45 protein-coding genes (2 of these 45 cut by a window edge) are annotated in these 57,671 nt (G+C 42.0%); 34 read left to right on the top strand and 11 right to left on the bottom strand.

Annotated features, from left to right (window positions below; translation table 11 throughout):
• On the bottom strand, nucleotides 1-221 hold the start of the coding sequence (locus tag MKY62_RS19085; protein WP_003185835.1) for a LacI family DNA-binding transcriptional regulator. Its footprint begins 760 nt before the window's first position; the window shows 221 of its 981 coding nt (coding positions 1-221); its start codon is at nucleotides 219-221; its stop codon lies off the left edge, out of view.
• 794 nt (nucleotides 222-1,015) lie between these two features.
• On the opposite strand from MKY62_RS19085, the gene pgsB reads away from it, so the two are divergent.
• The 5 genes from pgsB (at nucleotide 1,016) to MKY62_RS19060 (ending at nucleotide 5,717) form a co-directional block, all read left to right on the top strand.
• Nucleotides 1,016-2,197, top strand: coding sequence for a poly-gamma-glutamate synthase PgsB (gene pgsB / locus MKY62_RS19080; RefSeq protein WP_003185833.1), 1,182 nt, complete (start codon nucleotides 1,016-1,018; stop codon nucleotides 2,195-2,197).
• Nucleotides 2,198-2,212: 15 nt separating this feature from the next.
• Nucleotides 2,213-2,662, top strand: coding sequence for a poly-gamma-glutamate biosynthesis protein PgsC (gene pgsC, locus MKY62_RS19075; protein WP_003185831.1), 450 nt, complete (start codon nucleotides 2,213-2,215; stop codon nucleotides 2,660-2,662).
• Between the two features lie 19 nt (nucleotides 2,663-2,681).
• Complete coding sequence (locus MKY62_RS19070) at nucleotides 2,682-3,827, top strand: CapA family protein (RefSeq protein WP_025806127.1); 1,146 nt, start codon at nucleotides 2,682-2,684, stop codon at nucleotides 3,825-3,827.
• Between the two features lie 21 nt (nucleotides 3,828-3,848).
• The gene (locus MKY62_RS19065) at nucleotides 3,849-4,016 is read left to right on the top strand and encodes a hypothetical protein (RefSeq protein ID WP_003185826.1); all 168 of its coding nucleotides are present in this window, start codon (nucleotides 3,849-3,851) and stop codon (nucleotides 4,014-4,016) included.
• A gap of 456 nt (nucleotides 4,017-4,472) precedes the next feature.
• Nucleotides 4,473-5,717: a C40 family peptidase gene (locus MKY62_RS19060; RefSeq protein WP_016886514.1), complete on the top strand. Its 1,245-nt coding sequence runs from the start codon at nucleotides 4,473-4,475 to the stop codon at nucleotides 5,715-5,717.
• 50 nt (nucleotides 5,718-5,767) lie between these two features.
• On the opposite strand, the gene MKY62_RS19055 is transcribed toward MKY62_RS19060, so the two are convergent.
• On the bottom strand, nucleotides 5,768-6,628 hold the full coding sequence (locus MKY62_RS19055; RefSeq protein WP_009329700.1) for a Cof-type HAD-IIB family hydrolase: 861 nt from the start codon (nucleotides 6,626-6,628) through the stop codon (nucleotides 5,768-5,770).
• 189 nt (nucleotides 6,629-6,817) lie between these two features.
• Nucleotides 6,818-7,774: an LCP family protein gene (locus MKY62_RS19050; RefSeq protein ID WP_003185816.1), complete on the bottom strand. Its 957-nt coding sequence runs from the start codon at nucleotides 7,772-7,774 to the stop codon at nucleotides 6,818-6,820.
• Between the two features lie 298 nt (nucleotides 7,775-8,072).
• On the opposite strand from MKY62_RS19050, the gene MKY62_RS19045 reads away from it, so the two are divergent.
• A complete protein-coding gene (locus MKY62_RS19045; RefSeq protein WP_003185812.1) occupies nucleotides 8,073-9,446 on the top strand; it encodes a sugar porter family MFS transporter in 1,374 nt (457 codons plus the stop codon).
• Nucleotides 9,447-9,777: 331 nt separating this feature from the next.
• The gene (locus MKY62_RS19040; protein WP_003185809.1) at nucleotides 9,778-10,911 is read left to right on the top strand and encodes a zinc-dependent alcohol dehydrogenase; all 1,134 of its coding nucleotides are present in this window, start codon (nucleotides 9,778-9,780) and stop codon (nucleotides 10,909-10,911) included.
• A 40-nt stretch (nucleotides 10,912-10,951) separates the two neighbouring features.
• On the opposite strand, the gene kduD is transcribed toward MKY62_RS19040, so the two are convergent.
• Both kduD and kduI read right to left on the bottom strand, forming a co-directional pair.
• Complete coding sequence (kduD, locus tag MKY62_RS19035; RefSeq protein ID WP_003185807.1) at nucleotides 10,952-11,716, bottom strand: 2-dehydro-3-deoxy-D-gluconate 5-dehydrogenase KduD; 765 nt, start codon at nucleotides 11,714-11,716, stop codon at nucleotides 10,952-10,954.
• Between the two features lie 15 nt (nucleotides 11,717-11,731).
• Nucleotides 11,732-12,559, bottom strand: a complete 828-nt coding sequence (gene kduI, locus MKY62_RS19030) for a 5-dehydro-4-deoxy-D-glucuronate isomerase (protein ID WP_003185805.1) — start codon at nucleotides 12,557-12,559, stop codon at nucleotides 11,732-11,734.
• Nucleotides 12,560-12,813: 254 nt separating this feature from the next.
• Here kduI and MKY62_RS19025 point away from each other — a divergent pair, with 254 nt between their 5' ends.
• The 8 genes from MKY62_RS19025 to MKY62_RS18990 all read left to right on the top strand — a co-directional run bounded on the left by MKY62_RS19025 (nucleotide 12,814) and on the right by MKY62_RS18990 (nucleotide 22,951).
• Nucleotides 12,814-13,830 (top strand): LacI family DNA-binding transcriptional regulator, encoded by a 1,017-nt coding sequence (locus MKY62_RS19025; RefSeq protein WP_003185803.1) that lies wholly within the window; start codon nucleotides 12,814-12,816, stop codon nucleotides 13,828-13,830.
• A gap of 102 nt (nucleotides 13,831-13,932) precedes the next feature.
• Nucleotides 13,933-14,898: a sugar kinase gene (locus MKY62_RS19020; protein WP_003185801.1), complete on the top strand. Its 966-nt coding sequence runs from the start codon at nucleotides 13,933-13,935 to the stop codon at nucleotides 14,896-14,898.
• Nucleotides 14,899-14,903: 5 nt separating this feature from the next.
• Complete coding sequence (locus MKY62_RS19015) at nucleotides 14,904-15,518, top strand: bifunctional 4-hydroxy-2-oxoglutarate aldolase/2-dehydro-3-deoxy-phosphogluconate aldolase (protein ID WP_003185799.1); 615 nt, start codon at nucleotides 14,904-14,906, stop codon at nucleotides 15,516-15,518.
• 87 nt (nucleotides 15,519-15,605) lie between these two features.
• Nucleotides 15,606-16,589 carry a 2-keto-3-deoxygluconate transporter gene (kdgT, locus tag MKY62_RS19010; protein WP_011198368.1) on the top strand — a complete coding sequence of 328 codons (984 nt, stop codon included), beginning with the start codon at nucleotides 15,606-15,608 and terminating at the stop codon, nucleotides 16,587-16,589.
• Nucleotides 16,590-16,756: 167 nt separating this feature from the next.
• Nucleotides 16,757-18,625 carry an anaerobic ribonucleoside triphosphate reductase gene (locus tag MKY62_RS19005; RefSeq protein ID WP_003185794.1) on the top strand — a complete coding sequence of 623 codons (1,869 nt, stop codon included), beginning with the start codon at nucleotides 16,757-16,759 and terminating at the stop codon, nucleotides 18,623-18,625.
• Nucleotides 18,622-19,086, top strand: a complete 465-nt coding sequence (nrdG, locus tag MKY62_RS19000) for an anaerobic ribonucleoside-triphosphate reductase activating protein (protein WP_003185792.1) — start codon at nucleotides 18,622-18,624, stop codon at nucleotides 19,084-19,086. The genes MKY62_RS19005 and nrdG overlap by 4 nt, the downstream gene beginning before the upstream one ends.
• Nucleotides 19,087-19,241: 155 nt before the next feature.
• Nucleotides 19,242-20,192: a mannose-6-phosphate isomerase, class I gene (manA, locus tag MKY62_RS18995; protein WP_003185791.1), complete on the top strand. Its 951-nt coding sequence runs from the start codon at nucleotides 19,242-19,244 to the stop codon at nucleotides 20,190-20,192.
• A 128-nt stretch (nucleotides 20,193-20,320) separates the two neighbouring features.
• Nucleotides 20,321-22,951, top strand: a complete 2,631-nt coding sequence (locus MKY62_RS18990; RefSeq protein WP_016886515.1) for an N-acetylglucosaminidase — start codon at nucleotides 20,321-20,323, stop codon at nucleotides 22,949-22,951.
• A gap of 28 nt (nucleotides 22,952-22,979) precedes the next feature.
• Here the strand turns inward: MKY62_RS18990 and MKY62_RS18985 are convergent, their stop codons facing one another.
• Entirely contained in the window at nucleotides 22,980-24,143 is a 1,164-nt protein-coding gene (locus tag MKY62_RS18985) for a CDP-glycerol--glycerophosphate glycerophosphotransferase (RefSeq protein ID WP_009329695.1), read from the bottom strand.
• Nucleotides 24,144-24,162: 19 nt separating this feature from the next.
• The gene (locus MKY62_RS18980; RefSeq protein ID WP_025806137.1) at nucleotides 24,163-24,942 is read right to left on the bottom strand and encodes a WecB/TagA/CpsF family glycosyltransferase; all 780 of its coding nucleotides are present in this window, start codon (nucleotides 24,940-24,942) and stop codon (nucleotides 24,163-24,165) included.
• Between the two features lie 365 nt (nucleotides 24,943-25,307).
• On the opposite strand from MKY62_RS18980, the gene tagD reads away from it, so the two are divergent.
• The 3 genes from tagD to MKY62_RS18965 all read left to right on the top strand — a co-directional run bounded on the left by tagD (nucleotide 25,308) and on the right by MKY62_RS18965 (nucleotide 30,866).
• Complete coding sequence (gene tagD / locus MKY62_RS18975; protein ID WP_011198365.1) at nucleotides 25,308-25,697, top strand: glycerol-3-phosphate cytidylyltransferase; 390 nt, start codon at nucleotides 25,308-25,310, stop codon at nucleotides 25,695-25,697.
• A gap of 140 nt (nucleotides 25,698-25,837) precedes the next feature.
• Complete coding sequence (locus MKY62_RS18970) at nucleotides 25,838-27,973, top strand: CDP-glycerol glycerophosphotransferase family protein (protein WP_009329694.1); 2,136 nt, start codon at nucleotides 25,838-25,840, stop codon at nucleotides 27,971-27,973.
• A gap of 316 nt (nucleotides 27,974-28,289) precedes the next feature.
• Entirely contained in the window at nucleotides 28,290-30,866 is a 2,577-nt protein-coding gene (locus MKY62_RS18965; protein WP_016885704.1) for a glycosyltransferase, read from the top strand.
• Between the two features lie 292 nt (nucleotides 30,867-31,158).
• Here the strand turns inward: MKY62_RS18965 and MKY62_RS18960 are convergent, their stop codons facing one another.
• Together MKY62_RS18960 and MKY62_RS18955 are read right to left on the bottom strand one after the other, a co-directional pair.
• A complete protein-coding gene (locus tag MKY62_RS18960; protein WP_009329692.1) occupies nucleotides 31,159-31,833 on the bottom strand; it encodes a hypothetical protein in 675 nt (224 codons plus the stop codon).
• Nucleotides 31,826-32,482 (bottom strand): glycosyltransferase family 2 protein, encoded by a 657-nt coding sequence (locus tag MKY62_RS18955; protein ID WP_009329691.1) that lies wholly within the window; start codon nucleotides 32,480-32,482, stop codon nucleotides 31,826-31,828. The genes MKY62_RS18960 and MKY62_RS18955 overlap by 8 nt, the downstream gene beginning before the upstream one ends.
• 1,155 nt (nucleotides 32,483-33,637) lie before the next feature.
• On the opposite strand from MKY62_RS18955, the gene MKY62_RS18950 reads away from it, so the two are divergent.
• The 6 genes from MKY62_RS18950 to tagH all read left to right on the top strand — a co-directional run bounded on the left by MKY62_RS18950 (nucleotide 33,638) and on the right by tagH (nucleotide 43,019).
• Nucleotides 33,638-34,813, top strand: coding sequence for a hypothetical protein (locus tag MKY62_RS18950; RefSeq protein ID WP_009329690.1), 1,176 nt, complete (start codon nucleotides 33,638-33,640; stop codon nucleotides 34,811-34,813).
• Nucleotides 34,814-34,869: 56 nt separating this feature from the next.
• On the top strand, nucleotides 34,870-37,641 hold the full coding sequence (locus MKY62_RS18945) for a CDP-glycerol glycerophosphotransferase family protein (protein ID WP_225315892.1): 2,772 nt from the start codon (nucleotides 34,870-34,872) through the stop codon (nucleotides 37,639-37,641).
• Nucleotides 37,642-37,650: 9 nt separating this feature from the next.
• The gene (locus MKY62_RS18940; RefSeq protein ID WP_339613838.1) at nucleotides 37,651-38,862 is read left to right on the top strand and encodes a glycosyltransferase family 4 protein; all 1,212 of its coding nucleotides are present in this window, start codon (nucleotides 37,651-37,653) and stop codon (nucleotides 38,860-38,862) included.
• Complete coding sequence (locus tag MKY62_RS18935; protein ID WP_016886517.1) at nucleotides 38,852-40,375, top strand: glycosyltransferase; 1,524 nt, start codon at nucleotides 38,852-38,854, stop codon at nucleotides 40,373-40,375. The genes MKY62_RS18940 and MKY62_RS18935 overlap by 11 nt, the downstream gene beginning before the upstream one ends.
• 212 nt (nucleotides 40,376-40,587) lie before the next feature.
• Nucleotides 40,588-41,403 carry an ABC transporter permease gene (locus tag MKY62_RS18930; protein ID WP_016886518.1) on the top strand — a complete coding sequence of 272 codons (816 nt, stop codon included), beginning with the start codon at nucleotides 40,588-40,590 and terminating at the stop codon, nucleotides 41,401-41,403.
• Between the two features lie 20 nt (nucleotides 41,404-41,423).
• Nucleotides 41,424-43,019: a teichoic acids export ABC transporter ATP-binding subunit TagH gene (gene tagH / locus MKY62_RS18925; protein ID WP_016886519.1), complete on the top strand. Its 1,596-nt coding sequence runs from the start codon at nucleotides 41,424-41,426 to the stop codon at nucleotides 43,017-43,019.
• 47 nt (nucleotides 43,020-43,066) lie between these two features.
• Here the strand turns inward: tagH and galU are convergent, their stop codons facing one another.
• Complete coding sequence (gene galU, locus MKY62_RS18920; protein WP_016886520.1) at nucleotides 43,067-43,945, bottom strand: UTP--glucose-1-phosphate uridylyltransferase GalU; 879 nt, start codon at nucleotides 43,943-43,945, stop codon at nucleotides 43,067-43,069.
• Between the two features lie 349 nt (nucleotides 43,946-44,294).
• On the opposite strand from galU, the gene wecB reads away from it, so the two are divergent.
• A complete protein-coding gene (wecB, locus tag MKY62_RS18915; RefSeq protein WP_009329683.1) occupies nucleotides 44,295-45,434 on the top strand; it encodes a UDP-N-acetylglucosamine 2-epimerase (non-hydrolyzing) in 1,140 nt (379 codons plus the stop codon).
• Between the two features lie 31 nt (nucleotides 45,435-45,465).
• On the opposite strand, the gene MKY62_RS18910 is transcribed toward wecB, so the two are convergent.
• A complete protein-coding gene (locus MKY62_RS18910; protein WP_009329682.1) occupies nucleotides 45,466-46,386 on the bottom strand; it encodes a LytR family transcriptional regulator in 921 nt (306 codons plus the stop codon).
• 198 nt (nucleotides 46,387-46,584) lie between these two features.
• On the opposite strand from MKY62_RS18910, the gene MKY62_RS18905 reads away from it, so the two are divergent.
• From MKY62_RS18905 to MKY62_RS18865, 9 genes are all read left to right on the top strand, one after another.
• Nucleotides 46,585-46,905, top strand: coding sequence for a hypothetical protein (locus MKY62_RS18905; RefSeq protein WP_003185762.1), 321 nt, complete (start codon nucleotides 46,585-46,587; stop codon nucleotides 46,903-46,905).
• 29 nt (nucleotides 46,906-46,934) lie between these two features.
• A complete protein-coding gene (locus MKY62_RS18900) occupies nucleotides 46,935-49,079 on the top strand; it encodes a SpoIID/LytB domain-containing protein (RefSeq protein ID WP_003185760.1) in 2,145 nt (714 codons plus the stop codon).
• Nucleotides 49,080-49,163: 84 nt separating this feature from the next.
• On the top strand, nucleotides 49,164-50,651 hold the full coding sequence (locus MKY62_RS18895; RefSeq protein ID WP_011198357.1) for an N-acetylmuramoyl-L-alanine amidase: 1,488 nt from the start codon (nucleotides 49,164-49,166) through the stop codon (nucleotides 50,649-50,651).
• Between the two features lie 231 nt (nucleotides 50,652-50,882).
• Nucleotides 50,883-51,542, top strand: a complete 660-nt coding sequence (locus MKY62_RS18890; RefSeq protein WP_003185754.1) for an exopolysaccharide biosynthesis polyprenyl glycosylphosphotransferase — start codon at nucleotides 50,883-50,885, stop codon at nucleotides 51,540-51,542.
• 23 nt (nucleotides 51,543-51,565) lie between these two features.
• The gene (locus tag MKY62_RS18885; RefSeq protein WP_003185752.1) at nucleotides 51,566-53,005 is read left to right on the top strand and encodes an MOP flippase family protein; all 1,440 of its coding nucleotides are present in this window, start codon (nucleotides 51,566-51,568) and stop codon (nucleotides 53,003-53,005) included.
• A gap of 22 nt (nucleotides 53,006-53,027) precedes the next feature.
• A complete protein-coding gene (locus MKY62_RS18880; protein WP_003185750.1) occupies nucleotides 53,028-54,206 on the top strand; it encodes a glycosyltransferase family 4 protein in 1,179 nt (392 codons plus the stop codon).
• A 197-nt stretch (nucleotides 54,207-54,403) separates the two neighbouring features.
• Nucleotides 54,404-55,735, top strand: a complete 1,332-nt coding sequence (locus MKY62_RS18875; RefSeq protein ID WP_085960457.1) for a UDP-glucose/GDP-mannose dehydrogenase family protein — start codon at nucleotides 54,404-54,406, stop codon at nucleotides 55,733-55,735.
• 17 nt (nucleotides 55,736-55,752) lie between these two features.
• A complete protein-coding gene (locus MKY62_RS18870) occupies nucleotides 55,753-56,682 on the top strand; it encodes an NAD-dependent epimerase/dehydratase family protein (RefSeq protein ID WP_009329677.1) in 930 nt (309 codons plus the stop codon).
• Nucleotides 56,683-56,745: 63 nt separating this feature from the next.
• Nucleotides 56,746-57,671, top strand: partial view of an O-antigen ligase family protein gene (locus tag MKY62_RS18865; protein WP_009329676.1) — the 5' portion only. The gene runs 529 nt beyond the window's last position; the window shows 926 of its 1,455 coding nt (coding positions 1-926); the start codon lies at nucleotides 56,746-56,748; its stop codon lies beyond the right edge, outside the window.

Here is a 57,671-nt window from a genome sequence, read left to right as displayed (position 1 = left end):
AAGAACGGGTTTGTGATATCCGGCAGCAGCAGTCCGATCAGTCTGGACTCCCTTTTATAGAGAGACCTGGCTACTTCATTCGGGTGGTAATTCAGTTCTTCCATCGCTTTCAGCACGCGCGCCCTCGTGTCTTCATGAACGTATCCCGTCTCATTTAATACCCGGGAAACCGTAGCGACAGATACTTTTGCAGCAAGTGCGACGTCTTTAATCGTAGCCAAAAAAGCCTTCTCCTCTCTATTTGTGTAACCGTTTACATAAAGATTATCACGATCCATTTAAAATCACAATAAAAAAATGGATGAACACTGAAATTTTAGACCGGGCTGGGATATCGAGACATATATAGGGGCGTTTAATGGCGAATACAGTAACAATGAGAATAGTAAGAAAAATTAAAAATGTTAAAGTTTGATGAATTATCATTGAAAAAAATTAATGGCTTTTTAAATCCTAGGATTTTAACCTAAAATCTGAAGAAATAAGGTGGATCGAACGACTCACAAAATATTTGGATTTGTCAATGAATCCCGCTTTATGCTAAAAGAGATTTTCATTTTTTGATAGATGGTCTGATTGTCATAGGACGGATTTGTTTTGAAGAGGGAACATTGGTGACTTTTTAACCTGTTCGAAAAGAGCGAAAATACTAAAAGAAAAGAGAGATCCCGGCTGACAGCCCATTTAAAGGGGATTGCGGACGGGGGAAAAAAGAGATCCTGAATCCATCCTTCAACCTTTCATCTGAAATAGGGAGAAAAGTACAAAAATCATAATGTCGAATTTTGAAAGCGCATACTTAAAACGCTGACAAAAATCTGATAGGAATTAAGAACTTTCGATTTCCAAAAATATCAATAAAAAGATAGGCATTAATGACTCGGGCGAGGTGATCTTTGTCACGGAAAATTTCGTCGTCTTCTGTTACATAATGCCGATTGTGATTTCATAGTGAACCTATATACTGATGAATGAATTTACATATCAGATTCCAAGAAGGAGATGTAGACAAACAATGTGGGTAATGCTATTAGCCTGTGTGATCGTTGTTGGGATCGGCATTTATGAAAAAAGGCGCCACCAGCAAAATATCGATGCGCTGCCTGTCCGAGTGAACATCAACGGTATACGCGGAAAGTCCACGGTGACAAGATTAACAACAGGGATATTAATCGAAGCAGGCTACAAAACAGTAGGAAAAACAACCGGGACAGACGCAAGGATGATTTATTGGGACACACCGGAAGAGAAGCCGATCAAAAGAAAGCCGCAAGGGCCGAATATCGGAGAGCAGAAGGAGGTTATGAAAGAAACGGTGGAAAGAGGGGCCAATGCGATTGTCAGTGAGTGCATGGCCGTTAATCCTGATTACCAAATCATCTTTCAGGAAGAATTGCTTCAGGCTAATATCGGCGTGATCGTGAACGTGCTGGAGGATCACATGGATGTGATGGGACCGACTTTGGATGAAATCGCAGAAGCATTCACAGCAACCATTCCTTATAATGGACATTTGGTTATTACTGATAGTGAGTATACCGATTTCTTTAAGCAAATTGCAAAAGAAAGGAACACAAAAGTCATCGTCGCAGACAATTCTAAAATAACAGATGAATACCTCAGACAGTTTGAGTACATGGTATTCCCTGATAATGCGTCTCTTGCGCTCGGTGTAGCTCAAGCGTTGGGCATTGACGAAGAAACCGCCTTTAAAGGCATGCTGAATGCGCCGCCTGATCCGGGAGCCATGAGAATTCTGCCGCTGATGAACGCCAAGAATCCCGGACATTTCGTCAACGGTTTTGCGGCCAATGACGCAGCTTCCACTTTAAACATTTGGAAGCGTGTAAAAGAAATAGGCTATCCTACGGATCAGCCGATCGTCATTATGAACTGCCGCGCCGACAGGGTAGACAGAACACAGCAGTTTGCGGAAGATGTCCTTCCTTATATTGAAGCAAGTGAACTTGTGCTGATTGGAGAAACAACAGAGCCGATCGTCAAAGCATATGAAGCAGGCAAAATTCCTGCGGACAAGCTGTTTGATTTTGAGCACAAATCAACGGAAGAAATCATGTTCATGCTGAAAAACAAGCTTGAGGGCCGCGTTATTTACGGAGTCGGAAATATCCACGGAGCAGCGGAGCCTCTCATTGAAAAAATACAAGATTACAAGATTAAGCAGCTCGTTAGCTAGGAGGAAGAAAACACAATGTTTGGATCAGATTTATATATCGCCCTCATTTTAGGAGTCTTACTCAGTTTGATTTTTGCGGAGAAAACGGGAATTGTACCAGCCGGCCTCGTCGTACCGGGTTATTTGGGACTTGTCTTCAATCAGCCGATTTTCATGCTGCTCGTTCTTTTTGTCAGTTTGCTGACGTATGTCATCGTGAAATTCGGACTTTCCAAAATTATGATTCTATACGGACGCAGAAAATTCGCAGCAATGCTGATTACGGGAATTCTTTTGAAAATCGGTTTTGATTTTATATATCCGGTGATGCCGTTTGAGATTGCCGAATTCAGGGGAATCGGAATCATCGTGCCGGGGCTGATCGCCAATACCATTCAAAGACAGGGATTAACGATTACGCTTGGAAGTACGCTTTTATTGAGCGGAGCAACATTCGTCATTATGTATGCTTACTATCTAATCTAAAGTTAGGTGTGTCAAATCGATGAAAAAACAACTGAACTTTCAGGAAAAACTGCTGAAGTTGACGAAGCAGGAGAAAAAGAAAACAAACAAGCACGTCTTTATCGTATTGCCCGTTATTTTCTGTTTAATGTTTGTCTTTACTTGGGTCGGAAGCGCCAAAACTCCTTCGCAAATGGACAAAAAAGAAGATGCCAAGCTTACAGCTACTTTTGTTGGCGATATCATGATGGGAAGAAACGTAGAAAAAGTGACAAACTTGCACGGTTCGGAAAGTGTCTTCAAAAATGTGAAGCCGTACTTTAATGTGTCAGATTTTATCACAGGAAACTTTGAAAACCCTGTAACCAATGCAAAGGACTATCAAGAGGCAGAAAAGAACATCCATCTGCAAACGAATCAAGAATCAGTCGAAACATTGAAAAAGCTGAACTTCAGCGTACTGAATTTTGCCAACAACCATGCGATGGACTACGGGGAAGACGGTTTGAAGGATACGCTCAATAAATTTTCAAATGAGAATCTGGAGCTTGTCGGAGCAGGAAATAATCTTGAAGACGCGAAACAGCACGTATCCTATCAGAATGTGAACGGCGTAAAAATTGCAACGCTCGGTTTTACAGACGTCTACACAAAGAACTTTACAGCCAAAAAGAACAGAGGCGGAGTGCTGCCGCTCAGTCCGAAAATCTTTATTCCAATGATTGCGGAAGCATCGAAAAAAGCGGATCTTGTCCTTGTCCATGTGCACTGGGGACAAGAATATGACAATGAACCGAACGACAGACAGAAGGATCTGGCCAAGGCGATTGCAGATGCCGGAGCAGATGTCATCATCGGCGCTCATCCCCATGTTCTCGAACCGATCGAAGTGTATAACGGTACTGTGATTTTCTACAGCCTCGGCAACTTTGTATTTGATCAGGGCTGGTCAAGAACACGGGACAGCGCGCTTGTACAATACCATTTAATGAATGACGGCAAAGGGCGTTTTGAGGTAACGCCTCTCAACATTCGCGAAGCAACGCCGACGCCTTTAGGCAAGAGCGACTTCTTAAAACGAAAAGCGATCTTCCGTCAATTGACAAAAGGAACAAACCTCGACTGGAAAGAAGAGAACGGAAAATTAACGTTTGAAGTCGATCATGCGGACAAGCTGAAAAAATAATAAAAACGGAGTGGTGAACAAATGAAATTTGTCAGAGCCATTTGGCCGTTCGTAGGTTTAGTTTTGATCATTGCATTCATGTCTGCTTTCAAGTATTCTGATGAATTGTCAAACGATGAAAAAGCTAAAATCTCTACGGAGATCCAAAAAGTGAATCAGCAGGATCAAACAACAGAAAACAAGCAATAACAGTGCAAAAGAGAGTGCCGCCGGCGCTCTCTTTTTTGTGTGCTGATCCCGGTTATAAAAGACCTGTGAAAAGCGACCGGTTTGAAAGGGAAACACGACAATTTTCTTAACCGGTCAGTGTATAAAGTTTTATAGAAAATCAGGAGGATATATACATGGTTTTGGGGTTCATGTTTATTGTATTCTTTTGAAGGGAATAAAAACTGACAAATTTCGACTGAAGCAAAATTTGAAAATGCATCACCTTACCAATTCGGGATGGGAACCGCACCTCATGTTCATGACCTCTTTAGAATATTTCCCTTCATCTTTTTAATCTGCGCTTAGGTGAAAAAGCTGATCATGCTGTGCTGAGCGTTTCTTCTCGCTATGACGCTGCTGTACATGCAAAAAAAGTCCTTTAAATATCCCAGTTGAATGACGATGAAAGAGGAAAGAAGAGGAGGAACAGATCAATTGATAAAAAAAGCGGCAAACAAAAAGTTGGTTTTGTTTTGTGGAATTGCGGTGCTTTGGATGTCTTTATTTTTAACGAATCATAATGATGTACGCGCCGATACGATCGGCGAGAAAATAGCGGAAACTGCCAGACAGCTTGAGGGTGCGAAATACAGCTACGGCGGAGAGAAGCCGAAAACGGGGTTTGACTCGTCAGGCTTTGTGCAATATGTGTTTCAATCGCTCGATATTACGCTTCCGAGAACGGTAAAGGAACAATCGACTCTTGGGAGCAGTGTCGGCCGTCAGCAGCTCGAAAAGGGGGACCTTGTCTTTTTCAAGAATGCCGAGCTGGAATCGGACGGACCGACCCATGTCGCCATCTATTTGGGAAATGATCAAATCATCCACAGCACAAAATCAAACGGGGTTGTCGTGACAAAGCTTGAAGGCAGCTCTTACTGGAGCTCGGGGTATTTTAAAGCGAAAAGGATCACAAAAGAGCCTGAGATTTCGATGGATCCTGTCGTTCAAAAAGCAAAAAGCTATGTCGGTGTTCCTTATGTATTTGGAGGCAACTCTCCGGATCTCGGATTTGACTGTTCGGGGTTGACCCAATACGTCTTCAGAGAGGTGCTCGGCGTTTATTTGCCAAGGTCGGCTGAACAGCAATGGGCTGTCGGTCAAAAGGTGAAGCTTGAAGATATCCGGCCGGGTGATGTTTTGTTTTTCAGCAATACGTACAAACCGGGAATATCCCATAACGGCATCTATGCCGGGGGCGGGCGGTTTATCCATGCGAGCCGTTCAAATAAAGTGACGATATCCTACTTGTCGGCTTCCTATTGGCAGAAGAAGTTCACAGAAGTCAGACGTTTTGACAACATATCCCTGCCAAAAAATCCGATTGTATCCGAAGCCATCAGGCATATCGGCGAAGTCGGTTATCAAAAAGGCGGCACATCGCCTAAAGAAGGCTTTGATACGGCTGGGTTTATCCAATATGTCTACAAAACGGCGGCAGGAGTGGAGCTTCCGAGGTATGCTGACAAACAATACAGCACGGGTAAGAAAATTACCAAACAGGAGCTTGAGCCTGGAGACATCGTCTTCTTTAAAGGAACCACTGTTATGAATCCCGCCATCTATATCGGAAACGGCCAGGTCGTTCTTGTCACCTTGTCTGCCGGTGTAACGACAGCAGATATGGAGACGAGCGCCTATTGGAAAGATAAATACGCCGGAAGCGTCAGAATTGAGTAGCAGAAACAGCAAAAAAACCGCTCGAAGATGGACTCGAGCGGTTTTCTTATTTATTGATATTCATTTTCCAGCAGTTTGTTAATGAAATAAGCGACGCCGTTTTCGTCATTGCTTTTCGTGATAAAGGTGCTGATATGCTTTAGCTCATCGATTGCATTGCCCATCGCGATCCGATGGCCGGCTTCCTCAAACATTGACAGATCGTTCGGGCTGTCGCCGATCGCGTAGATGTCTTTTTTCTCGATTCCATAGTGGCGGGCCAGCTCTTTTAAAGCGCGGCCTTTGCCGGATTCATCAGGCAGAATCTCGATGATATGTCTTCCGGAAGAAGTGAGTCCCAGTTTTGGAAAGGCAGAAAGATCATCTTTTGCTTTCTTCAGCTTTTCCATATCAAATGAGAAGCACAACAGCTTATAAATATGTTCGTCTCCGTTAAAAATCTCGCGAATGTCGGGGACGGGTTTGATGCCGAATTGTTTAAACTGAGTCAGTGCGCCTTGCCAAAGCGTATCCCTGTCTTCATCAGGGTTGGCGCTTGTGACGATATCGAGCTCTGCTTTAAGTTTCTGTTCTCCGTCAAAAGGAGAAAGCAGCGCATCGTCCGTATAAACCTCAAAATAGATTTGATGATCTGTTAAGTATTGGGCGGCCTTTTTTCCCGCTTCCTTGTCCATTAGCGTTCTGCTTAGGAGTTTATAGTTGAAATCGTGGACCGTTCCCCCGTTTGCAGCGATAATCGGAATATCCAAATCGTTCAGAAGCGCTTTTACGTCAAATGTGGCCCGTCCCGTGCAAATGGTTACGATGCAGTCTGAAATGAGCGCCTTTTTGATAGCGGCCCGGTTTTCTGCGGATATTTTGCTTTCGGTATTTAAAAGAGTCCCGTCTAAATCGATCGCAATTAATCTCATTATGTAAAGATAACCTCCTGTAAGAGCAGTTTGCCGTTTTTCGGGAGGCGAAAAACAGCTCTCTTCGGCAGTATTCCCTAAAAGGACATGTTATGTAAAAGGCTAAACCTAAATTTAGATTTTTTCAATAGTAAATATTGAGTTTCATTAAAACAGAAAAAGGATGAATATGATTCATCCTTTTTCTAATTATACATCTAACTGCTGTTTTAATTCCTGCTTAATTTCGTTGAGGTTTTCCTGATCAAGCTGGAAATAGTAGACTTTGCCCGGTTGATAATCGCTCCCTTTCAATTGAAGGGTATCGACCGTTTGAATGGACGTCATAAACGGGATCAGTCCGATTGCATCATTCAGCGACAAGTTCATCGATACGTTCTTTCCGACTGTATCAAGGATATCGTCGTAAGCCGGAATGGAAGTAAGCGATTTGGATTTGTTGATAATCGATTTGATGACTTCCATCTGGCGCTCGCCGCGCTTCAAGTCCGTATCGGCTTTTCTCGTTCTTACATAAGCGAGGGCTTCTTCTCCGCCCAGCGTCTGCTCGCCTGTTTGAAGGTTGACTTTGCCTTTCGTATCCTTTTTAATCTGCCGGACAATATAGTCTTCTTTGATCGTGATCGGTACACCGCCGAGTTCATCAACTACTTCCTTGAAAGCTGAAAAATTGGCTTCCATGACGTAATCAACCGGAATGTCGAGCAGGTTTTCGACGGTTTCTGTACTAAGGTCGCGCCCGCCTAATGAGTGGGCATGCGTTATTTTATCGTAGCCGCGTCCGGGGATGTTGACATAGGAATCCCGCGGGATGCTCAATAGTTTCACCGATTTGTCTTTTCTGTTGAACGTGGCAAGAACCATCGCATCGCTTCGTTCTTTGTCCATGCTTTGTCCGGGACGGGCATCAATCCCCATCAACAGGATGGAGAAGTTATCTTTTTTAGGGTTGAACTCTTTAATCCGCTTGACGGACTGTTCACCTCTGGAAAGGGTGACTTGCGCATCTTTGGAGGCGTTCGCCACTTTATAGTACGCATAGCCGCCTGCGGCTGCCGTCGCCGTCAGGATTAAGGCAATGAAAAACAGTGAGTATTTCACCCATTTTCTTAGTCTCTTTTTCTTCGTTCGCTGCGATCGTAGCATGTATAAGCTCCTCTTTTATTTATATTGAAACGTACAATTGTTGAATAAGTCTAAATTTTAATAAAAAATAGTTTCCCAATCTTGGATTTTACAATATATTTGCTGTTTTGCATATGGGGATTCTCTGGAAATTCCGCGGGACTGATTATTTTGCCGCCTATAATAAGACGATATAACAGATAAAATGTTTCATATTTTTAAATTCCTTTTAATGGTACTCCGAGTTTCTAGAGGTTTGAAGAAAGCAAGACAAGGTTAAAGGTTATAAAAGACGAGCCTTGGAGGAGGATATACTGTGATGAAGGGAAAAAGATCGAATGCCTGGCTTTATTTTTTTGGAGCCTTGGGCGGTGTGCTCTACGGTTATGATACAGGCGTCATTTCCGGGGCGATTTTGTTTATGAAAGATGAACTTGGGCTCAATGCCTTTACAGAAGGGCTGGTTGTCAGCGCAATATTAATCGGGGCGATTTTCGGATCGGGTTTGTCAGGCAGGCTGACAGACCGCTTCGGCCGAAGAAGGGCGATTATGTCAGCGGCTGTGCTGTATTGCATCGGGGGGCTCGGAACGGCCCTGGCGCCAAGCACGGAATATATGGTGGCTTTCAGGATCGTGCTCGGCCTTGCAGTCGGCTGTTCAACGACCATCGTTCCTTTGTACCTTTCAGAGCTTGCTCCGAAGGAATCCCGGGGCGCGCTTTCTTCATTAAATCAGCTGATGATTACGATCGGGATTCTGCTCTCTTATTTGATCAACTATGCATTTAGTGATGCAGGCGCATGGCGCTGGATGCTGGGATTGGCCCTTATTCCGTCAATCGGCCTTTTAATCGGTATCTTTTTCATGCCGGAAAGCCCGCGCTGGCTCTTAACAAAAGGAAAAGAAGAGAAAGCAAGGCGGGTTTTGTCAAAGATGAGAGGAGGAGAGCGGGTCGATCAGGAAGTCAAAGAAATTAAGGAAGCGGAAAAGCAGGACCAGGGGGGCTTGAAAGAGCTGCTGGAACCGTGGGTGCGCCCGGCGTTAATCGCAGGGGTCGGACTGGCATTTCTGCAGCAATTTATTGGAACCAACACGATTATTTACTATGCCCCAAAAACGTTTACGAATGTCGGATTTGAAGATTCGGCGGCCATTTTAGGGACAGTCGGCATCGGAACGGTCAATGTCCTGATGACGCTTGTGGCGATCCGCTTCATTGACAGGATTGGCCGGAAGCCGCTTTTATTATTTGGAAATGCCGGAATGGTCATCAGTTTGATCGTGCTTTCTTTTTCTAATCTCTTTTTCGGCAATACCTCTGGTGCGGCATGGACGACTGTCATCTGCTTAGGTGTGTTCATCGTCGTATTTGCCGTCAGCTGGGGGCCGATCGTCTGGGTGATGCTGCCTGAGCTGTTCCCCCTTCATGTCAGAGGGATAGGAACCGGAGTATCGACTTTAATGCTCCATGCAGGGAACTTAATTGTGACTTTGAGTTTTCCGGTCCTCATGGAAGCGATGGGCATCAGTTACCTGTTTCTGTGCTATGCGGCCATTGGAATCGCGGCCTTCCTGTTCGTCTTCTTTAAAGTAACAGAAACAAAAGGAAAAAGTCTGGAAGAGATCGAGCAGGATTTGCGGGACAAGCACCGCGGAATCACGGCAACTGACACACAGCCGGTTGAACGATAGGCAAAAGGATGGGCAAGGCCCCATCCTTTTTTGTGTGAAGAGGCCGGCCGATCATGGCTGATCTCTGTTCTCTCCGTCTCCTGGCTGCGAATCGTCATGGCGCGGCAGATTGCCCGTTCTGATTGCCCGAAACACGAGAAAAAAAAATAATGAAAACAACCAGTCCTCCGACCAGTATTTGCAGCAGCATCCCAACACCTCCGTTTTCTTCTATGTATGAATCATGGCCGTTCTACATGACGGCTAATGAAACGTTTGTTTAAAAAACTGAATAAGAACCCGGGTTTATCTCACACTAAAGTCAACTGAACGATAATGGGAGTGTGACGATTTGAAAGCCGTAACGTTTCAAGGGCCTCAGCATGTTGAAGTCAGCCAGGTGGAGGATGCCAAAATTGAAAAAAGCGATGATATCGTTGTCAGAATTACTTCTACCGCGATTTGCGGTTCGGATCTCCATCTTTATCAAGGGAATTTCCCTCTTCCAAAAGGCTTCCAGCTCGGCCATGAACCGATGGGAATTGTAGAAGAAACAGGACCTGATGTAACAAAAGTGAAAAAAGGAGACCGGGTTGTCATCCCGTTTACCGTTGCCTGCGGACATTGCTTTTATTGCGAAAACAAGCTGGAAAGCCAGTGCGACAATGCCAATCCCCATTATGATTCAGGCGGGTATTTTGGCTACTCGGAAAAATTCGGGAATCACCCTGGCGGACAGGCTGAATATTTAAAAGTGCCGTTTGGCAATTTCACGCCGTTTGTCATTCCTGAATCATGCGAGATGGAGGACGAGTCGCTTCTGTTTTTATCAGATGTCCTCCCAACCGCGTATTGGAGCGTGCTTCACGCAGGCGTCAAAAAAGGGGACACTGTCATTGTGCTCGGCTGCGGGCCGGTTGGATTAATGGCGCAGAAGTTTGCCTGGATGGAAGGGGCGAAGCGGGTCATTGCAGTAGACTACTTGGACTACCGCCTAAAGCAGGCTGAGGCATTAAACCGCGTTGAAGTATTTGACTTTACAAAATATCCTGATATGGGCGAGCATTTAAAGGAGATTACAAAAGGCGGGGCGGATGTCGTGATCGACTGCGTAGGGATGGACGGCAAAAAATCTCCGCTTGAGTATCTGGAGCAAAAACTGAAGCTTCAGGGCGGCACGCTCGGACCGATTCAAATTTCTACAAAGGCGGTCAGAAAGTGCGGAACCGTACAGATTACGGGGGTATATGGAAGCAATTACAATATGTTTCCGCTCGGCGCATTCTTTTCCAGAAATGTTACGCTAAAAATGGGGCAGGCTCCGGTCATCCATTTGATGCCGGAGATTTACAAGAAGATCGAAGAGAATCAATTTGATCCGAAGGAAATCATTACGCACCAGCTTCCGCTTGAAGAAGCCGGCCGCGCTTATCATTTGTTCAACGACCATGAAGATGATTGCATTAAAGTAATTTTGAAGCCATAGCGATGATAGCTGCCGAGCTACCGGCAGCCTTTTCCTCGCATTACCTTGCCAGCCATCCGCCATCGACGGCTAACACATGTCCATTCACATAATCGGATGCCGGCGACGAAAGGAATACGGCGGCGCCGGCAATGTCATCCGGCTGACCCCAGCGCTCGGCCGGAATCCGTTTTAAGATTTCGGCATTGCGGTTTTGATCGTCGCGGATCTGCTTTGTATTGTTCGTCGCGATATAGCCCGGAGCAATCGCATTGACCTGGACATTATAAGCCGCCCATTCATTGGCAAAAGACTTCGTCAATCCGGCTACTGCATGTTTGCTTGCCGTATATGCAGGGACAAGAATGCCTCCTTGAAATGAAAGAAGAGAGGCAATATTGATGATTTTCCCTTGCTTTCGCTCAATCATCTGCCGGCCGATAGCCTGCGTCAGCAAAAATAAGCTGTTCAAATTGACATTGATCACCGCTTCCCAGTTCTCCCGGGAAAAATCAGCCGCTTTTTCTCTGCGGATCGTCCCGGCGTTGTTAACGAGAATATCAATTTGATGGCGGTCAGGCACCTCTTTTGCAAAAGCCTCGACCTCGTCAAGGTTGCCCATATCAAGCTGATAAGAAGTAAACGTTCTGCCGGCTTCTTCGATCAGCCGCTTTGTTTCATCAAGTCCGCTCGTATGCGAAGTGCCGATGATATCCGCTCCCGCTTTTGCCAGCGCTTCGGCAATCCCTTTGCCGATTCCCGTTCCCGGGCCTGTGACAAGCGCCGTTTTGCCTTCAAGTGAAAAATACGATTCAAGATATCCCATCTCACGTTCACGTCCTTACCGAATGACATTCATCGGGACAGCATCCATGTCCTTAAATGTGTAGTTTTCTCCGGCCATCGCCCATATAAAGCAGTAGTTGGATGTGCCGGAGCCCGAGTGGACAGACCACGCGGGTGAAATGACAGCCTGTTCGTTCCCGACGACAAGATGCCGGGTCTCCGTCGGTTCGCCCATGAAATGAAACACCTTTGCATCCTCAGCAAGATCAAGATACAGGTAAACCTCCATCCGCCGGTCGTGGACATGCGCAGGCATTGTGTTCCATGTGTTATTAGGTTCAAGAAACGTAATGCCCATCATCAGCTGGCAGCTTTGAATGCCGTCTGCATGAATCACTTTGTATAGATTACGAACATTTGAAGAGGCTTCTTCTCCTAAATGATCGTATGGGAGCTCTGAAAGAGAAGCTTTTTGCACCGGATACTTTTGGTGTGCCGTCGCCGAGATGAAATAAAATTTGGCCCCGCCTTCATTCAAGCTTGAGAAGAAAACGTCTTTATTTCCCAGGCCGATATACAGAAAGTCTTTGTGCTCCAGTACGTATTCTTCATCACCGACTTTAACCGCACCGGGCTTGCCGACATTCACAATCCCGATTTCGCGCCGTTCTAGGAAATAGTCCGTTTTTAAAAAATCGCCGGCATCGAGCGCTATGGACTCCTTTACTGGAACGGCTCCGCCGATCACGACCCTGTCTTCATGCGAATAAAACATATTCAGTTTGTTTTCAACAAACAATGACTCTATTAAAAAATGCTCGCGAAGCTCTGCGGTTGTGAATCGTTTCGCTTGTTCTGGATGAACAGAATAACGATTTTCCATACCTTCTCCTCCTTGAATTGGACGTTTTTAGACTGACTTGAATGAAGTGCCAAAAGTTTTTGGTAACGGTTTCAAACATGAATTTTAAAGTAAATAATGGAAAGCGTCAACAGTCTTTTCACTATTTCTGAATATTGTAAAGGACAATGCTGAAATATTAAAAAAGACTCTTCCAAATTTTAAATGATGTGATATGCTGGTGGTATAAAGTTTTTGAAATCGGTTTCAAATCATAAGGTTATAGGAGTACTTGAATGAAGGATAAGCAAACAGCGAAAGTAACCATCAACGAAGTCGCCGCACATGCAGGCGTATCAAAATCAACGGTTTCCCGTTATATCAACGGGAAGATTGATGCCATTTCACCGAAAAAGGTGAAAAGCATCAAAAAAGCGATCGAGGAGCTCAATTACCGCCCAAGCCAGATGGCACAGGGGCTGAAGGTGAAAAAAAGCAAAGTTATCGGATTTTTGGTCGCCGATATTACAAACCCGTTTTCAGTAGCCACCTTGAGAGGGGTGGAAGAGGTTTGCGATCAGTACGGATACAGCATCATGGTCTGCAACACGGACAACAGTCCTGAGAAAGAAAGGGAGATGCTGCACAAGCTGAACGCGCATTACATTGAAGGGCTGATTATTAATACGACGGGAAGGAACAACGATGTGCTCTTGGATTTAATCAGCCAGGATGTATCGATTGTGCTCGTTGACCGGAAAGTGCCCGGGCTCAAGATCGATGCAGTCACAACGAACAACCGCGAAGTGACAAGTCAAATCGTCAATCTCATGTATGACAAAGGCTATGCCCAGGTCGGTCTGTTTACCGAACCGATTAAGGGAATCAGTCCAAGGGAGGAAAGGGCCTCCGCCTATACAGAAATCGCGCTGGAACGAAACGCCGGCGGTACCCCTCTCGTATATGAGGCTGACGTCAAAGACAAAGAATCTCTATTACAGTCCGTCAAAAGCTTTTTGGAAATGAAAGAAGGGAAAAAAGCCATTCTTGGAAACAACGGGCTTCTGATGCTGAAAATCATCAGCTGCCTTTATGAGCTTGGCATTTCAATTCCGGAAGATGTCGGAATTGCCGGATTTGATGATACAGAATGGTATAAATTGATCGGTCCGGGCATTACGACCATCGCCCAGCCGTCGCATGAAATGGGCAGGGTCGCCATGGAGCGGATCATCAAACGGATTGAAGGAGACGAAAGCGCCCCGCAGACGATTCAGCTTGAGGCGGAGCTTGTTCTCAGACAGTCGCTGTAGAACTTGTCAAACGGAAACACTCATGGACCCGAAAACTTAGGGGAGAGTGTTTTCCCGCAACTGCTTTTGAAACCGGTACCATTTTGAAAGGAGAGTGAAATCATGTCGCTTGATGTGATGACCTTCGGAGAATCGATGGCTATGTTTTACGCAAATGAAGCAGGCGGACTGCATGAGGCGTCTTCGTTTTCCAAAGCTCTTGCCGGAGCGGAAACAAACGTTGCCGTCGGACTGTCGCGCCTGGGTTTTCGGGTCGGCTGGATGAGCAAGGTCGGCGCCGATTCGCTTGGAACCTTTATTTTAAATGAATTGAAAAAAGAAGGCGTCGACATTTCTGAAGTCAAACGCACCGCAGACCGGCAGACGGGCATACTGCTCAAGTCAAAGGTTGAAAGCGGAGACCCTGATGTCACATATTATCGGAGCGGATCAGCCGCAAGCACGATGAGCATTGATGACTACCCGGCAGAGTATTTCAAGCAAGCCAAACATATGCATGTGACGGGCATACCTCCTGCACTTTCAAGGGAAATGAGGGGCTTCGCCCGCCACGCCGTTCACCAGATGAAAAAAGACGGGAAGACGATTTCGTTTGACCCGAATCTCCGCTTCCAGCTTTGGCCGGATCAGCAGACAATGGTTCATACAATTAATGAAATCGCCGCGCAGGCAGACTGGTTTCTGCCGGGGATCAATGAAGGAAAACTCCTGACAGGCTGCAATTCTCCCGAGGATATCGCTAAACATTATGTAATGCAGGGGGTCAAGGTGATTGTCATCAAGCTTGGAAAAGAAGGGGCTTATTACAGGACATCGGAAAAAGAAGGTTATGTGCCGGGTTATCAGGTGGAGAAGGTTGTTGATACTGTTGGCGCTGGCGACGGTTTTGCCGTCGGCATGATCAGCGGCCTTTTAGACGGACTTCCGCTGGAAGAAGCAGTTCAGAGGGCCAATGCGATCGGAGCGCTGGCCGTCATGGCTCCGGGGGATATGGACGGTCTGCCGTCAAGGGATCAATTGAAAGCTTTTATGGCTGGAGAGAAAAACAACCAAAAAATAGGAGGTTGACCGTAATGGAAATGTCTATGATCGGAAAAGTGCAAGAGCAGCTGGGCGAGGCCGGGCTGATCGCAGTCGTCCGCGCAGACGGTAAGGAGGCTGCTGAGGAGACCATTCACAGACTGATCGACAAAGGGATTACTGCGATTGAAATCACATATACGACGCCGGGAGCGTCTGAGCTGATTGAAAAATTTGCGGGAAAAGACGGTCTTCTTGTCGGAGCGGGAACGGTGGTTGAAAGCGAACAGGCGAGGGAAGCCGCGGCAGCGGGGTCAAAATTTATCGTCAGCCCGGGTTTTTCGGAATCACTGGCTGAGGAGGCCGCATCATTGCATACATTTTTTATTCCCGGCGTATTAACGCCAAGCGAAATTATGGAAGCGGTCTCAAAGGGTTTTCGGGTTCTTAAGCTGTTTCCAGGGGGAACATCCGGGATTCCTTACATGAAGAACCTCGCCGGTCCTTTTCCGAAGGTTCGGTTCATACCAACCGGAGGAATCCATCCCGGCGATGTGGAGAAGTGGCTTGATGCCGGAGCATTGGCAGTAGGTGTGGGAAGCCAGCTGAACAAAGTGTCAGAAGCGGATCTCCAGCGCATCTTTCAGCGGCGGGCTCAGCAGAAATAAAGCGTGCGCAGCGTGGTAAAGACTTCAGGTTTTGCAAGATCGACAGCTTTGCTTTTTCATTAATTTCTAGAATGGGAGAAAAAAATGATGAAAATTAAAGCAACGATTGAACGTGTGCCGGGCGGCATGATGATCATTCCGCTCTTTCTGGGCGCAACGCTGAATACATTTGCACCGGGAACCGCAGAGTTTTTCGGCGGATTTACAGGCGCCCTGATTACCGGAACGCTGCCGATTTTAGGAGTATTTATCTTTTGCGTTGGCGCGACAATAGATTTTCGTTCTTCAGGATATATTGCGAGGAAGGGGCTGACGCTTCTGATCGGCAAAGTCGGCTTTGCCGCATTATTGGGTTTGATCGCAGCGCAGTTCATTCCAGACGAAGGCATTCAAAGCGGGTTTTTTGCCGGACTGTCCGTGCTGGCGATCGTAGCCGTTATGAATGAAACGAACGGCGGTCTGTATTTGGCGTTAATGAATCACATGGGAAGAAAGGAAGACGCCGGTGCTTTTGCCTTTATCAGCACGGAATCAGGCCCGTTTATGACGATGGTCACTTTCGGTGTGACAGGGCTTGCGGCATTTCCTTGGGAGACGCTGGCTGCAACCGTCATCCCGTTTTTACTCGGCTGCATTCTCGGTAACCTTGACCCTGAATTGCGCGATTTGTTTGGAAAAGTCGTACCGGCGATCATTCCGTTCTTCGCATTTTCACTTGGAAACACGCTTGATTTTAACATGTTGATTCAATCCGGCCTTTTAGGCATTGTTGTCGGCGTATCAGTCGTCATTCTCTCGGGTGCATCTCTATACTTGCTGGACCGCTTTGTCGCAAGAGGAGACGGTGTCGCGGGAGTAGCGGCGTCATCAACGGCCGGGGCTGCGGTAGCCGTCCCGTATGCACTTGCCGATGCAAACCCCGTGTTTGCGCCGGTAGCTGATTCAGCAACCGCGATCATCGCGACAAGCGTCATTGTCACCTCGCTTCTGACGCCGCTTGCAACCGTCTGGATCGAAAAACGGACGAAACAAAGAAAATCTCCGAAACAAATGACGATTGATTACAAGTAATGTTGCCGCAGGCGCACCGGGACATTTGTCCGGGGCGTTTTTTTATGACCGTTTTTGAAACGTCACCAAATTGCTAAATTTGACGAACATAATCTGTGCTAATATCAATATATAGTGTCTGTTGGATGGACAAACACTATATATGCTACTTTTTAGGAGAGATTAGGATGACAACAGGCTTTAAAGAACAGGGATTATTGCAATTGACAGAAACATTTCATGATATCGTCGGGTATGGAAATCACGATATTATGCAGGAAAATGCCAACGTAGACGGCCGCTCCCCGATGGGGCAAATGAGCCGGTTTGCATCCGAGAGTTCCAGACATTATGCGCTCCATTACTTAATGTCGCCGGAAATCAAGAAAGCAGTCGATGACAACTTTATATACCCTCACGATTTAGACTATATGCCGAGCGGGACAACGACTTGCTGTCAGATACCATTGGTCCGGCTGTTAAAGGAGGGATTCCACACTGGCCACGGCTCCCTCAGGGAACCGAAGGACATTATGAGCGCATTGTCACTCGCATCTATCATTTTTCAATCGAATCAAAATATGCAGCATGGCGGCCAGTCATTCCCAATGTTCGATTACGACCTGGCGCCTTACGTCCGCAAAACGTACGAAAAGCATCTTGCGAAAATCAAACAATACCCGACAACTTTGACAGAAGAAGAGATAAGGGAAAGAGCGTGGGAAGAAACGGACAACACAACTTACCAAGCGTGCGAAGCATTTATACATAACGCCAACAGCATGCATTCGAGGGGCGGCGGACAGGTGCCGTTTGTTTCCATTAATTACGGCACGGATACGTCAAGGGAAGGCCGCCTTTTGATCAAAAATATTCTTAAGGCGACAAAAGCAGGCCTCGGCAAAGGTGAGACGCCGATTTTTCCGATTCAGATCTTCAAAATGAAAGAAGGCGTGAACGTTGATCAAACAGACCCTAACTATGACTTGTACCGGCTTGCATTGGAAACGAGCGCTGAAAGGCTGTTTCCGAACTTCAGCTTTATCGACTCGCCCGTGAACAAACCTTTTTATGACGGAACGCCGGAAAGCGAAATCGCTTATATGGGATGCAGAACGCGCGTCATGTCCAATATTCATGGAAAAGAAAACAGCGTCGGCAGAGGGAATTTGTCATTCACCTCGATCAACATTGTGAAAATAGCGCTGCTCAGCGAAAACGTTGAACAGTTTTTTGCCTTGTTAAACCGCTACATGGATTTAACGATTCAACAGCTGCTTGAACGGTACGCCTTTCAATGCAAGAAAAGAGCAAAGGACTTTAAATTCCTGTATTCACAAGGCATCTGGCATGAAAGCGAGAAGCTTGAACCTGAGGACACGCTCGAGGATGTGCTAAAGCACGGAACATTGAGCATCGGATTTATCGGGCTGGCTGAAGCTTTGACTGCATTGACCGGAAAACATCACGGAGAAAGCGAGGAGTCGTTTGAACTCGGCAAAAAAATCGTCCAGTCGATGAGAGATAAGGCCGATGAAGCCACAGAAAAACACAAATTGAACTTTTCCTTGATCGCTACGCCGGCAGAAGGGCTTTCAGGGAAATTTGTCAAAAAAGACAAAGTGGAGTTCGGTTCGATCCGCAATGTCACAGACCGGGTGTACTATACGAATTCGTTTCACATCCCTGTTCACTATAAGCTGACTGCGGTCGAAAAGATCAGAAAAGAAGCGCCGTTCCACTTAATGTGCAATGGAGGGCACATCAGCTACATCGAGCTGGACGGAGACCCGAAAAAAAACATTAAAGCGATGGACATGCTTGTGACCGCCATGCGCCGGTCAGGCATGGGCTACGCCTCGATCAACCATCCTGTCGACCACTGCAAGGCGTGCGGATTTACCGGAATCATAGATAATGAATGCCCGCAGTGCAAAAACCGGGATGAGGCTTTGATCGAACGAATCAGACGGATTACAGGATATTTAGTCGGAGATATGTCAAAGTGGAATTCGGCGAAAAGACAAGAAGAAAAGGACAGAGTGAAGCATCTATGAAAGTGATGAATATTATCCATGACAGCATCGTAGACGGAGAAGGACTGAGAACAGTCGTGTTTTTAGCGGGCTGCCCGCATATGTGTGAAGGCTGCCATAATAAACAAAGCTGGAATATCAATAACGGATTTGATATGAGTGTAGACGAAGTATTCGAGGAAATTATGAAAAACCCGCTTACAAACGTCACCTATTCAGGAGGGGAGCCGCTTTTGCATGCAGGCGAACTGATCGAGCTGTCAGAAAAAATTAAGCAGCATTCCGAAAAGGACATCTGGCTTTACAGCGGCTATACGTACGAACAAATCTTGAAGAATGAAAAGCACAGCGCCTTGCTGGCCTATTGCGATGTCCTGGTAGACGGCCCGTTCGAACTCAAAAAAAGGGACTTGACGCTTCTTTACAGAGGAAGCTCAAACCAGCGGATTATTGAGCTTGCATCATCACAAGCAGAAGCCTGAAGAGGGCTTCTGTTTTTCCTTTCCGGCATTGACTTCTATCGAGATAACGTCATAATGAATATGAAAAGGTTTATATTTCAACATACATGTCTATCAATAAAAGAAAGCGTTTTATTTACATAAGACTATCGTGAATTAAGGGAGGAGATGGCAACATGACTCAATCACCGATATTTCTGCAGCCTGAGTTTAAAGAGAGAATCTGGGGGGGAACGGCTTTGCGCGAGTCATTCGGCTATGACATTCCCTCCGATTTGACAGGTGAATGCTGGGCCATTTCCGCCCATCCAAACGGTCCGAACATCGTTGCTTCAGGTCCTTACAAAGGAAAAACGCTTGCCGAGCTTTGGGACGAACACCGTGAATTGTTTGGAGGTGCAGAGGGGGACCGTTTCCCGCTGTTAACGAAAATACTTGATGCCAATCAAGACCTTTCCGTTCAAGTCCACCCGGATGACTATTATGCAGGAGAGCACGAAAACGGGGAACTCGGTAAGACAGAATGCTGGTATATCATCGATTGCAAAGAAGGAGCAGAGATCGTTTACGGCCACACGGCGAGAACGCGGACTGAACTGGTCACCATGATCAACAGCGGTGATTGGGACAACCTGTTAAGGCGGATCAAAATCAAACCGGGCGATTTTTATTATGTGCCAAGCGGCACGATTCACGCTCTTTGCGAGGGGACGGTCGTTTTGGAGACACAGCAGAGCTCCGATACGACGTACAGGGTATATGATTATGACCGGACCGATCAAAACGGAGAAAAGCGCGAACTTCACCTGACACAGGCGATCAATGTCACAACAGTACCGCATGTAGACAGCTATGTTGACGAATCGACAGAAACTCAAAAAGGCATTACCATTAAGACATTTGTTGAAGCCGAATATTTCTCCGTATATAAATGGGAGATCGACGGTGCCGCTGAGCTGACCCAGGATGCCCCTTTCCTCCTGTGCAGCGTGATTGAAGGAGAAGGAAAGCTCACTCAGGGCGGCGAATTATTTCCGATCAGCAAAGGGACAAATTTTATCCTGCCGGCGGAAACCAATGACTTTACAATAGAAGGAACATGTGAACTAATCGTGTCACACATATAAAAAGCTTGACGGTCTGCAAAAAAAGGCCGTTAAGCTTTTTTATTGTAAAAAAATAATCCGGCTCGCCGATAAAAAGAGAAAGCAAGTTTTAGAAATTGGGAGGCTCATAGGCGAGGGGAGTAAAGAATGTGAAAAACATTAGAAAAACCGTTATTTTTGCTGCAATCATTTTGCTCGTACATACGGCAGTCCCGGCAATTCCTGCTTTAGCAGCATATACCGATACTTCCGTCTACAAAATTGAAACAGCAAAAGAGTTTAATAGCGAAAGCGAAGCGCTCAAAGCAGCCGAACAACTGAAAAAGGACACGGGATGGAAAGCCGAGGTCAAACCTTCAGGGAAAAACGGCACAACATACGTTTTGACATCAGAAGGTGTCGAAGGGGAGAGCAGAGCAAAAAATCTGCTTTTGCAGTTTGAAAAAGAAACCGGTTTGAAGGCGTCCTATGGTCCGATTGGAAAAAAAGAACCGTTTTCCAAAGCGGTATCAAAGGAATTTGCCGGTGAAGAAAAAGCCAAGGAATGGGCGCTCCAATTTGAAAAAGAAACCGGTCTGAAAGCAACCTATACACTTGCAGGGAACAGGGAAGCATACGTGAAGGTTGCCACCGGAGGAATCGAAGGCGAAGACAACACGAAAGCCATCCTCGATCGTTTTCAAAAAGCGACCGGCCTCAAAGCGTCGTATGCACCATACGGAGCGGGACAAGCGATCGTCAAGCTTTATTCTGCAGAAATCGCAGATGAGAGCAAAGCGAAAAGCCTGCTTGTCCAGTTTGAAAAAGAAACGGCCCTTAAAGGAACGATAGAGACCGTAAAGAAACAACAGCCTAAATATAAAATTGCGACAAGTTCGATACAAGGCGAAACAAACGCGAAAAACCTGCTGAAGCAGTTTGAAAAAGAGCTCAAAGTCAAAGGGGCATATGAAGCCGCCGGTCAGCCGGCACAGCTATACAATGTGAAATCGGGATATTTTAATGACGAAAAGAGCGCGAAAAATGCCGCCGGACAAATTAAAAAGAAAACCGGTCTCGCCTCAAGCACGGAAAAGGTAAAAGGTACACGCTTCTGGATCGTAAGCATGAAAAGCGTAGACAGTCAAAACCTCAAAAAAATCGACGCCTTTTTCAAAAAGAAAACGTGGCGTTATACTGCTGCAAAGGCGGGGAAAAAGCAGACATCTTTCAGAATCGTTTCCGTCCCGCTTTCAGATCAAAAGAAAGCAAACGATGGCATCCGGTTTTTTAAAAACAAAAATATTCAGGCTTCTGCGCAAAGCGCCGGCAGCACGACCGTCAGCCGCTTCCGGATTGCGTCTGCTGAAACCGCCGTTCAAGCGCGAATCAATAAAGGGCTTGAATTCTTTAAGAACAACGGTGCGGCGGGAACGGCCGGATCAACAGGAAAAAAAGTGTACAGCCACTATCAGCTGACAACGGAATCCGTATACGAACAGAACAAAGTGACGCAGGCGCTCAATTTCTTTAAAGAAACAGGCATTCACGCAGAGGCCGTGAAGACCGGCCAATATTACAGCCGCTACAAACTGAGTTCGGAAGCTCTGATCGGCACGGAAAAATTACAGCAGGCGCTCGGATTTTTCAGCAAGCGGAATATACCGGGCAAGATTGAACAAACGGGTGAGTACGGCTACAGGCAGTACCGGGTGACGACAGGTCGAATCACAAGCAAAGCAGATCTCGACAAGGGCTTGAATGTCTTTAAGAAGAACAATGTCAGCGCAACTTACCAAACAAAGACGGTCAGCCTGTTTCATATCTCGATCAATGAACAATTTACAGGGAAAGACCGTGCGGATGCTGCCGCCAATCGGATCAAAACGAATTACGGCTGGCCGGTGAATGTCGTCAAAGTGAAAAACGGCCCGCAAATCACAACGACTGACTACGGAATCACGCTCAGCCAGATGATCGATAAACAGATGAAAGTCAGCCCGCAAACGGATGCGCCGGCTTATGTTTCATTGAGCTACATCAATACGGCGAACCAAACCGTCACGGCTGATCTGCTGAATATCAGGTCAAGCCCCCTTGTGACAGGCGGCAACATCATCGGACAGCTGCAAAAAGGGGATAAAGTCAACATCATCTCCCAGGAAAACGGCTGGGCAAAAATCAGAATGAATTGGCGAAATGCCAGCAGGGATGAAGTCGAGAAATATGTCAATCCGGAAAATTTCACACAAGACAGCTCGGCATACTTCCAATTTTTAAAACTGTCGCAAACGGCCGGATTGAATGCTGCCGAGGTCAATGCAAAAATCCTTTATAATAAAGGGGGTTTGACAGGCAAAGGGCAAGCGTTCATCGACGCGGCGAGAGCATACAGCATCAATGAACTGTACCTCATTTCACACTCGCTCCTTGAGACGGGCAACGGAACTTCCGAGTTGGCTAAAGGAACGATGTTCAACGGCAAAAAGGTTTACAATATGTACGGCGTCGGGGCTTACGACAGCAACCCGCTTTACTACGGCGCAAAATACGCCTATGAACAAGGGTGGTTCACACCTGAGGCCGCCATTATGGGCGGAGCCAAATTCATCGGTGAAAAATACATTCACCACCCGACTTACAAACAGGACACCCTCTATAAAATGAGATGGTCTCCGAATGCCCTTCACCAATATGCGACAGATGTCGGATGGGCTTGTAAGCAGGTGGGGAGAATGTACAGTCTGTATACATTGCTCGATCAATATACGCTGTACTATGATGTGCCGGTTTATCGGTAATTATCATAAAAAGACCGGCCATGTTCCATTAGGAACCGGCCGGTCTTTTTTCATTTGCCGTCATATGCTCGCTCATAAAGTTCAACAGGCGCATGCTGGCATCACCTGTTGAATATTGATGCCACTCTTCCGCAAACTTCTTGATCTCTTCCTTTGTATCGGACATTTCTTTGATTTCTTTCAGCAGCATTTCGCTGTCCATGCAGGCTTTGCCGGGAATGACTGCTTCAAAATCATCGATCAGTCCGCGTTTTTCATTATACTCTGCCATATCATACGTGAAAAACAAAATCGGTTTATTTAACAAAGCGTACTCAAAGGCGACCGACGAGTAGTCGGAAATCAGGATGTCGCTTTCCATCAGCAAATCCTTTAACGGAACGTCTGATACGTCTTTGATCAGCCCTTCGTGCTCTTCAAAAGCAATCTGTTCCCGCACGGCCGGATGCAGTTTGACCAGCAGCAAAAATTCTCCCTGCAGTTCCCCGGAGAGCTGCTCCTTAGAGAAAGGGAGACGAACGGACGTCAAACAATAGTCCCTGTATGTCGGCGCATACAGAATAACCTTTTGGTCCGGACGCTCCGCTGTTTGTCTTCCGGCATGAAAATACTCATCAGTTAACGGAACACCCGTCCGCAAAAAACGGTCATCTCCCAAGCCGAATGACCGCTTGAAAATATCCGCCATTTTTTCCGAGCCGACAACGATATGATCAAATGAACGATACACTTTTTTAAACCGTTTGATATCGCCGGCGGATCGATAGCGGTTTCCGATATCTTCGAGTCCGAACTTCTTCAAAGCGCCGGACGCATGCCAAATTTGAATGCATGTCGTCTGAGGGCGTTTATTCAAAACACTTGTCAGCAGAAAATAATTATCCGTCAACACGAATTTACACCTGAACATTCGGTATACGGCTTTTATGAGATGAATCGGATTTTTCTCGTTGATCACTTGCGATCGAACGGAAGGATATTCATCTGCAAGGGAAACGGCGTGCCTTGTATAGAGGACTTCCATTTCAAACGGCCGGCTGCTGCTGACATACTCATCAAGCAGCGCGCGCGCATTATCCGGAAAGGAAACAAGCAATACAGCTCTGTCGCGCGCTTTTACCAATCTGAAAATAAAACCGGTCAAAGCGAGACCGGCCGAGTAAACCATAACCAATAAAGAACGTATATTCATTCGTTACCCAAACTCTTTTCTACAAATCGATTTTAGATTGCTCTTTGATCTGCTCCGGATAGTAGTGCCGCTGTTTTTGAACTCTTTCCTCTTTCAGAACGGAGAAGACATATTTCGGGATGTTCAGCATGCGCTTCCACCTTGTCGGATTGGTCAGCAGGCGGTACATCCATTCAAGATTCAGCTTGATGAACATTTTCGGCGCCCTTTTCACTTTTCCGCTGAACACGTCGAAGCTCCCGCCGATGCCGATCGCAATCGCCTGAGGAAATAGATGCTTATGTTCATAAATAAACTTTTCCTGATGAGGATATCCGAGAGCGACAAAAACCATGTCCGGCTTGGCAGCCGCGATTTGCTTCGCAACTTCGCCTTTGTCTTTGACATAGCCGTGTGAGTATCCGGCCAGCTCAATTCCGGGATATTCGGTTGAAAGCCGATCTGCAACAGCTTGAATAACCTCCTGCTTGGCCCCGTATAAAAAGACCCTTTTCTTTTTGCGGTCAGCCAAGCTGAGAAGGTTGATAAATACATCGTACCCCGCGATCCTCGATTTTAATCTGCTGTTGATCAGCCTTGACGTCAGGACGATGCCGATTCCGTCCGGCAGGATAAAGTCAGCAGATGAAACTGTTTTAAAATAATCCTTGTCTTTTGCAGCCGCATACCCGATCTCAGGGTTTACCGTTGCGATAAATGCCCCCTCATTGCGGTCGATAAAGGATTTTTCAAGATGATTCAAAAATCCGGGCAAATCCCCGTTAACATATGCAAGATGATGAACCGTTTCCGTTTGCAGCATAGTTTTTTTCCTCCTTCCGGTTTAAGAAGTGTAAGTATATACGAATGTATGAAAGTCGAAGTTTAAGAGACCAGCCCATAAATTCAGGAGGTCTAACGTATATTTTAGCATAGATCATTCATAAAAGCTTAACAATATCTTTACATTAGATTAAGATTTTTTACGTCTTATTCAGAAAAGGTTCGATTTTTTTTAGATAAAATTTGGAATTGCATTAACCTTAAAGAATACTTAACGTTTGATAGGCGATGTGCTATAATGAATGATCAGTAAAGACCTGTGGAATGAATGTAACTTATCGAGTGTTTTTGATATATCAATATAGCTTTTCGCCTTAAGATTAGAAAGGAGAGCGCATGACAATGAAGAAAGTCATCACATATGGAACGTTTGATTTATTACATTGGGGACATATCAAGTTATTGGAACGGGCAAAACAATTGGGGGATTATCTCGTCGTAGCGATTTCGACTGACGAATTCAATCTTCAAAAGCAGAAAAAAGCATATCACAGCTATGAGCACCGCAAGCTGATTCTTGAAACGATCCGCTACGTAGACGAAGTCATCCCGGAAAAAAACTGGGATCAAAAGGTACAAGATGTGATCGATCATGACATCGATGTATTTGTCATGGGGGATGACTGGGAAGGGAAATTCGACTTCCTGAAGGATTACTGCGAGGTTGTTTACCTTCCGAGAACCGAAGGGATTTCCACGACGAAGATCAAAGAGGAAATCGCAAACCTTTAATTCGGCTCAGCTTAATAAAAATTCAAAAAGTACTTCTTAAAAAAATAAGAAGTGCTTTTTGTTTCGTATACGAGTCATTTTAATATAATAAGTATGAACAGCTTTGCTTTTGAATAAAAAAAGAGGAGTAGACTGATTTTATGGATAGTGCAATTCCGATAGAATTTCAGCTGCGGGAAATAAAAATTAATGATTCTCGCCTCTATTTTGTGTTCGAAAGTTCTGTCTCTCTTGATCATCTCGATGTTTTGGCAGTTAACCGCAATACGAAAAAAGAGACGCGTGCAACTTGTAACAAAATAAGCGATTCAGAGCAGTTAAAAGCAGCGGAAATATCTTTAGATACCCTATCTAACCTGATGATAGACGAAACGGTCATCGATTTTTATGTACTTTATGAAAATAATGAAAAAAATCAATGCAAAAAGAGGATATACACAGCATCAAAACCGCTAGAGCTGTCTTGGCATAAGGATCGAGCCAATCAGTTCATTTATCTTCCGTATAAGACCCGAAAAGGCCACTTCGCTCTTGATGTTTTACGAAGAAAAGCAGTGGCTGAACCGGACAGCATTAAGTTAAGCTCCGACGGAAAACTAATGATTGAAGGCTATACTTTTCTGCTGGATGCTGAAGAACGTTCAATCGTAAAAAGCAGAAAGCTGGTTTTAAAGGAAATTAGCCAAAACGATAAAGAAAGGGTTTTCAATTTCCCTTTAAAAGGCGTTCAGCGCGTCGATTTGTCAGCTGATTCTTCTGATCATGCCGTTGGATTTGAGGCGGAAATCGATCTGAAAAAGCTGTACGAGGAGAACAGGATGCCTGCTTTCTTTAAGTTTTATATAGAATACGTAGGTGAAGATGCTGCAACAGGGGAGGAAATCGCTATAAAAAGCAGGGCATTCAAGCTTATAGATGATATAGAAAGTTTTTCAATTGTTAACACAAAAAAAGGACCGGCTCGTTTTCACATTTATCCGCAGAAGCGAAAACGGGGTATGCGTCTAAGAATGAATGACTATACGATCAAAACCCGTGCGGTTTATTTTGCCAAAGGAAAAGGAAAAAGGCTGATGTCAGTCATACGCAAAGGCAAGAATAAAGCAAAGAAAAAGATTTCGGGCATGGTGAAGAGAGCATACTATTTTACTTTTGGACTGGCCGGCAAACTCCCTGTTAAAAAGAAAACCGTCATTTTTGAAAGCTTTGCCGGCAAGCAGTACAGCTGCAATCCGAGAGCAATTTACGAATATATGAAGGAACATCATCCGGAATACAACTTAATATGGAGTGTAAATCCGAGTTATACAGAAATTTTTGAAGAAAAAAATGTCCCTTATATTCACCGATTCACGCTGAAGTGGCTGTTCGCCATGGCAAGGGCCGAATATTGGGTTGTAAACAGCCGGCTTCCTTTGTGGATCCCAAAACCAAAGCACACGACATATGTGCAGACATGGCACGGGACTCCGCTGAAAAGGCTTGCCGTCGATATGGAAGAAGTGCACATGCCGGGCACCAACACTGAGAAGTACAAGCAAAATTTCACTAAAGAAGCATCGAAGTGGGACTATTTAATCTCCCCGAATCGCTATTCAACCGAAATCTTTGCCCGCGCTTTTCAATTTAACAAAACAATGATTGAGTCCGGCTATCCGAGGAATGACTTTCTGTATACGGACAACCGCCCGGAAACGATGAAGGCCATAAAGAGAAAAATGAATATCCCCGAAGATAAAAAGGTCATTTTATATGCACCGACATGGCGGGACGATCAGTTCTATAAAAAAGGAAAATACAAATTCGACCTTGATTTGAATTTGGAAAAGCTGCGAGAGGAGATCGGCGATAATTATGTCATCGTTTTAAGAATGCACTATTTAGTCGCGGAAAACTTTGACCTATCGCCGTACAAAGGATTCGCATATGATTTCTCATCATACGAAGATATTCGCGAACTTTATATGGTATCTGATTTGTTAATTACAGATTACTCTTCAGTATTCTTTGATTTCGCAAATTTGAAACGTCCGATGATTTTCTTCGTTCCAGACATTGAAACCTATCGTGACAAGCTGCGCGGCTTTTATTTTGACTTTGAACAAGAAGCACCAGGACCGTTGGTCAAAACGACTGAGGAAGTAATTGAGAAAATCAAGGAAACAGAGACATCTGACTATCGTCTGCCTGACATTTTTGAGCCTTTTTATGAAAAGTTTTGTTACCTGGAGACGGGCAATTCTTCTGAAAAAGTGGTGAATAGAATTTTTGAATAAAAATCTCCATTAATGACCATTTCAAAGCCATTGTATTATTGCAATGGCTTTCTTATAATTGTTAATGTATTGTAGCCCTCTTAGTGGCTGCCAAAGATTCTTAACTTTTAGAGAAACTTATGCTATTATGGTTGTCATGTATAAAACTGTAGGGAAAAGATTTACTCCTTGATATTTCCTTTTTAGAAACTTTGTGAGAGGTATTAAAATTAAGATGATTAAGTCAAGTTTAATCACCTAAAAATTAATTTTCTTGTGTATGGGATTTGCTAATAAATTCACCTTTAAAATAAGTAAGAAAATAGAGGAGCTTGGAATGAATAAGAAATTAAAAATAGCTAAAAGAAGGGCGAAGTTTTTATTAGAGCCTTTTAAAACTTACACCAACAATAAAAAATTCAAACGCACTGTTAAATTCGCAAGGAATTTCAAGAAGAATAGAATTGATCAAAATATTATTTTCTACGAATCTTATCATGGAAAAGCAATGAATGACAATCCATTTGCAATATTTAAGCATTTAATAAACAATGAAGAATACAAAAATTTCACCCATATATGGGCTTTAAATGATCAGGACAATCCTTATGCCCAAAAGTATAAAGGCTTGAAAAATGTAAGATTTGTTAAAGTTCATAGTGAGGAATATATTAAATATTTGACTAAAGCAAAGTATTTAATCAATAACGTTACCTTTCCTACCTACTTTCAAAAGAAAGAGGGTCAAATCTATATCAATACGTGGCACGGAACCCCCCTTAAAACCCTTGGAAAGGATATGGAGGGGCCTATTGGCCAACATAAAAATATTCAAAGGAACTTTTTGCATAGCGACTATATCTTGTCTCCAAATCAATTCACTTCGGAGAAATTAATTGATTCCCACGACTTAGCAGGTATTTATAATGGGGAAATTATTGAGGAAGGTTATCCGAGGATGGATTTGACCTTTAATACAGATAAAGAAGAACTTAGAAAAACTTTAGAAAACTTTATAGAACTTGATCCTAATAAAAAGGTTATCTTGTATGCACCTACCTGGAGGGGAGAAGTAGGAAGTGTTTCCAACATTAATGAAGAGCTATTCAATCATATTTCGGAATTGAATGAAAAGATTCCAGACGATTATCAGCTCGTATTAAAGGTGCATACCCTTTTATTTAAATATATTGAACATGATGAACAATTAATGAATAAATGTATTCCAGATTGTATAGATACAAATGAGTTATTATCACTTGTAGATATCCTGATAACAGATTATTCAAGTATTTTCTTTGATTATATGGCAACCAACAAACCAATTCTGTATTTTATGTATGATAAAGAGCAGTATCTGAAAAAAAGAGGAATGTACTTGGACGTTAATACACTAGCTGGCCCAATATGTAAAACAACTGATGAGCTTGCAAAATGTATTAAGGATATTGAGTCTATACAAGAACAATATCAGTCTGTATATCAAGAAATGAATGAGATTTACATCAAAAGAGTGGGAGATGCTACTCAAAAGGTAGTTGATATTATATTTAAAGGCAAACAAGAACAGTCTGACTGTGTCTTTGATGTTAAAGAGCCTCACAAAAAAACCATTTTGATTTACTGTGGCGGTTTCCTGAATAATGGTATAACATCCTCGGCTATAAACTTGTTAAACAATATAGATTACGACAAGTATAATGTGGTTGTAATTGATAAAGGAAACTATGATAAAGAATCTTCTTACAATATAAGCAGGATAAATGCAAAGGCAAAGCGGGTATATCGAGTAGGAAGTATGAACTTAACCATAAAAGAATGGTATTTACATGGATTGATGAACAGAAGGGGATACACTGAGGAACTAGCGAAAAGAAACCCTGAAAAGATTTTTCGGAGAGAAATAAATCGTATGTTGGGTAATGTTAAGGTCGATATAGCAATCGATTTTAGTGGATACGTACCTTTCTGGACAATGGTTATGGCTCTAGGGGATTTTTCTAAAAAGAGTATATACCAACATAATGATATGCTAGCTGAGACTGAAAAAATCATTAATGGAAAATATAAACACAAACGTAAGTTAGGTATAGTCTTTTCTCTATATAAGTGTTTTAATAAAATCGTTTCTGTAGCAAAGCATACTAGAGATTTAAATGCTGAAAATTTAGCACATTATGTTGATGCGAATAAGATGGTTTACGTTCATAACTCTTTAAATGTGGAAAAGATTATAGATTCTGTAGAAAATCATGGTTTTTCTATCGAGAGCTATGAGGGCCAAGATCATATTATCCAAAAGGAAGAAAAGCCAGGAATATTTAGTATGAAAGGGATTAGGCTTCCTAAACATAACGAAATCAATTTTGTAAACATGGGAAGGCTATCACCTGAAAAAGATCAAGAGAAGTTAATTAAAGCATTCTCTCAACTGATCAATAAATATAAAAGTTTGAAAATGAAGCTTTATATTATAGGTGACGGTATTTTAAAGGAGACTTTGAGTGATCTAGTTGAAACACTAGGAGTAGCAGACAGTGTTATATTCACTGGACAAATGAAAAATCCATTCTTCCTAATTAATAAAGCTGATTGTTTTGTTTTATCTTCTAATCATGAAGGACAGCCAATGGTGTTGTTAGAAACGCTTGTACTAAATAAACCCATAATTGCTACAGACATTGCAGGTTCTAGAAGTATTTTAGAAGATGGGTATGGAACGCTTGCTCCAAATAATTTAGATGGGCTTTTTTCTGAGATGGAAAAGTTCGTCTTAGACAACTCGGAAGACGAGGGTAGTACATTAAATAAAGATTTAAATTATAATAGAAGATTCAAGAGATTTAACTACGAAGATTACAATCAACAAGCAATGAAAATGTTTTATAAAGAAGTTTGTTCTGAGCAAGTTTAAGTAATACCTGTTTAATTTGTGAATTTAATGCCATTACAATTAAAAACACTTCTTCACGACCTTAGTCCGTTTTTCCTTTCGGGTTAAGGTCGTTTAATTATGATTTCATGGAAGATTAAAGGACTGCAAGTTGATATATGTCTGTTTTGCGTCCTTAACTTATTGAAATCTAGAGGACAACATAACTTCATCTTTCACATTGACAATGCTTATCAAATTTCCATATAAAAAAATTCCCCTTTAAGTACACTGTTAGTGTTTTTAAAGGGGAATTTTTATTTCCTGATCAATTTCAAACAAACCAACGAATATGAAAAGGATACCAGGATAAATCATCAGCGTTCTGATTTGTGACTCTTAATAATTTCAGCCGACCATTGGGTTGTACCTGCCAGTATGCTAAACTGCCATGTGAAGAAACATTGGTGTATTGAAAGTTTCGATCCGGTGCCAGCTCTTTTGGGAATTCAATATATTCACCTGACTTCCCTTTAGAGATCCCTTTAATAGCTCCCGATAGTTCTACTTCATTTCCTATTTTTCTAATTCGGGGAAGGGTGTCTTGGGCATAAACCTTTGCATTGTTTAATAATTTGACTTCGCTATAGTTAAAGCCACTATCATAAGTGGTAGATTGGGGTTGAGCTGCATTGTTAGGTAAAGAGTTAAGCTGTGTACTCCTCAATTCGTATATTTTATTTAAAGCTGACTCGAAATCCTTGACTAGCATATATTGTAATGACTTTTCATTTTTTTGGGTAGTGTATCTTAAATGAATATCTTTTGTGTTTAAGGGTTCAAATATCAGTTCCTCTTTAAAGCTTTCTTTATCACTTGTTTTATAAAGATACGAGAATAAATCATTGGATGACAGATTTAAATTTCTATCTAACAGATATTTATAAGAATTTCTCCAATGGACACCAATGGTTTTTTCAGCATGCAACAGGGCAGGATTGTTAAACATTAGAGAGAGCCAATTCAAAAATATTTTTATTAATAAATTGATTGGTTGATCTATAAGGGAAATGAGCCAATTTTAGGTTTAACTTATCATTTATTTTTTTCTTTCCCTTGTAATAAACGTAATGGTTTCCATTTCCTATTTTGTAATTTTCATAATCTGTTTTGTCATGGCAAATTAGAGACTTTGCAGATTGATATTTTTTTCTCCTATACTGTATCTTCTCTAAAACGTTTTCGTTAAACGAAAGGTCTTCTAAATAAGCGTACTCAAGCCTATCCATTTGATATATATTACCCTGTTTGATATTTTCTTTGAGTTCGGTTATATCTCCATATATAAACTCATCGGCGTCTAAAAAAATTATTGCATCGAAACTAAATTCCTTGGAAATTTTATGGTATGCTTCAGTGGTCTTTTTATTTTGTTCAAATGACGGATCATCGTCTTCCCATAGTGTTATAGGCAACCCTTCATTTAAAAGATTTTGTAATATTGTTCTCGTTTCATCATTCGGACGATTAATTGAAATGAACATATGATCGAGAAACTTTAAATTGTATCTAATAAATACTTCTATAATATCAGCTTCGTTCTTTACCATTGTAAAGGAAACAATAGTTTTTTTATCTTGATCGCATGATTTGTACACTGTTGGCAACTCCTTAAAAGTTTATCGGCTAATTTAAAAGTCTGTTTCTGTTTGGTCTTTTGTACTAATACCTTCTTTTTATTCTAAACAAAAAAAAGAAAATAACAAGTTTCAGCTAGTCAATCGTAATATGGCAGTTAATATTTCCTTGTTTTAGCTTGAAGTTGTCCATCGTCTTTTAATTTTTTGCAGACGACTTGAGTACAGCTTGAATCTGTTGGCTCTGTGCTTTAAGAAATCATTCAAGAAATTGAGAAACATTTAGAACTTGGCTTTATTCAATTTTCAAGAGAATGACTCAGCCGCGAAAACCGTAAGACGTTCAGATAGATATTTCTCTATAATCAGAAGTCGTTTCGGTTACGAATAAAACTTGTTGAAGAAGGATATAAAGCGATCCTAAGTGGAATCGGTTAAATTACATGTGGCATTTGGACGGCAGCAAGTCATATCATTGTAAGGTGTTTACTGAGTTCGCTGGCAGCATGGAAAAAACACTTTGTAGCCTAACAGATGATTTTTGTTGAATGTCTAAGGTGCAGTTCTTTGGAAATAGATCGAAAAAATGTCTAGAGAAATAAGGGGACTAATAGTATTTAAGAATTGTCTTGGTTGAACGATTAATGACATAGTGCCTATTTTATATGCGGTCACTAAGTTATAAAAGATCAGGATTTTTTTTGTCCAAAAGGCATTATTTTTATCTTTGAAACAGCTCCCGCCTTCTTTTTTCTTTGTGTTGTCAATAGATCATTCGTGCTGTTTAAGGTGTGTTTTTCGCACTTTTGATTTAAATAGGAGTTTATAACCCCCTTGTGAATCAAAAACTCGACCGTTAGACATGTTTTTTTGAAAATCAACCTCCTAAAGATCTTAACTTTCAGCTTCTTTTATGATATCATAAGACATTATTAAACACTGTAAAAAAAAATGTTGAATTGGTATTAGTAAAGGAATATTTGATTACCACAGAATTTTTTGGATTGTTTTTTAATTTTATTTTAGATTATTTTGTTTAATTAGAATATTGAAATTCTTCATATAGAAGTGATAGCTGTTACTTCTTTTTTTGTTGTTTTTTGTGGAGAGCGTTTGGATAATTATTTAGTTTAGCGAAAAAAATAGTTTATATCGGGTATTGGGGGATAAGTAATATTGGTTATTGATGATGTAAAGCATATAAGTATGAACTTTTTTAATTTGAATTTAAAAAATCAACCTGAATTCACGGTTAGAATTGTCAATCAATTAGATCAAACGAAAAGCTTATCTCTTCAGAAATATGAGAACAAGCAGGGAGAAATACTAATAGATTTAGAATCGCTTTATTTATATGAAGAAGGCGATTATGAGATGTTTATTTTTAATTCGAATACGGGAGAACAAACGCCTGTATATTGCGGGACTGACCTGTCTCCTCAGAGTTATAAATTTAAAAATAATGAATTAAGCAGGTTAGAGGTAGGATGCAGCGAGGATAAAGTTTTAACTTTTTCGATACGAAACAATGACATTGTGGTTAATGCAGTCAACACAACTTTTTCTGAAAAGTTGTTTACGGTTGAAATTGAGGTCTGTGGAGAAATCGACTTGAAAGGCATTAACCCTATTCTCTCCATTAAAAAACGTTCAAAGTCTAATAAATACGGCCAATATGTACATGAGCATCTATACGACATAGAAATAGATGAAGTAAACAACAACCTACTCTTTCAAACCAATTTGAAAGAGATTTTAAAAAAAGCTATGTCCCCTAGTGAGGTATATGATCTTTTTTTAAGGTTAGAGGATAACGGACAAGTTAAAGACTATCCAATAAAGCTGATGCGAAAAGATTTCAATGAAGATTATCAATATGACAACAAAACTTTATATAAATTCAAACCATTTTCCACAATATATAATACTCTGGCATTTATATTCCAACCCTTTGAAACGGAAGTTTATCTTTCTGAAATAAACAAATCTGAAGATTCATTAAATTTGGAGGGAGCAATTATAAGCAGCGAAAGTGAGTTGGATTATTTTGTAAATAAAACATTTTTTATATTAAAGTCTCTTAATAAACCAAATGTATATCATTCTCTGATTGGGAAAGTAATAGATGGTATATTCCAATTTAAATTAGATGATGAGTTTTTAAGATGTATGGAACGAAATTCGAGATGGCGTTTGTTTATTCGAACATATAATGCATTTGATAATCATATAGACTTTCCGGTTAAACTTTTTGGTTATCAAAATCAGTCTTCATGTCAATTTGATTATCAAACTTATTCTGTTTCGCTACAGCAAACTCGTGATCAAATAATTATTTCAATTAATAGCTAAGGTCTGAGGTGAAAATTTTGCTCCTTAAAAAGTTGTGGAAACCCAAAGGTAGTCGGATGAGTTCACTGCTTTCAATTACATTTTTTGATGAAGTAATTAAATTGAATGTGAAAATGAATGATACTGTGGATGTTTCTGATTACTATAATTTACTTTTTTTATTGAAAAATAGGTCTACGCAAGAAGAAATCTTAATAAACCCTGATGAGGCAGTAGCATCCAATACAGAAATTTCAATTCAATACACCATTGATAAAAGCGTTTTTGGGCAAGTAGGGCTTTGGGATGCCTATATTTTAAATAATGAATCGGATAATAAATATCGAGTATATGATGGTTTAACAGCAAAAATGGAGATGAGATCATCGTCAATAAAAGAACTCGGACGAAATATTATTCTTTATTCGACGGTTAAAGGAAACCTATCTATTCGTGTGACATCACTAGAACCATTTTATATGCTGAAAAAAATTCATATCAATGAAAATGGAGCACTTTTAATAAGAGGTGTAGCCGGGGGAATTGATATTAAGGATTTAGAAGAGGTCGAGGGAGTTTCCTTTATATTGGAATCTAAAGACCATCAAGTTTTAGAAAAAAGTTTGGATTTAATAAGAGCAAATGGTCAAATCTTTTTTGAAAAAGAGATTAATCTTCGGGATGTCTTGTCTCTATTTAAATCCTCTAAATTATCTGTATATATAAAAACAAGATATAAAGGAGAAGAATATACAAGCTCTCTCTACATTAAAAACAAAAGTGTGCTTCCGAAGGATAGCATTTTTATTAACCATCATTCCATCTCTTTTCACTCGGTAAATCGTAAAACCGAAATGACATTTGAATTATATATCAAGAATATAGAAAGTCATTATGAATTGAATGAAGTCTATTTTAAAGATGAAAATCTAACCATCAATGGAGAAGTATTAAATAAATCGATAGGTGAGGAAGTTTCATCTGTACTTTTTAGAAATAGATCAGATTTTTCAGTGGTGAAAATTCCGATAAAGACAAATATCATTAAGATCAATTTAGCTAATCTGTTGAAGGATGCAGAACTAGGCCTGGGAATATGGGATATTTATATTGAAACAAATTACAATAGTTATCGTGTATCAAAGGTATTGGATGACATCGAACATAAACAAAAAATTGTTCAATTACCACAATACACTATGGAAAATAGTTTAAACGAACTTTTTTCTGTTAAGCCTTATTATACATTAAACAATGATTTATCTTTATTAATTCGTAAAGTGGCAGCTCAGAAAAAAATTCAACATTACAGAATTGAAAAAGACTCTTTTATATTAAACGGCCTTCTTAATGTAAATCCTTCAAATGGGGAAATGGCAAAAACCTTAACAGGTGAATTTTCGTCCGTTATCTATTTTCGGATTCCAAATAAAACAGAAAAAATAACTGTCCCGGGAACAATTAACTTGGAGAAAACATCCAATACCATTTTGGAATATTCGTTCGAATTCATTAGCAGCTTCTTAAATCGTGATGTTTTAAATGATCTAATACGAGATATTAATTTTGATTTAGCCATATTGAAGGTTCATATTGATGATAACAAATTTATTTCTCTCCAGCTTAATATAGATGCCCAAAAAGGCGTATTTTCATTTGAAGATAGAGCAAAACTAAATAATAACATTATTAATAGATTATTATTTAAAAATTATAATGTGGTTTATAGAATTTTTAATAAAAGTCTTCCTATTAATAATAAAATCATTGTGTTTCAAAGTTTCCATGGGAAAAGCTATTCATGCAATCCTAGGGCAATTTATGAGGAGTTAGTGAGAACACGGGGCCAACAATATAAGTACGTGTGGGTTTTAAATAATATAAACAAAAAGTTAACAGAAAACAGTAACACTGTTATCGTAAAACCTAATTCACTAAAGTATTTTTATTACATGGCGAAAGCAAAATATTTTGTTAACAATGGTAACTTTCCTGATTTTTATCGAAAGCGTAAAGGGACTGTTCATATCCAAACATGGCATGGAACACCACTAAAAAAGTTAGGATACGATATTAGCCCGAATTCACCTTCATATAAAGAAAATACATCACCTGCTCTTATTAGAAGAAATAGTAGATGGGACTTTACTGTTTCGCCAAATACTTTTACTTCATCTGTGTATAGGAGTGCTTTTGCTTTTAAGAAAGATATATTGGAAACAGGGTATCCTAGAAATGATATTTTTTATGTGTCCAATAAAGAAAAGATCGCAAATTCTGTAAAAGAAGAGTTGGGGATTCCGAGAAATAAAAAAGTTATCCTTTATGCGCCGACCTGGAGAGATGACGATTTCCACAATAAAAAACAACATGAACCATTTCAATTTAAATTTAATTTAGACCACTTTATTGAAAAGTTCGGTGAAGAATATGTGCTACTAGTGCGGCTTCATTACCGGGATGCAGTTCGTGCTCAAATAAGCAAATATGAAGGACTGATTTATAATGTTTCAAACTATGATGATATTAAGTATCTTTATTTAATTACTGATATTCTTGTAACCGATTATTCTTCTGTCATGTTTGATTTTGCTAATTCCGGAAAACCAATTATATTTTTTGCTTATGATATAAATAAATATTCTTCTGCTCTAAGAGGCTTTTATTTTAATTTTAGGAAAGAGGCTCCTGGTCCGATTGTTACTAATGAAGTGGATTTATTTAAGTCAATAAATAATATAAAACAGATTAGTTTTCTGTATAAAAATCTGTACAAAGATTTTTATAATAAGTATTGTGAATTCGATGATGGGCTTGCATCAAAAAAAATAATTGATCGTATATTTTAGGGTGAGATAATGAAAAAATATTTTTTGGTTATGAATGTCTTTGGAATGGGCGGAACTGTAAGAACAGTCTTGAATACAGCAAATTATCTGGTTGATCAAGGAGAGCCAGTCGAAATTATTTCTCTATTTAAGAGGCAAAAGAAAGAGTTCTTTTATATAGATCCCCGTATAAAAATAACTGTACTGCACGATATGACAACATGGGATAAAAAAGGAAAGAGTTTTAAAGCAAGGATGGGTAATTATCTTTTAAATAAAGAATCTAAAATGATTCATCCGGACGAAGAAGCTCGGCATTTCTTTTCTTTATTATCAGATATAAAACTTTATACGTTTATTAAATCAATAAAGGAAGGAATTTTGATTACAACGAGGCCAAGCTTTAATTTATTTGCAGCTAAACATGCGCCAAAAGGGGTTATATTAGTTGGACAAGAGCATTTGAATTTTTCAGTTTACTCAAGCAGAATGCAACGGTCGATTCTCAAATACTACCCTCGTTTAAATTATTTATTAACACTTACAGATGATGATACACACGATTATGTGAAGTTGTTTAAAGGAACAAAACTCAGAATTAGAAAAGTTACGAATTCTATTCCTGATATAGATCCAATGCAATCTTCATTAGAATCCAAAACGGTTATAGCTGCAGGGCGACTTGTTGAACAAAAGGGGTTTGATCTATTAATTCATTCTTTTAAGCAAGTTGTTGCAAAACATCCGGAATGGAATTTAAAAATCTTTGGTATTGGTCAGGAAAAAGAAAATTTGAATAACCTCATTATAGAAGAAGATCTTTATAATCATGTTTACTTAATGGGACCGACTGATAATATTCAAAATGAATTGATGAAATCCTCAATCTATGCTCTCAGTTCTCGTTTCGAAGGTTTTGGCATGGTTATAGTTGAAGCGATGCAGTGTGGAGTACCGGTTGTAAGTTTTGACTGTCCTAAAGGGCCATCTGAAATAATCAGAATGAATGAAGATGGCATATTAGTAGATAACGGTGATGTTGATCAATTTGCTCATTCTCTAAACTTTTTAATTGAAAATCCGGAAAAAAGAAAAAAGATGGGGAATCAAGCAATTATAAATGTAGATAGATACTCTACAAAAAATATCGGAAAAAAATGGCGAAATCTTTTTCAAGAAATCGAGAACTCATCACCAGTATTAGTGGAACCTAAAATTGGAGTGGATAACCATGGACTATAAAGTTTACATGCTCATGTTTGGCGGTTTGCCCGCAAAACCAACAGGCTTAGCAACCTCAGTATTAAGAAGAAGTAATGTTCTATCAAAAAATAATATTAAAAATGATATATTAATACACGAATGGTACATTAATTATGATGAATGTATTAATTCCCTGGAAGATAATAATCAACTGGAGCCCAACACCACAGTTCGTTATTTATATAATGAACTCTCTAATGATACACAGAGAGATGAGAGAGTCCAAATCGTCCATTCTCCTGAACAGGATGGATGGGTTGCGGTTCAGGACGAGGTTAAGAAGAATGTTTATAGATGCTATAAGGATGGACTTTATTTAAAATTCAAATGGTATTCGGAAGAAGAAGGGCATTTATTGTTTATTGATCATTTATTGCCTAACTTCACCAGAGAGAAACGTGAATGGTTTGATTCGAAGGGATACGTAAGAAAAGTAGAATATATGGATTATCAAACAAATACACCATCCAGGGTTCTGCTTTTTAACAAAAAAGGAAACTGCTATTTGAGTTTTTCAAGAAACCCAAAAACTAATAAAACGAACCAAATTATTTACTTTGATGAAAACGGCATCTTCAAGGCGAAGTTTAATAATGAAAAAGAGATGTTAGCTTATTGGCTATTAAATTGCGTATTAACTGAAGAGAAAAAAATGTTCTTAATATCTGAATATGGTTTTAATCGAGTCCAGTTGCAGAGTATTGAGAGTAAGCTGCAAAACTTAAAGGTTATTTATACATTCCACAGCAATCACTTTGCTGCACCATATACCATCGGCAGTCCGATAAGAAAAGAACAAATTGACTTCTTTAATCATATTCACGATTATAGTGCGGTTGTGTTTTTAACAGAAGAACAAAAGAATGATATAATTTCACAATTTGGTGCAAGTGACAAGTTTTTTGCGATACCGCACCATGCCCCAAAGGTAATTGCAAAAGATACTCAACGAGATTCTCGTTCTGTGGTTTTTGTGGCAAGATATGAGAAGATGAAAAATCAGGATCATGCCATAAAAGCGTTTAAAAAAGTTGTTGATAAAATACCGGATGCAAAACTAGAACTTTATGGGCGGGGTTCTGAGGAGCAAAATTTAAAAAACTTAATCAAGGAGCTCGGTTTAGAGAATAATGTACTGTTAAAAGGCTTTTCTGCTGATGTTTATAGCGTATTTTTTAAATCAGCACTCTCTTTAGTAACTTCTGATTATGAAGGGATTTGTCTTTCCTTAATGGAAAGTATGTCTGCTGGATGTGTTCCAGTTTCCTACAATTTCAAGTATGGTCCTAGAGATGTTATTTCAAATGATGTTGATGGGAAAATTGTAGATAGAGGAAACATTGATCAGCTGGCGGATGCAATTATTGAGCTATTAAATGATGGTGAAAAGAGAGAAAGAATGTCAGTTGAAGCGGCTAAAATAACTGAGAAGTTTAGTGAAGAGAGATTATTGAAAGACTGGAAAAAACTTTTTGAAACGATTTCAAATTAACGTTTTTCAGGCATACTTAAAGAAAAGGCTAAGGGGTAACTTAGCCTTTTTCGTATTTGGATCGCGGAGAGTTGGTTCCAAAATGCTAAATGAAGGTTCTTAACTTTGTTTTGATGTGAAAAAATTTTCAACATCTGTTACAATAAACTGCGGTACTTTAAATTTCTTTAGCAAAAAAACCCCAAATCAAATTAGTTTAAGGAAGATAACCAATGAATGCAATGATAAAAGTTTTGAAAGAGGTATTTTCTTCGCTTCCGCTCATTATGCGGCTTGCGGTTTATGAAACAAAGTCAACGTATCAAATGAACTATTTGGGTGTTGTTTGGCAGTTTCTAAACCCGCTGATCCAAATTTTAGCCTATTGGTTTGTTTTTGGAGCAGGAATTAGAGGCGCTAGAGCAGATGTCGAACACTATCCGTTTATTATTTGGATGCTTGCGGGCATCATTCCTTGGTTTTTTATTAGCCCAACGATACTTGATGGATCAAACAGTGTATATAAAAGAATTAATTTAGTGTCAAAAATGAATTTTCCGGTCAGCTCACTGCCGGCCGTTGTAATTGCTTCAAATTTATTCAGCTACTTTGGGATGACATTGATCTATGTCCTGATCCTGATGGGTAGTGGATTTTTTCCCACGTTGCATTGGCTGCAATATTTTTACTATCTGTTCTGTATGATTGCATTTATGTTTTCATTCAGTCTGTTGAATTCAACAATCAGTGTATTAGTTAGGGATTATCAGTTTTTGCTTCAAGCGGGGACAAGACTTTTGTTTTTTCTCCTGCCGATCTTTTGGGATGTGGCACACAGTTTGGCAAACAAGCCGTATGTGGTAACAATTATTAAATTAAATCCGCTTTACTATATTATTGACGGCTTTAGAAACAGCTTTTTAAATGGTGAATGGTTTTTTCAAGATGTAAAATATACTTTGTATTTCTGGGTATTTACATTGCTGCTGTTGACGGTGGGGTCCATCTTGCATATGAAATTCAGGGACAAGTTTGTTGATTTTCTTTAATAAAGTAAGGAGAATATACGATGAAACTAAAAGTTTCGTTTCGAAATGTTTCAAAACAGTATCAGCTCTATGAGAAACAATCTGATAAGGTAAAAGCGTTGTTCCTGCCTAATAAAAGTGATAAAGGGTTTTTTGCTGTGCGAAATGTCTCTTTTGATGTTTATGAGGGGGAAACCATCGGTTTTGTTGGGATCAACGGTTCCGGTAAATCGACGATGTCGAATTTGCTTGCAAAAGTTATTCCGCCGACTGCCGGTGAAATCGAGATGAATGGACAGCCCTCTCTGATTGCAATTTCGGCTGGATTGAACAACCAGTTGAGCGGAAAGGATAACATCCGGCTTAAATGTTTGATGATGGGGCTGACCAACAAGGAGATTGATGAGCTTTATGATAAAATTGTCGAGTTTGCTGATATCGGGGATTTTATCAATCAGCCTGTTAAAAGCTATTCAAGCGGGATGAAATCGCGCCTCGGTTTTGCGATATCAGCTCACATCGATCCTGACATTTTAATTATTGATGAAGCACTGTCTGTCGGTGACCAGACATTCTATCAAAAATGTGTCGATAGAATTAATGAATTTAAAGAGCGCGGAAAAACGATTTTCTTTGTAAGCCATTCAATTAGTCAAATTGAGAAAATGTGCGACCGTGTTGCCTGGATGCACTATGGCGAAATGCGCATGTTCGGCGAAACCAAAAAAGTTGTAAAAGAATATAAAGCTTTTGTTGATTGGTTCAATAAGTTGTCTAAAAAGGAAAAGAAAAAATACCAAATTGAGCATGTCAAAGAAAGAATGCTTGAACAAAAAGAGGAGAGAACAACTCGTTTTTATAATAAGGGGAAGAAATCAGAAACCGTTGCTAACGCTATACAGATATCCATCCTGTCTGTATTGCTTGTTGCAATAGCAGCAACGATGTTTATCAGCACACCTTTGCGAACAATTGCTTCTTTTGGCGCTATTCCGGGAAATGAAGCAAAGAAAACAGAACAGCATCAAGAGCAAAAAACAGGCCGTTTTACGAAGGTAAATCAAATTGGGTATGTGTTAACTGAAGATCTTCAAACATATAGTGATAAAGAAGCGAAACACGAAACAAAGGTTTCTTTAAAATTTGGAACAAAAGTGACCCTTATTTCTCAAAATAAAAAAGTTGCAAAAATCAATTTCAACCAAAAAAATTACTTTGTTACTAAAAATGGTGTTACTCTGGGGAATGAAAAATCAAAAGCTAACCTATTAGTGAACGCTTTTAAGCCGTATTTCAGTGAAAATGCTCAAGCTTCTTATGAGTATTTACTTTCTTTTCTAGGAAAAGACGAGGCAGTATTACAGGAAAGTTTAAAAGGGGTAACGAAAAAAGAGTTTGAGGATGGAAGGAACGGCTATTATCTTAGATATGAAAATGTAAGTTATGTTTTAGAAAATCAAAAGGCAACGACAGTTATATTTCACGATATCCAGAAAGTTTCTCCTAAGTCTTTAATGCTAAAAGATGATCAAGTAATTTTAGATAAGAGCAAGAACAGGTATATGATTAGGACAAAAAATCAACTGTTTATTATCGATAATGATGAGCATAGTCTGAGTGTTGCTTCTGCATACTAATAATAAAACTGGCAGCGATCCAATCCTGCCAGTTTTATTTTGGAATTTTATATTTCTTCCTTTGCTAAAAGGTCCTGCATAAATGGAATCAGCGAATCCTTCAGTTCGTCGTCCTGCATGGCAAATTCGAGAGTTGTCTGGATAAAACCGAGTTTTTCTCCAACGTCATAGCGTTTGCCTTCGAAGTCATAAGCGAATACGCGCTGGATTTCGTTTAACTTCTGAATCGCATCTGTCAGCTGGATCTCTCCGCCTGCGCCGATTTGCTGTTTATCTAAGTACATGAAAATTTCAGGAGTAAAGACATAGCGTCCCAAAATCGCAAGGTTAGACGGTGCTGTGCCCGGTTTTGGTTTTTCAACAAAGTTTTTGACCTGGTATAGGCGCCCTTCATTTGTCAAAGGATCAATGATCCCGTAGCGGTGCGTTTGGTCTTCAGGCACCTGCTGAACGCCGATTACGGATGAGAGAGTCTTTTCGTACTCGTCCATCAGCTGGCGAAGGCCAGGTTTTTCCGCTTGGACAATGTCGTCTCCAAGGAGCACTGCGAACGGCTCGTCTCCGATAAAGTTGCGGGCGCACCAAACGGCATGTCCGAGTCCTTTTGGTTCTTTTTGGCGAATATAGTGGATATCAGCGAGATTTGACGCTTTTTTTACTTTTTCAAGCAGTTCGGTTTTACCCTTCTCTTCAAGGTTTCGTTCGAGTTCCGGCGAGAAATCGAAATGATCTTCAATCGCTCGTTTGCTTTTACCTGTTACGATGATAATATCTTCAATGCCGGCTTCGACAGCTTCTTCAATAATATATTGTATGGTTGGCTTATCAACGATTGGAAGCATTTCTTTAGGCATCGCTTTTGTTGCAGGGAGGAAACGTGTTCCAAGGCCTGCTGCGGGAATTATGGCTTTACGAACTTTCTTCAATTCAATACACCTTCCTTAAACTATGTTTTCTACTCAGCGAGAAAAAAATGCGCTTTAGCAAGCGGAGAGTATGCAGAATATATGTATGATATACCCCGGAAAATTACAATTACAAACTCATCATATAAGAAAAACAATTCTTAAACAAGTGTAAACAGGTATAAAGCATAAAGATGTTGTATAATAAAGAGAATTCTCATTATCCATCGGTAGGTTTGCGGTTTTATAAATATATGTTTTATGATGAGATAACAAACGTATTAAAAAGAAATCTGGCTCCTGCGAGAAAAATATAGGCAAAGCTTTCTTTGTAAAAAAGCTGTTCATACAGAAAACAGGTGATAGAAAAATGAAGAAACTAAAAGTCATGACAGTATTCGGCACGCGCCCTGAAGCCATTAAGATGGCGCCGCTCGTCCTTGAATTAAGGAAATACCCCGACATTGAGTCTTATGTGACGGTTACAGCCCAGCACAGGCAAATGCTTGACCAGGTGCTTGAAGCTTTTAACATAAAGCCTGATTTTGATTTGAATATCATGAAAGAAAGGCAAACGCTGGCTGAAATTACGTCTAATGCGCTTGTGAAGCTGGACGAGCTGTTTCAGTCCATCAAACCGGACATTGTGCTTGTTCACGGTGATACGACAACGACATTCGCGGGAGGTCTTGCCGCTTATTATCACCAAATTTCCGTCGGCCATGTAGAGGCGGGGCTCAGAACCGGAAACAAATACTCGCCGTTTCCCGAAGAGCTGAACAGGCAGCTGACGGGATCGATTGCCGATCTTCATTTTGCGCCGACAGAGCAGGCCGAACAGAATCTGCTCCGCGAAAATAAAGACCCGGAGACGATTTTCGTCACGGGAAATACCGCAATTGATGCACTTCGCACAACAGTGAGGGACGGCTATTCACATCCCGTTCTTGAAAAAATCGGGAATGACAAGATGATTTTGCTTACCGCCCACCGCCGTGAAAATTTAGGGGAGCCGATGGAAAACATGTTTAAAGCGATCAGGCGGATCATCGAAGAATTTGACGGCGTACAGGTTGTTTATCCCGTTCATCTCAATCCCGCTGTTCGCGAAGCGGCTGCAAAGCATTTCGGCGATTTGGATAAAGTCCATCTGATAGAGCCGCTCGAAGTCATCGATTTTCACAACTTTGCGGCTGAAGCTCACTTCATCCTCACCGACTCGGGAGGGGTGCAGGAAGAAGCGCCGTCGCTCGGAAAGCCGGTCCTCGTGCTTCGCGATACGACGGAACGCCCTGAAGGCGTTCAGGCCGGGACGCTTAAACTGGCAGGCACGGAAGAAGATAAGATCTATCAGCTGACTAAACAGCTGTTGACCGATCAAGATGAATATCGCAAAATGTCCCGGGCTTCAAACCCGTACGGGGACGGACAGGCTTCGCGGCGAATTGCGGAGGCGCTTCTTTACCGGTACGGATACCGAAGCGCGAGGCCTGACATGTTTAAAGATTAATAAAAAAAGCTTCCTTTTCAGGAAGCTTTTTTTATTTATTAAGGCTTTCTTTCAATTCGGCGGTAATGTCGGACAGGGAACTTTCATCGGCTTTGTAATAATAGATTCCGTTGATTTTTGTGCCGTCGCCTTTCAGCTCATGCTGAATGACTTTTGAGCGGGCTTCCTTATAGCCGGATTGAATATCCCACATATCGTCAAACGTGAGATTCGTTTTAACGTTGTTTTCGATTACTTTGAACATATCTCCGAATTTCGTAATGGATGATATATTGGCGCCTTTATTAATGATTCCTTCGATAACCTGACGCTGTCTGTTCTGGCGCCCGAAATCGCCGTTCGGGTCCTCTTTCCTCATTCTCGTATAAGCGAGCGCTTCTTTTCCATTCAGCGTAATCTCGCCTTTGCCGAATGAATAGCCGTCATATTTGAAAGCGAACGTACTGTTCACGGTAATGCCGCCAAGCGTATCTACGACATCCCTGAAACTTTCCATGTTCACTTTAACAAAATAATCGACTGGAACGTCGAGAAAGTTCTCAACCGTGTCAACCGTCATTTGAACACCGCCGAATGCGTATGAATGGTTGATTTTATCCAATTTGCCTTTACCGATAATTTCAGTATACGTATCCCGCGGGATGCTGACCATTTCAGTCGTTTTCGTTTTCGGATTCACCGTCATATAAATGAGGGAGTCTGCGCGCCCCTTATCACCGTCCCGTTCATCGACACCCATGAGAAGCACGGAAAACGGGTCATGGTTATCAATATCAACTTCTGAATCGCGTTTTTTTGACTTGTTAATATTTTCATGAATACTCGCCACAGTAGATGCCGCTTTATTCCATAAATAATAGGCATAACTGCCTGTGCAGAGGACAAAAATTCCAAGCAAAGCGATAATGGTATATAGAATTTTTTTCTTTTTCTTTCTCTTTTCAGCTCTCATATAGCCCTCACCTTTTATATAGTCTACTTTGATTATAAGTTTCTCACAATTCGAAAACAACAAAAACTTATATGTGTCCTTTTGGATAGACGAAATCATTAGAAAAATGTTTCAAAAAAACCAATCAATCTGCAAAATTTTTCGCTATAATTAAAGAATCTGTTGGAATTTGTCGATAAAAAGGGAGAGGTGAAGAAGATGAAAAAACTCATAGTTCTAACATTATCAATGCTGCTTTTGTTGTCAGCCTGCGGCACTTCGGGCCAATCGGAGGACAAGTCAAGCTCAGACAATAAAAATGCGGCCTCTGAAGAAACCGTCACTAAAGAAGGTTCATTCGCGGGGTTGGCTGACAGCCACACAATTGCGGTGAACATTGACGGCAAAGAAACAACGCTTCAAGTCGATGAAGATCTTCAGGACAAAGTCAATTCCATTGAAGAAGGCAAAAAAGTCGAAGTCCAATATACAAAAGGTGAAAATGGCGTTTTGGAGCTGAAAAGCATCGAAACAAAATAAAGAGCTGAATCAAGGGGGTACATAACGTTTTGAAAAAGATGAAGCTTCTGCTTCTGTCGTCAGTAACTGCCGCAGCTCTGATGTTTACACAATCTGCCCAGGCTGCCGACAAAACCATTTCGGTAAAGTTAAGCAATTATTTGGGCAATAAATCAAGCGTTGATGTCGACATTACCGGCGCATACGAAATCCCGGGCTCGGGAATCGCCGCGACAGAGCGGTACGGCGGGGCGACCCGCTTCGATGTGGCAAACAATGTCGCATCTGCCGGATGGACGAACCCGAGCACTGTCGTGGTTGTCAATCGGGACGCTTTTGCGGACGCGCTTTCTGCAACTCCGCTTGCAAAGAAGTACGATGCGCCGATTCTATTAACGGATGCGGGTACGCTGACGGCGAAAACCGAAACTCAAATTGCCAAGATGAAGCCTGATAATATCTTAATTATCGGGGGAACAACGAGCGTTTCCAAAAATGTTGAAAACACGCTGAAAAAGTATGGGGCAATTGACCGCATCGGCGGCGCCAACCGCTATGATGTGTCCAAAAACATCGCGAGCCGGATGGGGTCCTACAGCCAAGCGATTGTTGCCACCGGCTTAGTCTTTTCCGACGCTCTGTCTATCGCGCCTTATGCGGCAATGAACGGTTATCCGATACTGCTCTCAGGGAATAATACAATCCGAAGCGATTACAATATTCCGAGCAAGGTTACGATCGTCGGCGGTCCGTTGAGTGTCAGCACAGGCGTTGAAAACACATTAAAGAAAAAAGCGGCTGTTACCCGCATCGGCGGAGCGAACAGATACGAAGTGTCAGCGAACATTGTCAACACGCTTAACATGAACGCATCAAAGGTTTTCATGTCTAATGGAACGACTTTTGCGGATGCGCTGGCCGGTTCCGTCCTTGCTGCCAAACAAAAGCATCCTTTGCTGCTTGTCCAAGCGGGCAGCCTGCCGACACCTGTTGCAGATGTAGTCGCGAAAAAAGGAACACAGTCTTTTGCTTTGCTTGGGGGGACCACCTCGATCACGGATTCATTGAAAAATAGCCTGGCAGATATGTTTACCGGAGACGGATACTCTGTTAACGTGTCGAGCGGAAAGCTTGTGCTCTATAAAAATAATAGAGCCGTCAAAACGCTTGGAACGTCGTTTACGGCATCACCTAAAAAATATTCGACGTCAAATTCCATCAGCATCAACGGAAGGCCTTATTTAGGCAAGATGAAGTTTACGATTGAATCAAGCAAATATGTTCGGCCGATAAACGAAAACATTCCGTTCGAAGATTATTTAAAAGGTGTTGTGCCGCACGAAATGCCGGCAAGCTGGCAGACGGAAGCGTTAAAAGCCCAAGCGGTGGCGGCGAGAACTTATTCGGTCGGTTCCGCAGGAAAAGTAGTGGCCGATACGCAGGCGTTTCAAGTATACGGAGGATACGACTGGAATTCGAAGACATCCAGCGTTGTAAATGCCACAAAAGGACAAGTTTTAAAATATAACGGCAATTTGATTTCAGCCGTTTACTCGTCAAGCAACGGGGGATATACGGAAGCAAGCGCAGAGGTATGGGGCGGTAGTGTGCCATATTTAATTGCCAAAGCGGATACATATGACCCGCAAAACAGCTGGTCGATTTCCTTGAATAGGACGCAGATCAATACCAGCGGCTTAAACCTGAGCAGCCCTGGCACATGGTGGAATACGACAAATGAAACGAACTCCGCCTATTTGTCTGGACTGAAAAGCTGGTTTATTACCAATAAATATCCTAGTGCAGAATCTATTAAGATTACGAAAATCTCAAGCCTGACCCTGAGCAGCGCAAAAACTGCCGGTCAGCGGCCGAAAACAGCAGAGGTGAAGTTTTCTTACTTTGTTAAAGAAAAATCAAATGGCTATGTTCTATCAAACGGAAAACTTTCAGAAAAAACAGCGACGATTTCCGTGACGACGACTCAATTAAGATCGATGCTGGGCGGCATGAATATGAAGAGCACGTATGCTTCTGTATCCAGCAATACGAACGCTTTTACTCTCAGCGGTAAAGGATTCGGACACGGCATCGGCATGAGTCAGTACGGAGCAAATGCCAGAGCTGCTGCCGGGCACGATTACAAGAAGATTTTAAGTTTCTACTATCCAAATACGACTCTATCAAGCTATTAATAGAGTTTGAACAGGAGGCAGCAGTGCCTCCTCTGTTCATGTTCAGGGGAAAACATAACATTTACATTTTTGGAGGTTATTTTTTTGAGGGTTTTTCTTAAAGCTGTACCTATGTTGTTGTTAGGGTTCTTTTTGTTTGTGCCTAATGTATTTGCGGCCAACTCTGTCACAAGATTAGACGGTGCAAACCGATATGAGGTTGCGGTGAACGTTTCCAAGCAGGGGTGGACAAGTGCAAGCACTGTGATTGTTGCAAATGGAAAGGCATATGCAGACGTCCTTTCAGCGACTCCATTTGCCTATCGAAACAACGCGCCTGTTCTATTAACGGAAGCGTCTAAACTGCCAACGGCCACTAAAAACCGAATCAGTCAATTAAAACCTAGCAAAGTGATCGTAATCGGCGGAACCGTCAGCGTTCAAAACGGTGTCGTAAGCGAGATCAAAAAGCTTGGTGTGTCATCTGTCGAACGCATCGGCGGAGCGAATCGCTACGAGGTTGCGGCGAATATTGCGAATAAGCTGCCGAGCAATTCGAAAGCTGTCATCGCAAACGGGACGGCCTATGCTGACAGCCTTGCGATCGGCGCATATGCCGCGAGAAACGGCATCCCGATTCTTTTAACATCGTCGAATTCCATACCGACAGCGACAAAAAATGCGATGAAGAGCAAAGGAACAACATCGACCATTGTCGTAGGCGGTGAAGTCAGCATCTCCAGCAGCGTTTACAAACAGCTTGCTTCTCCGACGCGGATCGGCGGCAGCAACCGCTATGAAGTCGCGGCCAATGTCGTCAAGAAATATTATTCTTCTGCCAAGAATGCAATCATCAGCAACGGCTATGCGTATGCCGACGGATTAACAGGATCTGTTCTGGCGGCTAAGCAAAACCGTCCGATGATGTTCACGAATGCATCATCTTTGCCGACACCGACAAGAGAAGTGATCGGTTCCAAAAACATGACGACGTTTACTGTGCTTGGCGGAACGGTTTCTCTTCAATCCAATGTCGTGTCACAGCTGAAGAATCCGATCGTCGGCAAAAAAATCTTCATTGATGCAGGGCACGGAGGTACAGACAGCGGTGCCGTCGGCAACGGTTTATATGAGAAAAGCGTGAACCTTGATGTTGCAAAATTAATTAATACGAAACTATCAAACGGCGGTGCTCTGCCAATTATGGCGAGAACGAACGACACTTACCTGACGCTCGCACAGCGCGTGTCAAAAGCGCAGTCAAATCATGCGGATTTGTTTGTCAGCATCCATGCAAACTCGGCAACGCCAGCTGCTTCCGGAACAGAAACCTACTATTATACAACATATGAATCTGCCAACAGCAAACGGCTGGCAACCGAGATTCAAAACCGTCTCTATGTTGCATTGAATACAAAAAACCGCGGTGTAAAGATCGGCAACTTCCATGTCATCAGGGAATCAAAAATGCCAAGCTGCCTTGTTGAACTTGCGTTTATCAGCAATGTAAGCGATGCGACAAAACTCAAAAGCTCGACTTACAAAGAAAAAGGCGCTAAAGCGATTTACGACGGAATCGTTGCTTACTATTAAAATATAAACAGAAAACTCGTTTTTCGAAAAATTGCCTATGCTGCCTTTGTTTTGTCTTTATTATATAGTATGATATTTTTGGTGAAATTAAAGATAAAACGGAGGCGGTGCATTTTTAACAAAAAATCAACGAATTTACTAATTTTAATAACTCCTTTACATTGTGTTTACGTTCGTATGCTACACTGACGAATAGATCAAACAGTAACATACTAATCGAGGTGTATGCTAGTGAGTATCGACAAAAGTTTAAGAATGTACAATGAATATTCAAGCCAGCAAACTTATTCCTGTGCTCTATCTAAAAAAGCAGTACGTTATTTATATATGAAACGGATAATGGATATCGTCCTTTCCTTGATTGGGCTCGCTCTTACACTGCCGTTTATTCTGCTGTTTTGTATATTAATCTGTATCGAAACACCGGGTTCTCCGTTATACCGGCAGGAACGCGTCGGAAAAGACGGGAAGCATTTCAAGGTGATCAAGCTGCGTTCTATGAGAATTGACGCAGAAAAATCCGGTGCGAAATGGGCTCAGAAGGATGATCCGCGCATCACTGCAGTCGGGTCTTTTATAAGAAGAACAAGAATCGATGAACTTCCGCAGTTGATCAATGTGCTGGCCGGAGACATGAGCATTGTGGGGCCAAGGCCTGAAAGACCGATGTTTACCGCTCAGTTTCACCACGAAATTCCGGGATTTAAAAACCGCTTAATCGTTAAGCCGGGTTTAACGGGACTTGCGCAGGTGAACGGAGGCTATGATATCAGTCCGAGAGAAAAATTGGTGCACGATCTGTATTACATTCGGAATTTAACGTTTCTTCTCGATTTGAAGGTTATGCTGAAAACGATTAAAGTAGTATTGACTGGCGAAGGAGCCAGATAATACGAGGAAGTTAGGAATATGCTATGTCTACCATTACGAAACAAATATTAAGCGGTGCAAAATGGACAAGTGTTTCAACTTTGATCGTCACGGTCATTCAAATTATACAGTTTGCACTGCTCGGCAATATCATGACAATTGCCGAATTCGGTTTGGTCGGAATGCTGACCACCGTAACGATTTTCACACAAATTGTACTCGATATGGGATTCGGGGCCGCTTTAATTCAAAAGGAGAACATCAGTGAACGCCAATTATCGACCTTGTATTGGCTGAATATCCTAACGGGCATCCTTTTGTTTATCGGCCTCTTTTTCCTGAGTCCGTTCATCGCAGACTTTTATCAGCGGGACGAACTTGTTTTTCTAGTGCGGATTTTGGCCGTCATGTTTTTAATCGCCCCGGTCGGCCAGCAGTATCAATATATGCTGCAAAAAGATCTGAAGTTTAATGTGCTGAGCAAAATAGAAGCGGGAGTCACCGTTTTGTCTTTTGTGCTCCTGCTCGTTTTGGTTTTTCTGATGGATCCGATTGTGGCCTATGCATTGTCACAAGTTTTTCTTAATTCGGTTAAAGGCATCATGTTTTTTGCTGTATATTTAAAAAAATGGCGTCCTTCTTTCGTCTTTGCATTGGGGGAAGTGAAAGAATTTTTCTCGTTCGGCGCGTTTCAGCTTGCTTCAAGGCTTGTAAACAGGCTTGGCGCCAATATCGACATGATTTTAATCGGGCGGTTTCTCGGTGCGGAAGCATTGGGAATCTATAACCTGGCGTATCAGATTATTACGATTCCCGTATTAAAAATCAATCCGATCGTAACAAGGGTAGCGTTTCCTGTCTTCTCAAAGAATCAAGGGGACAACCAAACGCTGCGCGAAGGCTTTTTAAATATGACAAAGCTTCTCGCGCTGATTTCATTCCCGCTCCTGATCGGACTGACGACTGTTTCAGATTTATTTGTTGAAGTCGTCTTCGGAGAAAAATGGCTGCAGGCCGTACCGGTTCTGAACATCCTCGCGATTGTCGGGCTGCTCAGGGTTCTGATGAATCCGAACGGATCGGTTTTGCTGGCGAAGGGGCGAGCAGACCTGGCATTTTATTGGGACAGCGGGATCATGCTCCTTTATGGGCTGTCTCTTTACGCGGCGGTATTAACGAATGATTTGACGATCACCGCCTGGACATATGCAGCGATCAGCCTGGTCAATTTCTTTATCGGCAGATGGCTGCTCAAATATGTCATCCAGCTGAAGCTGGGCGAATATTTCAGAACCGTTGGAAAACCGCTGGCCTTGACGCTGCTCATGGCATTGCTGGCTCTTGTCTTGAGCGTCGGCAGCAGACATCTGCTTCACGGCGCCATGCTTCAGCTGGCAGTTTCCGTCGGGATCAGCGGGATTTTTTACGGTTTTCTGGTCGGCAAATTTTATCGGCGGGCTATGAGGGCCCAATTAGGAAGATGACAGCAGAAAGGGCGGTTCATCATTGAAGGTTCTTTGGATTACCAGCGTTTATCCAAGCAGTCAAAGGCCGGGAGAAGGCGTTTTTCATGAAACACAGGTTCAGGCGCTGCAGATGCAGGGCGTTGATGTGACGGTCATATGTCCATTGCCTGTGAATCCTGCTCCTCTCAGGCTGCTGAAAAAAAAATACCGTCAAGTGCGAACAGTCCCGGAATATGAAGAAAGAAAAGGCATCCCGGTTTACAGGCCGCCGTATACGGCTTTGCCTGGACAGCTAAAATGGGCTCAGCCGCATCGCCGGATCGCAAAGTCTGTATTGAGGACGATCGAGAAGCACGGGCTTGCGCCGGATCTTATCCATGCCCATTTCGCGATGCCATCCGGGGGTGCCGCTGCCGTTGTTTCACAGAAGCTGAAGGTTCCTTATGTTCTGACTTTGCACGGAAGCGATGTCAATATTTATCCCCATTACAGCAAAGGCGCTTTTCGAGCATTTGAAACAGCTGTGCATTCCGCAGCAAAAGTATTGGCTGTCAGCGAAGCGCTGAAAGCCAAAACGAAAGAAATGACCGGTGCTGAAAGCTCGGTGCTTCCTATTGGAGTCAACCTGGACCGGTTTCAAAAGCCCTCCGCTTCAACACTTGAATTGAGGGAGAAACTCGGCCTGCCGCAAGACAAAAAGTTGCTGACGTTCGTCGGCCGCTTGGTGAAGGGAAAGGGAGTAGCCGAGCTGGCAGAAGCGGTCAGGCAGCTTGATGACAGCTACAGAGCTGTATTCATCGGCGACGGACCGGAGAAGCAGAACATCCGTCAAATCGCCGGTGAAAAAGCAGTATTGACGGGGCAGGTCGCAAACCATGAGATATCAGAATATCTGGCTGCATCAGATCTGTTTGTGCTCCCTTCGTATTCTGAAGGGATGCCGACTGTTGTCATTGAAGCGCTCGCTCTCAAGGTTCCGGTGCTTTGTACGGCGGTCGGGGGGGTTCCGTCTTTATTCGGAAAGCATGAACACCTTCTGATCAAGCCGCACTCGGCTTCCAGCATAACAGAAGCTGTCAAGGGATATTTGGAAGGCGGCAATTGGCAAGAAGCCATCGCTGAAGAGCTGTATCAAACGGTGCACGAGGATTATGACGCCTTTAAAAATGCCGGAAAGCTGCTGGATGTGTATGGGGATGTTGTCAAGAACAAAAATTAAGTTGGGGTCTGTCGGTTAATATGCGTATGAATGTTGAATATAATACTGTTTAAACCCATTTATTTGCGTCTAAGCTAATAAAAATAAGGATTGGGAAAACGAAAAACCCAGATTTTTTCAATAGAAAGAGATAAAGATCATTACCTAAATCAAGCTATTGGATTTGAAGGGTCAGCTGAAAGAAGGGAATGATAATGTTGAAAAGAATCGCTGTCATTGGAACGGGATATGTCGGGCTGGTGTCTGGAACTTGTTTTGCCGAAGTGGGAAACTCGGTTGTCTGCTGCGATATTGATGCTGAAAAAATAAGAGGACTCTCAGCCGGAGTGATGCCGATTTATGAAAACGGCCTAAAAGAACTTGTGGATAAAAACGTAAACGAAAATCGCTTATTTTTCTCTACTGATATTCCAAAAGCGATTGAAGAAGCTGAGATTATTTATATTGCAGTCGGTACACCGATGTCGGAAACAGGGGAAGCGGATCTGACATTTGTTAAATCCGTTGCCGAAATGATCGGGAAGCACCTGAACGGCTATAAAGTCATCGTCAACAAAAGCACTGTCCCTGTTGGAACAGGAAAGCTCGTACAAGCCATTATAGAACGCAATTCAAAAGGGGAATTCCCTTTCGACGTCGTGTCGAATCCGGAATTCCTTCGTGAAGGAACAGCTATTTACGATACGATGAATATGGAAAGAGCAGTCATCGGCGCGACAAGCGAAAAGGCTGCTGCCATTATTGAAGAGCTTCATAAGCCATTTCAAACGAAAATCGTCAAGTCTAACCTTGAAAGTGCAGAAATGATTAAATACGCTGCAAATGCATTTTTGGCTACAAAGATCTCGTTCATTAATGATATCGCGAATATTTGCGAAAGGGTCGGAGCTGATGTATCCAAGGTGTCTGAAGGCGTCGGACTCGACAGGAGAATCGGCAGTAAATTTTTAAAAGCCGGAATCGGCTTTGGCGGCTCTTGCTTCCCTAAAGACACGATGGCTTTATTGCAAATCGCGAAGTCAGTCGGTTATCCTTTTAAATTGATTGAAGCTGTCATCGAGACGAATCAAAAGCAGCGCGCCCACATTGTGCAAAAGCTCCTTGATGTGTTCGGCGATTTAAACGGCATGACCATTTCGGTTCTTGGGCTGGCATTCAAGCCGAATACTAACGATATGCGCTCGGCGCCGTCTCTGGATGTCATTCCGATGCTGAGAAGCCTCGGTGCTAAAGTCAAAGCGTTTGATCCGATTGCTGTACCTGAAGCAGAAAAGCTTCTCGGCGATCAAGCCGTTTACAGCGAAGATCTGTATGAGACGATTCAGGATACGGATGCGTGCGTCATATTGACGGAGTGGCCGGAAGTACAGAACATGGATATTGCCAAACTTAAGTCTGCTTTGAAAAACCCCGTCTTAATCGATGGAAGAAATATATTTGAAATTGAACAAATGAGAAACGAAGGCATGATCTACCATTCAATCGGACGGCCGGAAGTACAGGGAGAAGGAATCCTGACCAACGTATAAACAACGGGGGGATAACAATGGAAAAAGTACTAGTGACAGGCGGATGCGGATTTATCGGCTCGCATATTGCTGAACAGCTTCTAAAAGAAAATTACCGGGTTTCAATTCTTGATAATTTAACTACGGGACACCGCTCCAACATTGACGGTCTCCCAATTGACTTTTATGAGCAGGATATCACGAAGCCGGAAGTCATCGACGTCATCAAAAGCATTGATCCCGATTATATTGTTCATTTAGCTGCACAAGTAAGCGTAGCGGAGTCTGTCAGCGATTTTTTAAATGATGAAAACATCAATATCAGAGGATCGCTCCATATCATTAAAGCAGCTGGTGAATGCAATGTGAAAAAGATCGTCTTTGCATCATCAGCGGCTGTTTATGGAAATCCGGATTACCTGCCTGTCGACACCCGTCACCAAACAAACCCAGGCTCACCCTACGGGCTGACGAAGCTTACAGTGGAGAACTATTTAAAACTGGCTTATGATCTATATGGAACCGAGTATTGCATTTTGCGGTACAGCAACGTGTACGGGCCGCGCCAGGATGCAAAAGGAGAGGGCGGCGTTGTATCGATTTTCTCCGATTTGCTGACCAGCGGCAAGGCTCCGGTAATTTTTGGAGACGGAGAACAATCACGCGATTTTATTTATGTCGGTGATGTAGCTTGTGCCAACGTAAAGGCGCTAAAAGCTCAATCAAACGTTTGTTTAAATGTTTCAAACGGCTTTTCCATCACGGTCAATGAGCTGTTTACAGAGATGAAAAAAGCGACGAACTCTGAGCTTTCTCCGATTTATCAAGATGAACGGCCGGGGGATATCCGCCACAGCACACTGTGTAATGAAGAAACAAAGAAAATCTTAAACTGGGAACCAAAAATGCCGCTTGCTGAAGGACTGGAAAAGACCATTTCATATTATAAAAAAGAAATGAATACGTAAATCACTGGCTGCTGGCTGATGTCGGCAGCCCTTTTCCAGAAAGAAGCGGAAGGAGGGGGAAAAATGAGTCTCAAACGTTCCGCGGTCAATGTTCTGGTTTGGCTCGCCGCATTGACCGCAGGGTTAGCATTCGTTGTATTGGCCCAGTCCAATGCAAAAAAAATCTTGCTGGCGTGTCTAATTTTGATTGCGCTGGCTGTGATCGTTGTGCTCCGGAAGTATTTGTCGTCCGAGCAATTGCTGATGCCCGTATTATATCTGCTCATCGCTGCAACTTTTGCCAACAATGCTTTTTTTGCGATTAAATTGGGCTTTTTCAGCCTGTTTCCATATCGAATACTTCTGATTCTGGCAGGATTCTTATTCATAGCGGAAATGTTGAAAGGCAGCCAGCACCTTGAAAAGTGGAAGCAGGTGCATGTCAAAGGCATTCTGATGTTTTTCGCGTTTTGGTTCTGCTATGGACTGATTTCGCTGCTATGGGTCAAGTCTGCCACTGATGGCATAAAATATCTGTTCCTATTGGCAATGGGAATGTTTTTGGTTTTTCTGGTTGTCATGTTTTTTCAAAAAATGGATCGTATTCTCGCGTTTTATTACATATGGCTTGTCATGACCGTATTTTTAATGGTCATCGGGTTTTACAATCACTTTACGTTAAACCACCTGCCGAGCTCGACCCTTTATAACGGGCCGCACTATAAACAGCACTATCCGACATCCGTTTTTTTCAACCAGAATGACTTTGCGACATTTCTGTCCATCAGCTTTTTCTTTTATTTATCTTTTTTCAAAAACATTAAAAACAGCTACTTAAAAATAGCGGGGCTGCTCCTTGCGTTCTGTTCGGCATACTTGATTTTCCTGACTGGATCAAGAGCCAGCATCCTGGGGGTCATAGCCGGCCTTGCCGTTTATGTGTTCATTTTGCTGCCGAAGGTGCTTAAAAAATGGGCGCTCATCGCCGCAGCTGCAGGATGTATCGCTTT

The sequence above is a fragment of the Bacillus sp. FSL R7-0646 genome, from assembly GCF_037969865.1.
Lineage (GTDB): Bacteria > Bacillota > Bacilli > Bacillales > Bacillaceae > Bacillus > Bacillus licheniformis.
The sequence above is the reverse complement of the archived record's forward strand: the minus strand, read 5'-3'. Positions and strand labels throughout refer to the sequence as shown.

What these genes read in the sequence shown, in the direction of transcription:
- pgsB (WP_003185833.1), top strand. Translation starts at nt 1,016, where the DNA reads ATGTGGGTAATGCTATTAGCCTGTGTGATCGTTGTTGGGATCGGCATT.
- pgsC (WP_003185831.1), top strand. Translation starts at nt 2,213, where the DNA reads ATGTTTGGATCAGATTTATATATCGCCCTCATTTTAGGAGTCTTACTC.
- MKY62_RS19070 (WP_025806127.1), top strand. Translation starts at nt 2,682, where the DNA reads ATGAAAAAACAACTGAACTTTCAGGAAAAACTGCTGAAGTTGACGAAG.
- MKY62_RS19065 (WP_003185826.1), top strand. Translation starts at nt 3,849, where the DNA reads ATGAAATTTGTCAGAGCCATTTGGCCGTTCGTAGGTTTAGTTTTGATC.
- MKY62_RS19055 (WP_009329700.1), bottom strand. Translation starts at nt 6,628, where the DNA reads ATGAGATTAATTGCGATCGATTTAGACGGGACTCTTTTAAATACCGAA.
- MKY62_RS19050 (WP_003185816.1), bottom strand. Translation starts at nt 7,774, where the DNA reads ATGCTACGATCGCAGCGAACGAAGAAAAAGAGACTAAGAAAATGGGTG.
- MKY62_RS19045 (WP_003185812.1), top strand. Translation starts at nt 8,073, where the DNA reads ATGAAGGGAAAAAGATCGAATGCCTGGCTTTATTTTTTTGGAGCCTTG.
- kduD (WP_003185807.1), bottom strand. Translation starts at nt 11,716, where the DNA reads ATGGGATATCTTGAATCGTATTTTTCACTTGAAGGCAAAACGGCGCTT.
- kduI (WP_003185805.1), bottom strand. Translation starts at nt 12,559, where the DNA reads ATGGAAAATCGTTATTCTGTTCATCCAGAACAAGCGAAACGATTCACA.
- MKY62_RS19025 (WP_003185803.1), top strand. Translation starts at nt 12,814, where the DNA reads ATGAAGGATAAGCAAACAGCGAAAGTAACCATCAACGAAGTCGCCGCA.
- MKY62_RS19020 (WP_003185801.1), top strand. Translation starts at nt 13,933, where the DNA reads ATGTCGCTTGATGTGATGACCTTCGGAGAATCGATGGCTATGTTTTAC.
- MKY62_RS19015 (WP_003185799.1), top strand. Translation starts at nt 14,904, where the DNA reads ATGGAAATGTCTATGATCGGAAAAGTGCAAGAGCAGCTGGGCGAGGCC.
- kdgT (WP_011198368.1), top strand. Translation starts at nt 15,606, where the DNA reads ATGAAAATTAAAGCAACGATTGAACGTGTGCCGGGCGGCATGATGATC.
- MKY62_RS19005 (WP_003185794.1), top strand. Translation starts at nt 16,757, where the DNA reads ATGACAACAGGCTTTAAAGAACAGGGATTATTGCAATTGACAGAAACA.
- nrdG (WP_003185792.1), top strand. Translation starts at nt 18,622, where the DNA reads ATGAAAGTGATGAATATTATCCATGACAGCATCGTAGACGGAGAAGGA.
- manA (WP_003185791.1), top strand. Translation starts at nt 19,242, where the DNA reads ATGACTCAATCACCGATATTTCTGCAGCCTGAGTTTAAAGAGAGAATC.
- MKY62_RS18985 (WP_009329695.1), bottom strand. Translation starts at nt 24,143, where the DNA reads ATGAATATACGTTCTTTATTGGTTATGGTTTACTCGGCCGGTCTCGCT.
- tagD (WP_011198365.1), top strand. Translation starts at nt 25,308, where the DNA reads ATGAAGAAAGTCATCACATATGGAACGTTTGATTTATTACATTGGGGA.
- MKY62_RS18970 (WP_009329694.1), top strand. Translation starts at nt 25,838, where the DNA reads ATGGATAGTGCAATTCCGATAGAATTTCAGCTGCGGGAAATAAAAATT.
- MKY62_RS18965 (WP_016885704.1), top strand. Translation starts at nt 28,290, where the DNA reads ATGAATAAGAAATTAAAAATAGCTAAAAGAAGGGCGAAGTTTTTATTA.
- MKY62_RS18960 (WP_009329692.1), bottom strand. Translation starts at nt 31,833, where the DNA reads ATGTTTAACAATCCTGCCCTGTTGCATGCTGAAAAAACCATTGGTGTC.
- MKY62_RS18945 (WP_225315892.1), top strand. Translation starts at nt 34,870, where the DNA reads ATGAGTTCACTGCTTTCAATTACATTTTTTGATGAAGTAATTAAATTG.
- MKY62_RS18940 (WP_339613838.1), top strand. Translation starts at nt 37,651, where the DNA reads ATGAAAAAATATTTTTTGGTTATGAATGTCTTTGGAATGGGCGGAACT.
- MKY62_RS18935 (WP_016886517.1), top strand. Translation starts at nt 38,852, where the DNA reads ATGGACTATAAAGTTTACATGCTCATGTTTGGCGGTTTGCCCGCAAAA.
- MKY62_RS18930 (WP_016886518.1), top strand. Translation starts at nt 40,588, where the DNA reads ATGAATGCAATGATAAAAGTTTTGAAAGAGGTATTTTCTTCGCTTCCG.
- tagH (WP_016886519.1), top strand. Translation starts at nt 41,424, where the DNA reads ATGAAACTAAAAGTTTCGTTTCGAAATGTTTCAAAACAGTATCAGCTC.
- wecB (WP_009329683.1), top strand. Translation starts at nt 44,295, where the DNA reads ATGAAGAAACTAAAAGTCATGACAGTATTCGGCACGCGCCCTGAAGCC.
- MKY62_RS18910 (WP_009329682.1), bottom strand. Translation starts at nt 46,386, where the DNA reads ATGAGAGCTGAAAAGAGAAAGAAAAAGAAAAAAATTCTATATACCATT.
- MKY62_RS18905 (WP_003185762.1), top strand. Translation starts at nt 46,585, where the DNA reads ATGAAAAAACTCATAGTTCTAACATTATCAATGCTGCTTTTGTTGTCA.
- MKY62_RS18885 (WP_003185752.1), top strand. Translation starts at nt 51,566, where the DNA reads ATGTCTACCATTACGAAACAAATATTAAGCGGTGCAAAATGGACAAGT.
- MKY62_RS18870 (WP_009329677.1), top strand. Translation starts at nt 55,753, where the DNA reads ATGGAAAAAGTACTAGTGACAGGCGGATGCGGATTTATCGGCTCGCAT.